This window comes from Pseudomonas sp. B329, from assembly GCF_023127835.1.
In the GTDB taxonomy this organism is placed as follows: Bacteria; Pseudomonadota; Gammaproteobacteria; order Pseudomonadales; family Pseudomonadaceae; genus Aquipseudomonas; species Aquipseudomonas synxantha_A.
On record NZ_SPKP01000030.1, the window covers coordinates 57,672 to 113,017 of the forward strand.

Sequence of the window (55,346 nt, forward strand, 5' to 3'; positions counted from 1 at the left end):
ACCCGGGAGCTACGGCGCCAGGGGTGCAGCATCTGGGTTTACACCTCGTCAGGCCGGGCGCCTTCGTATATCAGGCGTTGGCTGATGCTGTACGGCATACGCGTCGATGGCGTGGTGAACAGCGTCGTGCATAACCAAGCCCTCAACGCGCGCGGGCTGTTGAACACGCCGTCGAAGCTTCCGTCGGCCTTCGATATCGATTTACACGTGGATGATTCCGAGGGCGTGCGCATAGAAGGTCATGAACATGGCTTTCGTGTGGTCGTGGTTGACCCGCAGGATGGGCAGTGGGCGCAGAGAGTACTTGAAGCTGTCGCGGGCGTGCAGGCGCAATTGGCCAGGCAGCAAGTGCCCCGATATCAAAAGCCGGCGCGACAAGGTGCTGAAGTTTTTTCTTCCTGAGGGCGAGTGTTATCTGCATCGCTATTTGATATTGGATCGTTATTGGGTTGAGTAAGTCATCCATAACGCGCGCGGCGGGTTTAATTAGTCCTGACCCATTAGTCACGTAAAAAACAAACGCCCACTTATTGTTTGTTAAATAGCGCTCCCGGCGCTTTTTTTGTATGGGCGCTTAATAACAGCTCCTTACAATCCGATAGTCGGTCGATGTACGGCAATGTTTCTACGCTAATGTTGACAAGCTTCCTTAATGGTCAAAGTCGATATTAAGAAAAGAAGCAGCCTGAACAGAATGCACAACAACAACTTCAATGCATATTGTTTAGCCCGACGTATCAGTTATTACCGTCGACTTCGGTGTTGATCGCTGGGCTCAAGGAGTACTGACATGGCTATATTCGATTACAAGGGTCAAGATGCCCGTGTGCTGATTTCAGATGCCTGGAACCTCGCCACTTACACCAGCGGTGTCGCGACCGTAGGCGCGCTCTACAACCTTCCAGGGGCGGTACTGGGGGAGGGCAACACCTTTGCATTGCCCAAAGGCTGGCGTGAAATCGGCGCCAATGAACTGAGCGTTGATAGCAGTCACACCGATATCACCGGAAGCTTCACCGGCGATGGCGTGTTCGGTTCCCAGGCCAGGGTGTTTGGTCAATACGATGACAGTGGTCAATTGCTGAAAATGGGGTTTTCCATTGCCGGCACCAACTCCCTGACTGATCTGCTGGGCTGGCCGGCCATGATCGATAACTCGTATATCAACGGCTATGAGTACCTGCTCAATTCAATCAAGGATTACGCGATAGGCCACAACCTGAGCGGCAAGGATGTGCTGGTAACCGGCTACAGCCAGGGTGGCTCAGTCACTAACAGTATGTATATCGGCAAAGACACGCTGGCAGACGGTTTCTTCAAGGATTCGGGCTACTTTGGCATGGAGTCACCCAAGTCCAGCAACAGCGACGGAATCTACAACTTCGGTTTTGAAAACGATGTGGTGCACCGCCTCACCGGTCAGGAAACCAACGTGGGAAGCGCCATCATCGACGCTCTTCAGGGGAGTGACGCCAGTTACACCTCGACGACCGACAATATCGTGCTGTTCGATACGATCTACGCCCTGCCAACCTGGCCCAACGGTCCGTTTTCCATCGCCAACTTGTCAGGATGGGCCGCGCACCTCGAAGGTATTTTCATCAACCCCATCCAGCGCATCGCCCAGTCGACGTTCTACGATTACATCGAGCGCGATAGCACCATCGTGATCAGCAACCTCGACGCGATCAGCCGCAGCTTCACCTGGGTCAGCGACAAACAGACCGCCACCTCCAACCATTACGGTACACCGGCCTTCCTGCTGGGCACCGACAGTGCAGACAAGCTGCAGGATGGTCGCAGCGATGACTTCCTCGACGGGTTCAGTGGTAACGACAGTTTCCGGGTCAGTACCGGTACCGATATCGTTGCTGGCGGTGCAGGCGATGACAAAGTCTTTCTCAAAGGTACGGCGTCCGCCTACGAAGCCGTGAAACTGAGCGACGGTACGTTGTTTTTGAACGATAGCAGCGGCCAATACGGCCTTAAAGAACTGCATGGCGTAGAGCATGTCGAGTTCGAAACGGGCCTTGCCAACACGCTCGGTCAACTGCCTGTTATCGGTGGCATCTTCAGCGGTATCGGGCAGACGCTGACGCCGTCTTATACGGTCACCAACGGCAAGCTGGATTTCGATGGCCTGTTCGGCGCCGACAAGGCTTACGCCAGATCCATTGAAGGTAGCCAACTGGCCGACACCCTGAAAGGCACTGCAGCACGCGACCTGATATTCGGCCAGAACGGCAATGATCGGCTCGACGGTGGCGCCGGCAATGACCTGCTGCACGGCGGTGACGGCAACGACACGTTGCTGGGCGGCATGGGTAACGACTCGCTGTATGGCGCCAGCGGTAATGATGTTTTGATCGGCGGGCAGGGCAATGACCAGCTCAGTGGTGGCGTGGGCAGCGACTTGTTTGTGTTCGATCAGCGCGGGTTCGGCCACGACGTGATCAGCGACTTCAACATCCATCAGAACGGGCATGATCTGCTGGTGTTCGCCAAGTCGTTGTTTGCGAGCGCCGATGCTGTAATCGGGTCCACCACCCAGAACGGCAGTGACAGCGTGATTCTGGCGGGGGACAGCAGTGTCACCCTGGTGGGGTTCAATGCGGCACAGCTGAGCGCAGAGATGATCAGCGTGGTTTGATGCGGCATCGGTACAGTTGGCGGTAAAACCTCACAGGATCGCTGATGCTGTGGGGTTTTTTCTTGCTTATCGTTTTATAGCAATCTATATCCCGCAGTATCGCGTTTTCCTCACTTGCCGGTAGCCATCATGTGCTTGCTTCGCATGACTACGGCTCGATCAGGCCTTGATCGCTCAGCGCTGCGCGGGCAATCCAATCCCGGTGCGATGCCAGTACGAAGGCTTTCTTCAAGGGTTTGTTGCAGCATCAACAACTCCTCACGCTGCACTTTTAGTGTGGCTTCGATTTGCTGTATCTCCTCCAGACGTACATTGATCTGTTCCAGAGTGAGCGATTTGGAGCAGCTCCCGTCATGAAGGAAAAGGCCACGAATGGTGTCGAGGGAAAACCCCAGCCTTTGCGCGTGGATCACGACTTCCAGGCGTTTAATGGTGGACTCGCTGTAATAGCGATAGTTGTTCATGTCGCGCGTGGGGGCGTCCAGCAGGCCTTGCTCCTCGTAGTAGCGTATTGCTGAAGCAGCAAGGCCGGTACGTCGCGCAATCTCGCCTATCTTCATTTTTTGCTTGACCTTCAAGTTGACTTTAATCCGCAGTATAAGCCGCAGCGTAATCCGGAAGGTAATCGGATTGGGCTGGATAAACACCGTTGACCTACGTGGAATGTGAAGAATGAGCAAAATAACCGAGTTGCTGAATTGGCGTTATGCGACGAAAAGTTACGATTCGTCCAAGACAATACCTGCTGAAAAGCTGGAGCGAATCCTGGAGGCGGTACGACTGACGGCGACGTCGAGCGGGCTCCAGCCATTTGAATTGCTGGTGGTGACCAATCCGCAAATTCGCGAAAAGATTAAGGCGGTCAGCTGGAATCAGTCTCAGGTGACCGACTGCTCTCATTTACTGGTGTTCGCCGCCTGGGATGACATCACGCCTGAGCGTGTCAACATGATGTTCGACCTGACCAATACGGTACGAGCTACCGTCAACCAGGGTTGGGAAGATTACCGTCAAATGCTCCTCGGTATAGTCGCCGAGCGTGGGCAGGAGGCCAACTATCAAGCGGCTGCGCGCCAAGCCTATATCGGCCTCGGCTCGGCTTTAATCGCCGCGGCATCCGAGCAAGTCGATGCGACGCCCATGGAAGGTTTCGACCCATCGGCTGTCGATGAGATTCTGGGACTGGGAGCCAGGCATCTGCGCAGTGTGGTGCTCCTGCCTTTGGGGTATCGGGCAGCAGAGTCTGACTGGCTGGTAAACCTGAAAAAAGTACGGCGCTCTCGCGAAAATTTCGTAACCGAAATCAACTAGGGAGAAGTGCAGCCGCTCCACATTGCAGCAATAGTGGGGCGCAGCTGCATGGGTAGAATCGAGTATTTGATCGTGAGTTCCTTGCCAATCATTGAGCGCGGCGCGCGAAGCGCCGCGCTTTGTATCACGCCACGATGTCGCTGACGGCTGCCTGGCCGACGGTGGTGACGAGGAAATCCGCCACACCGTGTCCGGAGAAGTCCACAGCCAAGGTGCCCAGGTTGGTACCCGAGGCATAGTTCAGCACAGCATCGCCGGCATGGCCGGTAAATGCATTGACGAAGCTCAAGCCCGCACCTTTGGTAATGCCCGACAGGTCGATCTTGTCGGAGCCCGAGGTGAAGTCAAAGATCTTGTCCGCAGCGCGTGGCGTGGAATCGGAACTGGCACCGTACACGAACGTGTCGTTGCCGGCGCCGCCCCACAATTGGTCTGCGCCGGCACCTCCGTAGATGAGGTCGTTACCGGCCCCGCCTTTGATGAGGTTGGCGACCTGGTTACCAATGATCAGGTCGTTGCCCGAACCGCCGAATGCGTTCTCGATGGTGACGCCCTTGGCGATCGACACGTTGCCCACCAGGCCGCCCACATCAGAAAACGAGGTGGCAGTAAGGTTGATCTTCTGGTTTTGAGTGAAACCGGAGAAGTCCAGAGTGTCTTTGCCGCCGCCGTCCCATACCGAAAACACCAGCTTGTCGGCATCGGATGTGGCAGTGAGGAAATCGCGCCCGGTATTGGAGTTGAACCCGTAGGTCGTGTCACCGGCGCGAGTGCTGTAGTTGGCACCGTAGAGCTTCTGGATCGCGGCGATGTCGTCGATCAGCGGGCCGGCAGCATAGGCTTCGACACCACCTTTACTGAAGTTCTGGTTGGTGTTGCTCTCGCTCCAGTAACTCATCACGGAGTAAGCATGTGTATCTTCGGCATATTTCGCATCCGAATACGACGGTTGACCCACACTGGCGTCGTACGAACCTGGGTGCTGCAGTCCAAGCGTGTGACCAATTTCATGGGTCAAGGTTTGACGACCGTAATTGCCGTTTGCCGGTGTTAAATTTTCTTGATAGTTTTGATTGGTATAAAACAACGCATCGCTATTTCCGCTGTTATTGGGGTAGAAGGCGAAAGCTGATCTGGCACCACCATGCTGCAGGTCATTACTATAATTGCCCAGTGATATATGTGCGTCACCTCCGCTTCTGGATTCGATGAATGAAATGTTGGCGACGTCCGACCAGGATTGGAACGAAAGGGCTGCTTGGGATCTCTGTTGAGCGTTGAATGCGCTGAATCCAGACACGTTCTCGGAGGCGTATGCTTGACTTTCTGAAGTCAGAAAGCTGTAGGTGAAGTTGTATTTCCCATTGTGGTCGTTGTCACCCCAATAGTAACCTCCTCGAGTTATTTCATCCGCGGCCTGCGCAATAGTGTAAGACGGCTTGCCCTGTGAGGAATTAAATCCTCCTCGATCATAGGTGTGTGAAAAATTATAGAGTGCCTGGTAATCGTCACTTGTTCGCAGCTGCGCCGAAGTGGTGAGTGGGCTAACAAGATTTTTCGCCAAGATAGTCATACGAGTACATTCCTTCGTGTCCATTGATTTGAAGTGTTATATGCTTATCACGTTTTCGTTGCCTTCTTGTTGTGGTAGTCATTTATAAAGGACTTATGGGTTTAGTGTTATTTAAAAATTAAATATGTTATATAACTTGTTGATATATTCTTAAAAATTATTAAGGCACCTTGGGTTGGTGAGTCAATTGACTGATTTTATTGCGGGGCGGTAATTCACGGTTCTCAAGGTGCATCCAAGAGGCGGTTAAGTAGTGTGGCGGCCTATTGATGGCTCGCCCTCAATATATTGATCACGGCCAGATCACTTCTCATGCTGACTCGGCCAATTAGCCGGTCAGTATGTAGAGATCGGTCGTGCAGCTGTCTTCTGCCTGGCATTGCTCTCGCTTCGAGATAACAACGAAAGCGAACGATTTGATCTCACTCGCCCGTAGATTGCTCTTGCAAAAAACCTTGGCCTCCACTCTTAAAAACTCCGTAGATTGACATCTACGGAGTTTTTTGCAGATGGGGGAACTATAGAAGCACCAAAATACTGAAGAGGACGTGCCAATACTTACTAATGTGTCGGGTTGGCAACTCCGGCCCGGGCATGAATTTTCTCGGCCGTCTCCTGTTTTGAGTGACCTCTACATGCGTTTACCGACACACATCAGGCATTGACAGACGTTAGTGGACTAATAGATTGGCCGTGATCTTTGACACGGTCATCCTCGATAACGATTTTGCTGCTGGAGGAAATGTAGTACTCGTTTGTCTTTGCTAGACCTTGGACGACCATTAAATAGCCTCTTGAATCGCTGCGCGTCCACGTGTCGCTATTACCTTGCTCTATTGGGTAGTAGTCCTCACTGGGGTTTGTATCAGTATGCCATGCACTTACTGCAATTTTGACAATTCTGCTTGCGCCGTTTGTGATTGTGATAGCCATATTTGCATTCCTTTTGGATTTTAAATTCCATGAGTTGGCTCCCTATTTAAAATAAAGCTGCAGACTTGCCACTGCTACAGAAAAGCCGTAGTTAGGTTAACTCGCTGGCGCCATATTCAATTGATACTGGAGTCCAGCTCGATGCTGGACTCCAAGTAAAATGTAATTTGTTGCATGTATATTGTTCTACCTGCTTCCGCAGTCAAGCCTACAGGCGGGAAAATGCAAGGTGTCATTACCTTGCCAACGCGTCGATTCCGACGAATGGTTAAATAAGATTTTGAAATAGTTGTTATTCACTCGAGTTCTTTCGCATAGGCCCATTGCCTAGTATTCAATCTGGAGTAAATAAGCACTTTAGCCCTCGCTGCTTCCACCCGGCTCGGCAACTCAATGATGGAAGTTTCTAGAGCCAGTTGGTTTTCGTAGAGCTTAGAGAGAATTGCGGAGCAGAAAAGATAAGGGCCTGCTCAGGTTTCCCTGGCAAGCCCTTGATATCTATGGTGCCCGAACCCGGAATCGAACCGGGACGCCCTTACGAGCGGGGGATTTTAAGTCCCATGCGTCTACCAGTTTCGCCATTCGGGCGGTAGCGCGGTGTAGCAGGGTTGGGAATATATAGATCCTGTCGCTTCGGCGCAACCTCGAAGCGCGCTTTCCTGCATAAAGATACCGATGAAAAAGCGTGGCAGATCAGTGATCTACAGGGCCTTGGGGTTAAGTCCTGATGAATGCTTGCGCCGCAGGAACAAGCCTCATAAATGACAGTCATAGCGACATGCCATCCCGGCAAATCGCAAAGGAGTCAGTTGATGCTCAGTGTCCGTAGGCGTTCTTGGATGATGGCTGCAGGCGTGGTGGGGCTGTTGGGTGCGGCGATAGCTGGCCCGGCGCAGGCGGCGAGTGCGGTGCGGTGGGGAGAGTTCAGTGCATCGTCGACAGACAGATTGACGGGCGCCTCGGTAGAGGCGGGCAATACCTATGTGTTGAAGTCGTCGAGTATTTCCGTCGGCGATATCGAGGCGTTGCAAGCGGCGCAAAAGCGTAGCGAAAGCGAGCTGCAAAGCCTGAAAACCAAAATGGATGATCAGGATCGTGCATTTGACGAGTTCAAGCGTAAAGACGGGTCGAGTTCCAGCAGCAGTGATAGCCAGTTGTCGAGTCTCAAGCGCACGGTGGATGAGCAGAAAAATACGATAGATCGGCAGAAAGACGAAATCGCCGGCCTCAAGCGCGGCCTGGATGATTTGAAGCGCAGTGTGGAGACGTTGAGCAGCAAGGTGAAGTAAAGGAGAGGGCTTGCTCGGGAAAGCGGTGCTTCAGTAACTGGCTCAGTGCCTGACGTACCGCATTCGTGAGCAAGATTTGTGTAATGCGCTGTGCCCGCGTTCAGTCAATCAGTGCCAGCAGGTCGGTAGTACCCACGTCCACGCCAGCCTGGGTCAGCAGTGTTGTTACCTGGCCCCGGTGGTGGGTCTGGTGGTTGAAAAAGTGCACCAGCAGGCTGAAGAAGGGCTTCTCGCCTGCCACGCCGCGCATGTTGTGGTAGCGCAGGCGCTGGTCCAGATGAGACTCCTGCAGCGTGTTGGCCCAATCAATGATCAATTGATCCAGCCAGGCGCGATGGGCTGACAGTTCACTCAAGTTGGCAAAGGCCAATTGCTTGAGATCCACCGGTGTAGGGATGTCACTCAACGGTGCCAACGCGCGAAAGCCCGCCGGATGTTCGGCAAAGCGCTTGAGCCAGACTGTGTCGCCCAGCATCAGGTGGTTCAAGGTGCCGAGGATCGAGCCGAAAAACGCCTGGCGATCCACCGTCAACTCCGCGTCGGTCAAGGTGCCGGCGGCGGCGTAGACCTTACGGTTCATCCATTGATTGTAGTGGGCCATCAACCCAATATGCTCGATGCGGTTCACCGCGGTTCTCCCTTGACGGCATGGTGGCGACATCATAAAGCTTGCCCGCCCGGCGGTCATGGTGTTCCATCGCAGGCGAACTATGTTTGATAAACGCCATTATTGCGCCCCGGGAGGGCGACACCATGAATACCAGCGATCTACTGGAACAACTGTGGCGAGCAGGGCAGCAAGGCGGCGGCGCTTCGGGCGGCGGCCTGGGCGGATTGCTTGGAGGTTTGTTGAAAAACGCCGGTACCGGCAATGCATCAGCGGGTGGCGGCTTGGGTGGTTTACTGGGTGGCCTGGGTGGCTTGTTGGGCGGCGCTCCGGCAGGCGGCACGACCCAGACGCGTAGCGGCGGCGGAATGAATTACGCGGCGCTGGCATCTCTCGGCATGGCCGCCTTCCAGGCGTATCAAGCGTGGCAACGTCAGCAGGCGAATGCACCGCAGCAAGCCATCCAGACCGTTGACCAGCTTGAAGGGCCTGAAGCCGAAGCCCATAGCCACGGCGTACTGCGTGCAATGATCGCAGCAGCCAAGGCGGACGGCAGGATCGATGAGCAAGAGAAAAAGATGATCTCTACCGAGATCGGCCGTCATACCGACGATCCACAACTGCAGCAGTGGCTCGACGCCGAAGTCGCCAAGCCACTGGATGCCGCAGATTTCGCTGAATATGCCAAGGACCCAGCAATCGCTTCGGAGATTTACCTGGCCAGCGTCCTGCTGGTCAATGATCAGCAGGACGCCGAGCGCAACTACCTGGACGATCTGGCCGGGCAGCTGCAAATCGACCCGCAGTTGCAGGTCCACCTGGAGCAACAGGCCAAGGCCTAGAACCTGAAAGTAGCCCCAGTGGTCAGCCACTGGGCACGGTCCCCAGTCAAACTGCGCCCGACCACCAGGTCCACGTCGACAAACTTGCCGACGTGGAATCTCGGCCCCGCCTGCCATGCTTGTTCACCGCCTTCCTGGCCATAGCGTTCGCCAATCAACGTCAACACCTGCGCAAGCTGGTATTCGAAACCCATGCCCCAGGTCAGGCGGTGCTGTTGCGCGCCGTCGTTATAGGCATGGTTCCAGCCGGCATTCAGGTTCAGGCGCAATGCATCCATGGCCTGCCACGTTAACGGCAGGTTGAAGTCAGCGCCGTCGAATGCGTGCTGACGATCGAGAGCAATGTGCGCCCCAGCGGCGACTGCCAACTCCAGCCCCAGGTCTTCTCGTGACAACAGCTGCGCCTTCACCTGTGGGCTGACTTGCGTTTCGCCCTTTCCCGCGTCAGTGGCCCGCGATAACGCCGCGCCCCACTGCACCCATGGCATACCACTGAACGTGCAGGCCGGGGACAAGGTTTCGTTGTGCGTACTGCCTGCGTGCCGATTGGCGGTGTGCCAGGCATCGATGTTGCATTCGCCAGGCGCATTGATCGCGCCATCATCCACCACGTAGGCGCCGCCGGCAGCATTCGCCTTGGAAACCAGGGCGAGGATCAACAGCGTGCCCAGCGTCACGCCGATAAAGATCAGGTTGCGCTGCAGGGCGCGGCGCTTGGCCGGTGGCAAGAGCAGCAGGGTGGGACGCGCCCTGCGCAAATGGCGCGCGCGATATTTGGCAAACCCGTCCGGGTGCTTCGGGTTGTGTGGGTTGTGCATGATGCACCTCGCTTGAATTCAGCTTTCTACGGTCAGCACCGAAATGCCGCTGGCTTTGGCCTGGCAGACCAGCTCCGAGGTATCGTCACCGCCGGGCAGGGCGATGATCAGGTCGGGGCGGCTGTCGGCCAGCATGAAGTGGTTGCGCTGGCGTTCCGCCTGCTTGCCGTGGCGCTGCCAATTGGGTGGGTAGCGCACCACGTCTATACCGATTTCCCGCGCCCATTCCTCGATCTCGCTGCCGAGGAACTGGTTGCCGCCGTGGATCAACACCTGCACTGGGTGCAGGCGGTGGTAAGCGTCCAGCACGTGGCGGGACTTTTTGGTGTCGGCGTAATGACGACCTGCACAGATCAAGACGCGCATAGGGAGCATCCTTGTATTGCGCGGTGGCGGCCGGGCGACCACCACCGTTTGAATGGCGGGGGATCAGTACCACTGCTTGAAGCGGCGGATGTAGATCGTTTTCATCAGTTGAGCGACGCAGCAGTAAGCCAGCAGGGTGCCTACCAGCCATGGGAAGTACGCCATCGGCAGCGGTTGCAGACCCACCAGGGTGCCCAGCGGCGAGAACGGCACGTAGATGCCCAAGGCGATCACGATGCAGGTCATCATCAACACCGGCCAGGCGGCCGTGCTCTGGAAGAACGGAATCTTGCGGGTGCGCAGCATATGCACCACCAGGGTTTGCGAAAGCAGCCCTTCGATAAACCAGCCGGACTGGAACAGGGTCTGCATTTCCACACTGTTGGCCGAGAACACGTACCACATCAGGGCAAAGGTGGTGATGTCGAAGATTGATGAGGTCGGCCCGATCCAGATCATGAAGCGGCCGATATTTTTTGCATCCCACTTGCGCGGTTTGGCCAGGTATTCCTTGTCCATCTTGTCCCACGGCAGAGCCAATTGGGAGATGTCGTACATCAGGTTCTGCAGCAGCAGGTGGATCGCCAGCATCGGCATGAACGGAATGAACGCACTGGCTACCAGCACCGAGAACACGTTGCCGAAGTTGGAGCTGGCGGTCATGTTCAGGTACTTCATGATATTGCCGAAGGTTTCGCGGCCCTTGAGCACGCCTTCTTCCAGCACCATCAGGCTCTTTTCCAGCAGGATGATGTCGGCCGACTCCTTGGCGATATCCGTGCCGCTGTCCACCGAAATACCCACGTCGGCATCCCGTAGCGCCGGTGCATCGTTGATGCCGTCGCCGAGAAAGCCCACCGTATGGCCGTTGGCTTGCAGCGCCTTGAGCACACGGGATTTTTGCAGCGGTGTCAGCTTGGCGAACACCGTGCGTTCTTCCACGCGGCGCAGCAGGGTGGCGTCGTCCATGGCTTCGATTTCCACGCCCAGCAGCGGCTCGCCTGGCTCAAGACCGACCTGACGGCAGATCTTGCTGGTGACCACCGCGTTGTCGCCGGTCAACACTTTGACCGCCACGCCAATCTGTTGCAGCGCGGCAATTGCCGGGCCCGCGGTTTCCTTCGGCGGGTCGAGGAAGGTCAGGAAGCCCTGGATCACCAGGTTGCGTTCATCGGCAGTGGTGTATTGCTGACGCGCCAATGCCTTGGGGATATGGCGGGTTGCGACCACCAGTACCCGGAAACCGTCTTCGTTGTAGTCGTTGGCAATCGCCAGCAGTGCCTCGCGACGGCGATCGTCCAGGGGTACGGCGGCGCCGTCTTCCAGGGTGTGGGTTGAAATGCTCAGCATCTCTTCCACGGCCCCTTTGCACACCAGCAACTGGTCACCGGCGGCATCCTTGACCACGATCGACAGGCGACGGCGTACAAAGTCGAAGGGCAATTCATCGACCTTGCTGTAGGCAAATGGCACCTGGAACTTGGGGTTTTGCGCCGAGAACTGCACCACGGCCTGGTCCATCAGGTTCTTCATGCCGCTCTGGTGAAAGCTGTTGAGCCAGGCCAGGGACAGCACCGCGTCGTCGCGCTGGCCGAAGGCGTTGACGTGATGCTCAAGGATGATCTTGTCCTGGGTCAGGGTGCCGGTCTTGTCGGTGCACAGCACATCCATTGAACCGAAGTTCTGGATCGCGTTGAGGCGCTTGACCACCACTTTGCGCTTGGCCATGGCTGTCGCGCCTTTGGCCAGGTTGGCACTGACGATCATCGGCAGCATTTCCGGGGTCAGGCCGACGGCCACCGCCAGGGCAAACAGGAAGGCATCGCCCCAGTCCCCCTTGGAGAAGCCATTGAGGAAGAACACGATCGGCACCATCACCAACATGAAGCGGATCAGCAGCCAACTGACACTGTTCACGCCACGGTCGAAGGCGGTTTGCACCCGCGAGCCGACAATCGCCTTGGCCAGGGAGCCGAAGTAAGTGCGCGGTCCGGTAGCCACCACCACCGCCTTGGCGCGGCCGCTCACCACGTTGGTGCCCATGAAGCAGATGTTCGGCAGGTCCAGCAGATTGCCTTGGTCGGCGGCGAGGTTGGAGGCGGATTTTTGCGTGACATCGCCCAGGGTGTCGTACTTCTCCACCGGCAAGGCTTCACCGGTCAGCACGGCCTGGCTGATAAATAGGTCGCGTGACTCGATCAGGCGGATGTCGGCGGGGATCATGTCGCCGGCCGACAACTGCACGATGTCGCCGGCCACCAGATCGCGCATCGGCACTTCGCGCAAAGTGGGCTGGGCGCCGACCTGTTCGCGACGTAGCACGGTGGCGGTGGTGCGTACCATCGCCTTCAGGGCCTCGGCGGATTTGGCCGAGCGGTGTTCCTGCCAGAAGCGCAGCAGGCTGCTGAGCAACACCATGGTCATGATGATGATGACTTTGGTCAGATCGACTTCTTCACCCGCCTGCAGTGGCAACCAATAGTCGGTGACAAAGCTGATGCCGCCCAGGGTCAACAGCACGTAGATGAACGGGTTGTTCAGTGCCTGCAGGAACTGGACGATGGCGTGTGGCGGCTTGTCATGGGCGACTTCGTTATAGCCTTCCCGTTGCAGACGCGCCGAGGCGTCCAGTTCGGTCAGACCGTCCTGGGTGGCTCGTACATTGGCGAGGGTGGCCGCCAGGCCATTCTGGGCTTCACGGGCGGCGCGCATCGACAGCTTGGTGTCGGCAGCGGTGCCATTTTTCTTGTGCAGAGGCGTGTTTTTTACGGCGCTCATTGTCTGTACTCCTGTCGCCAATTCTCGACAAAACATACCCAGTACTTACCTGCATACAGGCGAGCGAAAGCATGCCGAGCCGCGGACTTCGCGATCGGTTTAAATAAAGTGTTCAGGTAACTTCTACAATGCCCGCTAACAGCGCATTAATTAACTTGCGCGCAGCGGGCTCCTACTGGACTTGTTCATAAAGAACTCCAGGGCATCAATAAGAAAGTTGTTGTTTCCAGCCAGGTCAGGCGGCGCGAGCGCTCACGTAAAGACCGAGCATCAAGCTGGCTTGCGCCAGGCTGGAAACCTTGGGTCTCTGTGGGTCTTGAGGGTCGGCGTGATCCCAGTGCTGCACCAGTTGGCCGCTGTCAGGGCAGATACGCCAGTGCGCCAGCGGCGGTACCGGGCGTACTTGGGAGGAGGGTGCAGCAAAGGCCGGGCGGGTTGGCCTGAAGCCCACGGGCTCGCGGCACAGCTTGGCGCGCAAGGCTGCGGCCAGTGTAGGTACATCGGGTAAAGCAATGAGTTGGAAGGTCATAACACACCTCGGGACCGGACACGCGACCGGTGAGGCAGTTACGGTGGAGCATCGAGCTCTAGCGCAGCTTACCGGACCTGGAAGGCGAGTCCTGTCATATTCTGGGTTTGGCGCCCGATGCCCGCAGAGGCGGTGCTCGGACAGCGACTAGATACTGTGTCCATTGGCTTCTTTTGTGAGGTTTAAAAAAGGCCCCAGTTGCGGGCACGGGCAATCTACTCAGAGCGTTACAGAATGTCAACGCATGATTAACTAAATTAGTCCGCGTTCAGAGTTTGTTCAGACAAGAGGCATGTTCAAGTTACTGGCCAGATAACTTTATATACCTTGCGCGGCGAGTATCGCCAGATAGATCAATACTAAACCGCACGCCGCATAACTCACGCGTTGCCAGGTCGGTGATGCGTTCTTGCGCAGCAGATTCACCAACGCGGCGGTGAGAAAACACGAGAGCACCGACGCCAGCATGAATCCGGCAAAAAACGTCAGGGTCTGCCCTTGGCTGGGGGTTGCGCCGACGATGCCCGACAGGGCGCTGCCCAGGGCGCCCCAGTAGACAATATTCTTCGGGTTGGCCAGGGAGATCGCCGCGCCTACGGCCAACGCATTTTTGCCTGAGCTGGCAGGGACGTTGTCGGTTGCGGGTAACTGCCACGCATCAATCAGGCTGCGGATGCCCAGCCAGGCCAGGTACAGCGCGCAGAAGATCGTCAGTGGCACTCGCACCGCATCATGCTGAATCAGCAGTGCAATACCGGTGAGGCCGATCACTGCCCAGACCGCATCGCCTACGAGGGAACCAAACTGCACCATCAGGGCCGGTGTGAAACCATGCAGCAAGCCGCGACGCAGGGTCTCTGCCAGCACCGCGCCAGGAGACAGGCAAAACACAAAACCGAATACCAGCGCATAGACAAAGATCGACAGCATGCTCGTGTCCTTTCAGGAAAGTGCGAAAGCATACGTCAGCGCAGGGTTAAGAAACCATGCAGATTTGAATGGTCCACGATCCAAATGTGGGAGGGGGCTTGCCCCCGATAGCAGTGTGTCAGTCAGCTCATCTGTAGCTGACCCTCCGCTATCGGGAGCAAGCCCCCTCCCACATTGAGGCTATACGCTCAAGTTCAACCTTCAATTCATCCGCGCCGAGGCTGGCAAATGGCAGCGCAAAAAACGCCTCGCAGCGAGCGGCAATAATGTCGAGGGTGGCCTTGAATGCAGCGTCTACCTGGGCTTCATCACCCTGCACGTGGGAAGGGTCCTGCAACCCCCAATGCGCCTTCACCGCCGCACCGAAATACACAGGGCAAGCTTCCCCGGCCGCGTTGTCGCACACCGTGATGACCACATCCGGCGGGCTGCCTTCAAAGGCGTCATTGCCCTTGCTGTACAAACCTTCGGTGCTGATGCCGGCTGCCTGCAGCGTGCTCAGGCTGCGGGGCAAAACCTGGCCCTTGGGGAAACTGCCGGAGCTGATCGCTTCGAAGCCCTCAGGCGCCATATGATTGAACATGGCTTCGGACAAAATACTGCGACAACTGTTAGCGGTACACATGAAAAGCACTTTCATTGCAGGCTCCTTTAAACGCTCAGGCGCAAGGCGAGGGCAGCGAGGGTGATCAACAGCACCGGCAAAGTCAGCACGATCCCGACCTTGAAGTAGTAACCCCAAGTGATAGTGATGCCTTTGCGTGCCAGGATATGCAGCCACAGCAAGGTGGCCAAACTGCCTATGGGGGTGATTTTAGGGCCCAGGTCGCTGCCGATCACATTGGCGTAGATCATCGCGTCCTTGACCACGCCCACAGCATGGCTGGACTCGATGGAGAGTGCGCCGATCAGCACCGTCGGCAGGTTATTCATCGCCGATGAGAGCAGTGCCGTCAGCACCCCGGTGCCCATAGCCGCGCCCCACACACCATAGGTGGCGAAAGTGTCGAGCCAGGTGGCCAGGTAGTCGGTCAGGCCGGCGTTACGCAGCCCATACACCACCAGGTACATGCCCAGGGAAAAGATCACGATCTGCCAGGGCGCTTCCTTGAGGACTTTACGCGTGGAAATCTTATGGCCCTTGGCGGCAATCACCAGCAGCAGTACGGCGCAGACGGCGGAAATCGCACTGATGGGAATGCCCAGAGGTTCCAGGGCGAAACAGCCGATGAGCAGAATACCCAGTACCCACCAACCGGCGCGGAACGTCGCGGGGTCATGGATGGCACTGGCGGGCTCTTCCAGGTCGGCCGGGTCGTAGGTTTGGGGAATGTCCCGGCGGAAAAACCACAGCAGCACTGCCAGGGTCGCGGCCACGCTGACCAGGTTCACCGGCACCATCACGGCGGCATATTCGTTGAAGCCGATCTTGAAGTAGTCCGCCGAGACGATGTTTACCAGGTTCGACACCACCAATGGCAGGCTCGCCGTATCGGCGATAAACCCCGCGCCCATGACGAATGCCAGGGTCGCTGCCGGTGAAAAACGCAGGGCCAGCAGCATCGACATCACGATGGGCGTGAGAATCAACGCCGCACCGTCATTGGCAAACAGCGCCGACACCAGCGCACCCAGCAGCACCATATAGGCAAACAACCGCCGTCCGCGGCCACGCCCCCAACGCGCCACATGCAGGGCTGTCCAGGCAAAGAAGCCGGCTTCGTCCAGCAACAGGCTGATGATGATCAGTGCGACGAAGGTACCGGTGGCATTCCAGATGATGTGCCACACCACCGGGATGTCCGCCAGGCTGATCACCCCGCAACCCAGGGCCAGGATCGCGCCCAGGCTGGCACTCCAGCCCACGCCAAGGCCCTTGGGCTGCCAGATGACCAGTACGATGGTGACGAGGAAAATCGCAATTGCGACAAGCATGAATAAACGCTCCGATGGCTCAGCAGCAGGTGCTGGCCCGTTGTGGTCTGTCGCCCATTGCATCCAGACGCAGCGCGTCGTTCTGCAACCATGGCTGGTTGGCTTGCAGGGTGGTGTCCAACACCTGTGTGACCCAGGCGGGCAGTGCCGGGTTGATGCGGTAGTAGATCCATTGCCCTTGACGGCGGTCCAGCAGCAGCCCGCAACTGCGCAGTTGCGCCAGATGACGGGAGATCTTCGGCTGGCTATCGTCCAAGGCATGGATCAGTTCGCATACGCAAAGTTCGCCTTCGCGCAGGATCAATAGGGTCATCCGAGCGCGGGTGGCATCAGCCAGGCACTTGAACAGGGTGGGAGGAGAGAGGAGATCCGACATGATCAGGGTATCCATATATGGTTATTCGAATATACGTATTTCCATATGTTTCGGTCAAATCCTGTTTCAGTTGATGTGGATCAAATGCCCGTGAAACAGCCACAACTGTTTGAAATTAAAATGAAACACAAAGGTCCTACAGTGCCTGCTCATTGCTGATGAAGGAAGAACCCGCGTGACCCGTGCCACTCGCAACCTGCGCAAGACCCTGGATTCCGTCGCGGAAAATAACGAAACCGCGGCGTTCGACCTGATGCGCGCCGTGGAAAAACTCGGTGACGAAGTGCTGCGCCAGCGCCTGCTCAATACCATCCACCGGCTCAACCAGGACGCGTACGAACTGCGTGAAGCGCGGGATTCGGTGGAGCAGGTTTCGGTGAGGCTCGCCTGAGCAAGATCGTTCAAGACAAGCCCCTGATTGCACTGGCATGCTTGTCGACTGTCCGTCGATGAGCCGTTTCCATGCCCACTGCATTACCTCATTACGCCTTCACTCGCGGCGCCATCGCCGTTATTCCCTTGTCTCTTGCCTGCGCCCCGTGGGGGTTGCTCGCCGGCTCCATGGCCATCGATGCGCAATTTACCCCGCTGCAAGCCCAAGGCTTGTCTGCCATCGTGTTTGCCGGTGCGGCGCAGTTGGTGGCCATCGGCATGGTCAAGAGCGGTGCCAGCCTGATATCCATCGTACTCACCACTTTGTTACTGACCTCCCAGCATCTGCTCTATGGCATGCACATGCGTCCCACGCTGTCGTCGCTCAATGTCCGGTGGCGCATGAGCCTGGGTTTCCTGCTGACCGATGAATTCTTTGCCCTGGTCAACCACTATGACCGCCAGACCTTCAATCGCTGGTACGCATTGGGCGTCGGCCTGACGTTTTACATCATCTGGAACCTCTTCACCCTGGCCGGCATTGTGTTGGGCAAAAGCATTCCGGGCCTTGATCAGCTGGGGCTGGAGTTTTCCATTGCCGCAACCTTTATCGCCCTGATCACTCCGGTGGTGCGCGATGTGCCGACCGTGGTGTGTGTCGCGATCTCGCTGCTGTGTTCGGTGTGGTTGAGTTATTTGCACTGGGAGTCGGCGGTAGTGGTCTCGGGTGTACTGGGGATGAGCGCAGGTTTTGCCTGCAAGCGATTGGGAGTTGGGCAGCCATGATTTACCTGATGATTGTGGCCATGGGTCTTGTGGTGTTTTTCAACCGCTACCTGTTTATCGAGCCACGTTTGCCGGTGAGGCTTAATCGTGGCGCCCGTGAGTTCCTGGGTTTTGCCGTGCCGGGGATGCTTACGGCGATCTGCGGGCCGATTATTTTCCTGGCCGATCATCGGCTCAACTTGAGCCCGAGCAACCCTTACTTGCTCGCAGGTATCTGCGCCGTGGCCTTGATGTTCTGGACGCGCAGTGTGCTGATCACTGTGCTGTTGAGCATGGCGCTGTTCTATCTGTTTCGCTGGTGGTTCTGACGCCAGGGCAAAAAAAAGCCCGCGGGAGGGCGGGCAGAAGGGAGACTTCCAAAAAATGAGCTTGGCCACTATAGACGGCGGGTTGGCCCGTCACAGTGAAACAAAGTTCATGGGCGCGTCAGTTGGCCGCGGCACAGTGGTAGAGTCACGGTTTTTCCAAGGAAGCACAGGCATGTTCAAGATGGTAATCGGCGCATTGGTACTGGCCGCACTGGCCGGTTGCGCGGGCTCGAAGATGAAAGAGGCGCGTGCAGGCAGCCCCTATAAAATCCTGGCATCGGACAAGGCCACCCTGGTGGTCGCCCAGTGCATTCAGTTCGGCTGGCAGGATGAGCGCGTGTTCGGCGTTGATGCCGGCGGTTTCAAAGAGCCCACCGAGGCAGGTGGCTACACCGTCTACACCACGGCCGGCGACTACTTTGTTGACATACAAAGCACAGGGGCGGGTTCTACCGTCAAATACTATGCCGTGGAGGACAACATGCCAGCCAAACGTCGCCTGGCAGCGCTTGCCACTTGTCTGTAATACCTTGCCTTGACCCGATTCCGAAACGCCTGGCGGGACAGCCGCCGGGCATTGCCTTATGATTCAATCGCTCGCTCGACGTGATGGCTCTTTACCGGTACACGGATGTCGAGGCTTAAACGTCGAGCGAGCACCTCTTTGTTCAGCCTCAACGCGGCATAAAACCCAAGTGCCAGCGCCGCGGAATCATCAATGTCACCAGCCCCAATAACCCCGCCAATGCACCACTGACCCACAGTGCGCGCAGTCCCATTTGCTGCTCCAGCAGTGCGCCGATCACGGCACCGACAAACATTCCGGCCCACGGAATCAATTGCACGCGCCAACCATTGCGACGCTCGCCCATTACCCAGCGCCCCAGCCCGCGACCAAAGCGTGAGAGCGCCCCGGTGACGTAAGTGAGCCCCACGGGTAATCCGTTCACTTCTTCGACCGCCGCGTTGAGCATGCCCATGGCAATAATTGCCGCGAGCAACGCGGGCAAGGTGTCGGTCGCCGGCAACAGCGCCGCGCCGCAGAGCAAGGCGCCGATGCACAGCAACAACGGCAGTGCGTGGCGCTTGCTGAAACGGCTGACCACCACACCCAAGGCATTACCGACCACAAAGGTGGCAACCAGCAACACCAGACGCCCGGTGAGCCCCAGGTCACCCGCGCTGATGGCCACCGCCAGGCGCGTGGTGTTGCCGCTCATGAACGAGACGAAATCGCCGCTGGCCATAAAGCCAATGGCATCGGTCATGCCCGCCAGCACCGACAGGCAGGCCACCAGCATCAAGCCCACGCGGCCACGCCAGCGCTGGCGATGGGCGAGCGTGGCATTGGTATAAGGCTTGCGGGACGAAGGCAGCATGGGGCTGGGTTCCACGATGAGATTATTCGGCCACTACCGTAGGACGCTTTGCGTGTATGCGCAATGACTTCAGGCACGTTCCAGTTGCCAGCCTGTGGGGTGCCAGGTCAGATGATGAGTCGGCGCGATCGCCTGCAAGAATGCAGGGTCGTGTGACACGGCCAGCATCGCGCCGGTAAATCCCTTCAAGGCCTGCTCAAAGGCAAGCACCGACTCCAGGTCCAAGTGGTTGGTGGGTTCATCCAGGAGCAACAATTGCGCTGGTGTATCACGCCACAAGGCAACGGCCATGGCGGCTTTCAAGCGCTCGCCACCGCTGAGTTGCCCGGTCGGCCGCGTGACCCGCGAAGCATCCAGCTGCAGCAGCGCCAGGCGCGTGCGCAGTTCGGCTTCGGCCAACGGCGTGTCGAGCAGGTTGAGCTGCTCGACAACGCTGCACCGGTCATCCAGCAACACCAGCTGCTGATCGATATAAGCGCTGGGCACCGCAACTGTGCACCCGCCACTGATCGCCTGCCACTGGCCTGCGAGTAATTTGAGCAGGGTGGATTTACCGCAACCGTTCGGCCCGCGTACGGCAACGCGTGCGGCCCCCGACAGGCTGATCGTCAGGTAGGTGCCCGACGCCTTGGGGTCGAGCCAGGGCAATTGCGCACGTTCCAGAGTCAGGACCTGCCGGCCGTTGGGTACTGCCGAGCCTGGCAAGGCGAGCAGGGTCGGCGTCTCATCCACTACGCGCGCGTAGGCTTGGCGCACCTGGGCGTCGAGTTGGTGTTTGTGATCGTGGTGGGCACTGCGCACCGTGCTGACGACTTCCTTGGCAGCGCTTTTCCAGCGGGACTTGGTAAAACGGTCGACGTTGGCGGTCTCGGCCTGCTTGCGTGAGCGCGCAGCATGGCGCTGGAGGCTGTCATGGTCTTTTTGCAAGCGCCGACGCTCACGGCTACGTTCCTGGCGCGCATGTTCCCATGCGGCGATAGCGGCGTGCTGTTGGGTATCGCGTTGCTGTCGATAGGCAGCGTAGTTGCCGCCATACACCTGAACGCCAAGGGGCGATAATTCGATGATGCGCGCCATGGTGTCGAGTAATTGGCGGTCATGGCTGACCACCACCAGGCCGCCGCGCCAATCAGCCAGTTCGCGCAACAGCCACTCGCGCCCGGCGCTGTCGAGGTGGTTGCTGGGTTCGTCCAGAATCAACAACTGCGGCGCCGCCAACAGCGCTCCGATCAGCGCGACCCTGGCCAGTTGGCCGCCGCTGAGTCGGTCGGCCTCGGTGTCGGCGGTGAGTGTTGGCAAGCCTGCGGCATCCAATGCCAGGCGCAGACGCTCTGCGAGGTCCCAGCGATCATCGATCAGTTCCAGATCGCCCAGGCGGCCGTCGCCGCGTGCCATACGCTCCAGGGCGGCCAGGGCAGGGGCGGTGCCGGTGATATGGGCGACCGTTTCTCCCGCTTGAATCGACAACGCCTGGGGCACATAGATCAGGCTGAGTGGTCTTTTCAATGTGCCTGAGGACGGTTGCAGGATGCCGGCCATCAACTTCGCCAGGATACTTTTGCCACGGCCATTGCGCCCGACGATGCCGGTGTGGGTGCGATCAATGGACAGGTTCACGTCCTCCAGCAAGGTTTCGCCATTGGCGAACTGGAAAGACACATGTTGCAGGGAAACAAGAACGGGCAGCCGGTTGACGTCAGTCATCAGCACCTCCAAAAAAATGTCGAACAGGCCAACAAGCGCGCCAGGCGGCTCGTTGCGGATACATTTTGGAAGGCTTAGTTATTCACGTCGGCGCTCGTCCCATAAATCAAAAGGGGCGCAAAGGCTAACCCACCTTGGCTTTGTGCGGCAAGTCTTCGGCCAGCTTCTCCAGGAACATCGCCAGGGCGACTTCCTCGGCTTTCAGACCCTTGCGCACTCGTGGTTTGGGCAGTTTCGACAGTTCGCCGAGGCTGAAATGCTCAAGCACCGCGGGGTGGATGTAGCACTTGCGGCACACGGCGGGCGTGTTGCCCAACTGCCTGGCCACGTCCTTGACCATTCCTACCACGTGTCGCTTGGCGTCTGACTCCGGCTGCCACGCCAACTCGCGCAACACCGCCAATGCCATCGCCGTGCCCGCCCAGGTGCGGTAGTCCTTGGCGGTGAAGTCTTCGCCGGTGAGTTCGTGCAGGTAAGCGTTGACGTCATGGGAACTGACGGTGTGGCGTTCACCGTCTTCGTCCAGGTACTGGAACAGGTTCTGCCCGGGCAATTCCATGCAGCGCTTGACCACGCGGGCCAGGCGTCGGTCCTTGACGCTCACTTGGTGCTCGACACCGCTTTTGCCGCGAAACTGAAACTGGATTTCGCTGCCCTTGATGTCCACATGGCGATTGCGCAGGGTGGTCAGGCCGTAGGATTTATTCTCGCGGGCGTATTGGGTATTGCCGACGCGGATCAGCGTGGCGTCCAGCAACGTCACCACCGTGGCCAGCACCTTTTCGCGGGTAAAGCCGGGCTCGGCGATTTGGGCTTCCAGCTGTTTGCGCAATTTTGGCAAGGCGCTGCCGAATGCCTGCAACCGCGAATACTTGTCGCTGTCACGCACTTCGCGCCAGCGTGGGTGGTAACGGTATTGCTTGCGGCCACGGGCGTCGCGGCCGGTGGCTTGCAGATGGCCGCGCGGGTCGGCGCAGATCCACACATCGGTGTAGGCAGGCGGTACCGCCAGCGCGTTCAGACGTTTTATTTCATCAGCATCGGTAATGCGCTGGCCTTTTGCGTCCAGGTATTGAAACTTGCCCCGCAGCTTTTTACGGCGGATTCCAGGCTGGGTGTCATCCACATAATGCAGGTCACGGGGCAGGTCGGCGGGCAACGAAGAGTCGGGCATGGTGCGGGTTCCTTGGCAACAAATCAGGCCGGTATGTCAGATTGACCGCAGCGTTTTGCGGTCGTGCCAATTGCTTAAGCCAGCACCGCCACTGCCTTGATTTGCGCCCATAGCACCTGGCCCGGATGCAGTTGCAGCTGGTCGCGGGAGAAACGCGTGATACGTGCCAGCAAGGGTGTGCCGCCGGCATCCAGGCGTACCAGGACATGGGCGCTGTTATCCGCCCCCATGTCCTGGATGACCGTCACGGGCAAACGATTGAGGATGCTGCTGTGTTCGTCCGCTTGCAGGTTGAGGCTCACATCCCGTGCCTGGATCTTGACCCGCAACGGTTTACCCACCGCCACCGGCGCATGGGCCACGCGAATCTGCAATCGGCAGTCAGGCAGTTGCAGGGTGAGCAACTGATAGTGCGCGTCGTAGGCAATGACGCTGCCGGCGATCACCACGCCGGCATCGTCGCCCAGGGCCAGGGGCAAATCGAGACGCGCCAGGGTTTCGCCGATGGGGCCGCTGGCCAGGGCCTTGCCGTCGCTGAGCAGGACGATATGGTCGGCCAGGCGCGCGACTTCATCCTGGGCATGGCTGACGTAGAGCACCGGGATATCCAGCTCGTCGTGCAGGCGCTCCAGGTACGGCAGGATCTCGTTTTTGCGTTTGCTGTCCAAGGCGGCCAGCGGTTCATCCATCAGTAACAGCCTGGGGCTGGTGAGCAAGGCCCTGGCGATACCGATGCGCTGACGCTCGCCCCCGGACAGGTGTTGTGGGTGACGCTCAAGCAGGTGACCGATGCCCAGCAGCTCGGTGGCCTGGGCCATATCCACACGCCGTTGCGTGCGCGGAATGCGCTTGAGGCCGAACTCCAGATTGGCCCGCACCGACAGGTGAGCAAACAGGCTTGCCTCTTGGAATACATACCCCAAGGCGCGTTTATGCGGTGGTACGAACAGCCCGTTGCGGCTGTCTTGCCAGACCTCATCATTGATCTGTACAAAACCCTCCTCGGCGCGCTCCAAACCGGCGATACAACGCAGGCAGGTGGTCTTGCCGGAGCCGGACTGCCCATATAACGCGGTCACCCCGCGCCCAGGCAATTGCAGGTCCACGTCCAGCGCAAAGGCGGAATATTTCAAGTTCAGGCGTATATCAATCATCGCGATCAGCTCCAGCCCATCCCGGTTTTGCGGCTGGAGTACAACGCCAGCAATACGAGGAACGCGAACACCACCATGGCGCCGGCCAACCAATGGGCCTGGGCATATTCCATGGCTTCGACGTGGTCGTATATTTGCACCGAGACTACTCGGGTCTTGTCCGGGATATTGCCGCCGATCATCAACACCACGCCGAACTCGCCGACGGTATGGGCAAAGCCGAGGATCGACGCGGTGATAAAACCCGGGCGTGCCAGGGGCAGGATCACTGTAAAAAACGTGTCCCACGGATTGGCGCGCAAGGTCGCGGCTACTTCCAATGGGCGTGTGCCGATGGCGGAAAAGGCGTTCTGCAACGGCTGCACCACGAACGGCATGGAATAGATCACCGAGCCGATCACCAGCCCGGCAAAACTGAATGTAAGCGTGCCCAGGCCCAGCCATTGGGTGAACTGGCCGAAGTAACCGTTGGGGCCCATGGTCAACAGCAAGTAGAAACCGATGACCGTTGGCGGCAGCACCAACGGTAATGCGACTACTGCACCGACGGGGCCGCGCCACCATGAGGTGGTGCGCGACAGCCACAGGGCTATCGGAGTGCCGATGATCAACAGGATCACAGTCGTCAGTGACGCCAGTTTGATGGTCAACCAGATCGCGGAAAAGTCAGCACTCGACAGGGGCATTTACAGCTCGTAGCCGTAGGATTTGATGATGGCAGCGGCTTTCGGGCCTTTCAGGTACTCAACCAGCGCCTTGGCAGCGGCGCTGTCCTTGCCTTTGTTGAGGATCACGGCGTCCTGTTTGATCGGGTCATGCATCGATGCCGGAACAATCCACGCCGAACCGCTGGTGACTTTGCCGTCTTTATAGATCTGCGACAAGGCGACAAAGCCCAGCTCGGCATTCCCGGTGGACACGAACTGATAGGCCTGGGTGATGTTCTGGCCTTCGACGAGCTTGTCCTTGACCTGCGCGGTCAAACCTTGCTTGGCCAGTACCTGGGTGGCGGCCAGGCCATAGGGCGCGGCTTTGGGGTTGGCGATGGACAGGTGCTTGAATTGATTGTGCTTGAGCACTTCACCTTTGGCGTCCACGTAGCCTGCTGTTGCCGACCACAGCGCAAGGGTGCCGACGGCGTAGGTAAAGCGCGACCCCTTGACCGTCTGGCCTTCGCTTTCGAGCTTCTGCGGGGTAGTGTCATCGGCGCTGAGGAACACCTCGAACGGCGCGCCGTTCTTGATCTGGGTATAGAACTGCCCGGTAGCACCGTAAGCCGCGACCAGTTTATGACCAGTGCCTTTCTCGAAGTCGACGGCAATTGCCTGGATCGGCGCGGTGAAGTTGGCGGCCACGGCCACCTGCACTTCATCGGCATGGGCCGAACCCAGCACGAACACGGCAAGCAGGGGGGCCAGGCGCGAGATACGGTTCATCGTGAAGCGACTCCTTGGGCTGTACGGGGCGTTCAGGTAGAAGGCTCTACCGCTATGTATGGGAATATATAGCGGTTGGCCATTGCCGGTACAGTGCAAAGTTGCCGCTGATGTCAGTGGCGCGCGAGTCCGGTCAACGCCTGCTCGGACAATTGAAGCGTCAGGTCATAAGTGGACAGGTCTTTGCCAAGCCCCAGTGCCTGGCCCGCCCACAGGTTGCTGAAACCTGCTTCATCCTTGGCCTTGAGCGGCATTAACGCACCTCCGGCTTTGGGGAATGCCGGGGCGCTCGGGTTGATCGGGCCGAGCTCCCGCATCACGCGGTTGACGATGCCCCGCGCCGGGCGGCCGGTGAAGAGGTTGGTCAGTGCCGTCTCACTGGCCTGGGCATGGCGCAGCGCGTGGTGGTGCGAGGCGGTGATGCTGGCTTCGGGCGTGAACAGGTAAGCCGTGCCGATCTGGACTGCCGAGGCGCCCAGGGCAAGGGCCGCGACGATGCCACGCGCATCACCGATGCCGCCTGCGGCAATCACCGGCACGCTGACTGCGTCGACCACTTGCGGCACCAGTGCCATCAACCCGATCTGGCTGTTCAGGTCATCGCTGAGGAATAGGCCACGGTGCCCACCGGCTTCAATGCCCATGGCAATAATTGCGTCGCAGCCGTGTTTTTCCAGCCAGATTGCTTCCTCAACGGTGGTGGCCGATGACAGCACTTTGGCGCCCGTGGCTTTTACCCGATCGAGCAAGGACTTTTCCGGCAGACCAAAATGAAAGCTCACGACTTCCGGGCGCAGTTGTTCCACCAACTGGCACGCCGCGTCGTTGAACGGTGCGCGATTGGACACGGGGGTGGGCGCATCAAAATCGGCACCAAGTTCGTGATAGTAGGGTTGCAGCACATCCTTCCAATGGCGGTCACGCTCTTCATCGGCCACAGGCGGCTGATGGCAGAAGAAGTTCAGATTCAACGGCCGTGTACTGGCCTGGCGGATGACAGTGACCGCTTCACGCAGTTGCTCGATACTCAGCGCTGCGGCAGGCATGGAACCCAGCGCCCCGGCGCGTTGGGCAGCGATGACCATGGCGGTGGTCGTCGCGCCGGCCATTGGCGCCTGGATGATCGGCACGTCGATGCCCAGCAGGTCGAGAATACGGGTGTCTGGCCAGGTGCTCATGGGATGCGTCTCCAGCGTTAGTAGGGCATTTCGCTGTTTTAGCAGGGCCGTTGGCTCCGGGCCACTCTGTTTTATTCACTGGACGAGAATGGCATTTTATGAGGAGGGGGTTTCGCGCTTCAGCAGCTCACGTTTGCGCTCCACCCCCCAGCGGTACCCCGACAGTTCGCCATTGCTGCGTACCACACGATGACAGGGAATCGCCACCGCCAGGTGGTTGGCACCACAGGCCTGGGCCACGGCGCGAAAGGCGGTGGGCGCACCGATGTGCTTGGCTATCTGGGCATAGCTGGCAGTACTTCCTACCGGGATTTCGCGCAATGCCTGCCATACCCGTTCCTGAAAGGCAGTGCCGCGCAGGTCCAGAGGCAGATCCAGGCCCAGGGCAGGGGCTTCGACAAAGCCCACCACCTGGGCGACCAGTTGTTCGAAATCCTGATCCGCGCCAACCAACTCTGCCTTGGGAAACTGATCTTGCAGGTCGCGCACCAGTTTATCCGGATCATCCCCGAGCAAAATTGCACACACGCCACGCTGACTCTGCGCCACCAGAATTGCGCCCAGCGAGCATTGGCCAACGGCAAAGCGAATGGTGTTATTGACGCCGCCGCCTTTGTAGTCCTTGGGTTTCATGCCGAGTAGCTGGTCAGCCGCTTCATAAAAACGGCTGTTGGCGTTAAAGCCTGCGTCATACAGGGCGTCTGTCACCGACTGCTGCCCCTTGAGGCCATCGCGGACCTTACGTGAGCGCAGGGCGCTGGCGTAGCGCTTGGGGGTCAAGCCGGTGCCGGCTTTGAACACACGGTGGAAGTGGAACGGGCTCAACCCGGCCTGGCCAGCCAGTACATCCAGGCTCGGGGGCGTTTCAGCCTGTTCGATCAGCCGGCAGGCGTCGGCGACTAACTGCGCATGGTAAGCCGCCAGTTGAGTCTGATCGCCCGTAGCGCGTTTGCTGGCACGATAACCCGCGGCTTCGGCCTGGGCCGGTGTGTCGAAGAACTCGATATTCTCAGGGCGTGGCAAACGCGAAGCACTGCTGGGGCGGCAATACACGCCCGTGGTTTTCACGCCGTAGACAAACAGGGCATCTGCCTTGGCATCGCGGGCAATGATGGCGGCCCAGCGCGGATCGTGTTCGTTGTTCATGGCCTGCACTCCAGACGGTTCAGGGGCAGATTAAGCGGGTCGCCCACCGGTAAAACTCCGAAGCTTGCGGTCAAATTAGCCGGCGGTGCGAAAGGTCAGGTTGATGCGTTGCGCGCCCATGACCGGATGCTCGCCGGCCTTGATCGGCATCACCCCATGAAAGCGCAGGCGATCAACCCCGCCCCACACCACCACATCGCCATGGAACAGCGAAACTTTTTGCGTTTTGTCACTGCGCTCATGGCCACCGAACAGGAAAATCGCCGGTAGGCCGAGGGACACCGAGACCACCGGCGCGCTGTAGCTGCGCTCGTTCTTGTCCTGGTGCAGAGACATCTTTGCCCCTGGCACGTAACGGTTGATCAGGCAGGCGTCAGGCAGGAAGTCGCGGAAGCCGGCCTCGGTTGCCGCCGCCATGGCCAGTTGGCGCAACGCATCCGGCATGGCGGGCCAGGGTTGCTGGTTGCGCGGGTCCAGTGGGCTGTAGCGATAGCCGCGGGTATCGGTGGTCCAGCCCAGTTCGCCGCAACTGCTCAGCGCTGCCGACATGGTAAAGCCACCGGGCGTGACCATTTGCCGAAAGGGGGACTGGGCCAGCACACGCCGCAACTCAGGTAGCAACCGCTCAATCCAGGGCAGGGCATAGCCCCTTAGAACGTAGGATTCTTCACCGATCTGCTCGCGCCCGGCAGGTTGTTGCAGGGCATCATCGGCGAACAAATCGGCAGTAGGGCCCGGCATGACTTACAGCGCCTTGCTCACGGTGATGTCGGTAATTACGTCGCTGGCATCGTGAATTTTCGCCAGGGCTTGCTTGGCTTCTTCGACGCTGTTGGCGGTCAACTGGGCAAATTCGAAGCGGCGTTCGCCGTTGAGCTTGTACTTGATGACGTATTTGGTCGTATGGGTCACTGCTTTTTTCCTGTCAGTTGCTGGTTCAGCTCAGCTTGGTGCTGGTGCGACGAACGATGCGGATCTTGTGGGACAGCGCTGGCTTGCGGGTCACGCTGATGGCGCGACGAGTGACCACATCAAGGGTGATGTTCCAGAAGCCGGTGCTGGGTGCAGTGATCTTGGCCGGGAATTTATCGAATGCACCGCCGTGGTAGGTATGGCGCCCGCCATTTTTGAAGCTGCGAAAGTTCGCATCGCTCATCAAGCGGATGTTGCAGGTCTGTGAACATTCGATAACGACAATGTCTCCCTCGTTGAGGTGCTCACGCTGGTGAATGAATTTCATGCGGGTGTCTCCAGAAGGGCTTTTTCTGAAAAATCAGAACGATACGTAGGTTAAGATGGAGTTTATCAGCCCCAGCGCGTTTATTATCGGGCCGTCGTCGACGACTTCGACAATTAAAAACAGTTATTTACCGTGTTATCAGAGATAAATCCTACGTTGCTGGGAGAAATTTACCATCCCCGCTGTCGTAGGGTCTTTATCGGAGGTTTTAGTATGAAGTGGAGTGTGTTGGTGCTGGCCTTGGCAATTGCTGGGTGTGCTTCGGTTGCAGATATCAAGCAGACCCCGCCAACGTTGGTGGTCATCTCAGGGAAGAAACCGCAGGAATATGCGGCGTGTGTTGTGCGCAAACTGGAGGCGACCCGTCGGCCGCCACAGATCGAACCCCATAAAGACGGTATCCAGGTCATCGTGCCGCAGAAGTTTTCGGCGGACCCTTCTGCGATCTTCGAAATCGAAGACCGCTCCAGTGGTAGCAGCATCAAGCTCTATGAAAGCATGTCCAACGTGCCGATCCGGCCGGGCGACGTGAAGAAAGCCGGGGAAGAGTGCATTTCCGGCTGAGGCCGAGGCTCATCCTGAGCTACGAACCCGATAAAAAATCCAACACCGCGCAGGCGCGGTATGCATCCAGGGCTGGGCATCCGTTAAACTGCCGGGCATTCACTACAAAGATGCCGCTCAAACCTTGGGATTGAGCGGCATTTGTTCTTTCTGGAAAGCCTGTTATGAAACGAGAAATCGTCAAAGCCCGCCACGCCGAAGGTCAGATTGCAGCGACCCATGTCATCCAGAACCCCGCCGACTTGGGCGAGTGGATCGTGTTCTTCAAAAAAAGCGGCGGTCGCAGCTACTTCCTGGTAGACGATCAGGATGAGGTCGAGTCATTCCCGCGGCTGGATGACCTGATTGAAATATTGCGTGGCCTGGGGATCAAGTTCGCCGAAGTGCATCTATAGCGCAACGGCTTACTTGCACACGACCACCACACTGCGACCTTTAAAGTTGCCCACGTCCTGGCCCAGGGTCTTGTCGCTGTCCTTGAGGGCTGGGGTGCCATTGGTGCCGACGATGCGGTAACCGGTGCCGGCACAGGAGGCATCAGCTTTCTCGTAGCAACTGGCCCATGAGTTGGCCTCGCCCGAGCAGTCGATGGTCAAGCCTTGCTCGCCATTTTTCAGCAGGGTGTCTGAAGTGGTGGTGCAACCGGCCAGTGCCAGTACTGCGGTCAGTGCCAGGATTTTGTTCATAAAGTCATCATCGAGAAGAAGTGGAGGGCGCTGACACTGTCGTGGGGCGTTGGCGCGGATTATAGCGAACTGCCACCTGGTGCGCAGTCCCAGATACAAGATCTTCGACTGCTCACTCCAAAGTGCCTCAGCCTCGCATCTGTGTCATGGCACGCCCATCACGAGCACTCCGCTGCCGCTTGTGGCCCCGGGGGTGGGGAGGGAACCCGCGCGCCGAGCCAGGGAAAACGTCACTTCATCGCCGCCCACGCTGTTGGTAATTTGGGTCCGGAACGAAGCGTTGACCGGCACCGCGGCCCCTGCACGAACAAGTGCAGTTCCCACGTTCGAATTGCTCATCCGTAGCAGGCGGCTGTCAAACGAAGACGGTATGCCTTTGTAGGTAATGGTGATGGGCGTTGTAATCCCGCCATCCGGGCATGAGTAGGTAAGTCTACGGTTGACGCGGATGGGGGTAGTCAGGGGGGCACTGCCCAACGCCCGTTGGTTGACGTCGCCAAAGTTGATCTCGATGGGGTTGTTATTGTTGATCGTGCATGTCGACGGCGAGACGGTGAAGTTGTTGGCGGCGGTATAAGTAACGGTGAGCTGCGGTCGAGTGCCGTCGTAATTGTTCGAACTGGTGAGGCGTAACAGGCCCAGGTTGTCGCCTATCCGAACGTCAAACGGGTTCGACGGGTAATTACGCAGCAGAATATAGGGGGTGACGTTGACAGGGTAAAAGACGCCGTTGTTAGGCACCGTGACTATCCCTATACCCGCCGGAACCGGGGTGTTATAGAACGAGCCATTGATGCGCAAGCCTGTGCGCTCGCCGGAAAACTTCGGGCCAGGCGTCCAAGGCGTACCTGAGGCATTGCCTGATGCCCAGTAGTCTGCATGCCAAGCCGGCCCGCCACTGTAGGTAAATCGACATTCCAGCCTTGCACCTTCCAGCATGAGCCGCGTGCGGTCCGCACTGAGGGTGACCATGACAGGCACTTGCAGGTTGGGGTTGCCGTTCTGCCAGGAACCTCCATTGACCCGGCAATCGACGGCTTGCGCAGTCGTTGCCATGCCACCGAGGGCCAGAAGCACAAGGGCACCATGTAGTCGTTTCATTCTTTTCTCTCGTTGTTCCAGAATCTGCATTTGCGCCTCTTTCACCTTTTTCATGGCACACCCATCACGAGTACGCCGCTCCCGCTGATAGCCCCGGCCGTGGGAAGAGAGCCCGCACGCCGGACCAGGGAAAACGTCACATCATCGCCCCCCACGCTATTGGTAATCCGGGTCAGGAACGAACCGTTGACTGGCACTGCGGCTCCCGCACGCACAAGGGCTGTACCCACATTCGCGTTGGTCATCATCATCAGCCGATTATCGAAAGACGATGGAGCGCCTTTGTAGGTAATGGTGATTGGGGTGGTGATGCCGCCATCCGGGCATGAGTAGGTGAGCCTGCGGTTGGTGCGGATGGAGGTTGTTAAAGGATCAGTGCCTATCGCACGCTGATTGACGTCGCCGAAGTTGATTTCAATGGGATTGTTATTGTTGATGGTGCAGGTTGACGGCGATATGGAGAAGTTGTTGGCGGCAGTGTAGGCGAGGACGAGCGCTGTCCTGCCGGCGTCGTAGTTGTTTGTCTGGTTAAGTCGCAATACACCCAGGGTGTCGCCTATCCGCACGTCAATAGGGTTTGTCGGATTGTTGCGAATCAAAATATAGGGTGTGACTACCAGGGGGTAGCCGATGCCGTTATTAGGAATGGTGAGTATCCGGATACCATCCGGGACAGGCGTATTGAAGAACCCTCCGTTTATCCGTAGACCGGTGCCCTGATTGCTGAATTTCGGGCCAGGCGTCCAGGCAGGACCCGCTTGTGCCGAGGTGGCCCAGTAGTCTTGTAACCACGGGGGGCCACCAAAAGAAGTGAATTTGCACTCTATGTTCGCCCCTTCAAGAAGAATGCGGGTAGGGTCGGCACCCAGCTGGACATACACCGGGATTTGCAGGCTTATCGTCCCACCAGGGTTCACCGTTTGCCACGCTCCACCATTCACACGGCAATCGGCAGCGTTTGCGATTGATGTGACGCCAACCAGGAGAAGAAGCGCCATGGCTCCAGAAAGTGGTCTGATCTGCATTTCTCGGTACTCCTCTAACTGAACGTTGCCCACATGCATCCGGCCTGTGCTGAAGTCGCCCGGAAAAGATTCCTGGTTCGCAGAGACTGTCTTCAATTCGTGAATGATCTATGGATAGTCCAGCGTGAACGTGGACGTCACTGTGTAGGCACCGTGCCCGATGCTCTGGTCCTGGATAGCCCGCGGCTCGCCCTGCACATAGGCCTTGAGCTCGATCACATTATTGCCATCGCTCAACACCTGCCTGTCGCTGACGGTATTGAGTGGCAGGGGATTGTTAGCCGGCGTCTCCAGGCCCACCGCAATGCCGGAGGCGCCGCTGCCGCCATCGAGCGCGAGCAATCCGGGGAGCTCGGGGTTTTCCCTGCCGCCGAACGTGATCGTGACTGTGTTGCCAACCGTGGTGTCGCAGTCCTCCAGGTGCAGCTTGAAAACCTTTCCGAGTGAGCGGGTGTTGAGGTAGAGGTACTTGCTGGTCAGGTCCCAGAGTTCCAGGGTAATGGCTTCGTCGCCGGGACGAATCGTGCAGGCTTCTTCAACCAGGTTGCCTCTGAAACTCAGGTTGTCCGCTGCGTTACCTTCGGCGATCAAGCCCAGGCTCAGTACCAGCGCGGCACAGGGCCACACCGGGTGGATGCGTTTATATCCCATGGACTCAACTCCTACTGGTATTCGGCCAACAACGTGGCCACCGCGGTAAAGCGGGCGGGTGTCAGGGTTGCGCCAGGTTGTTTGACCGGAACCACTTCCAATACCGGTGGCGACGACAGGCTGATTTCCAAGGGGGAATTCAGGACAAATGGCTGGCTGTTCTGGAAAACCCGAATACCCAGTGCTGGTACGCTGGTCTGTACCGCCGAACTGTCAAACGTTGTCGCGGTACCGTTGACGCTCAACTTAAGCTCCCAAGGCAGCGTGTCGGTGCCACAGTTGATGGTGTAGCCGACGCTCTGGCGGTATTTCACCCCATCGACGCGCTTTACGCCGACATCGCCAAAATCCACTTCAATGGTATTGCCGGCATCGATGGTGCAGGGCGGGGGCTCGTTCAGTGTTCCGCTGAAGGTCAGGTTGGCCGACACGCCGCTGCAAAAGCTGATGGCGCACAAGGCGAGCAATGCTTTCTGCGGCCAAAAGGTCATGGATCGTTTCTCTTCATGGGTAATCGACTTCATTGGTAATCCACCACCAGAGTGGCGGTCGCATCGAAGGCCCCGCCTGTCAACTTACTGCCGACGCGCTTGACCGGTACAGCCTGAACCACCGGGAAATTGGGATAGGTAAAGTTCACCGCCGTGTTCAAAGGCCAGTCAGTGCCATTGACGAACAGCTTCACCCCAAGGTCTGGCTTGCGGGTCACGAGCACGCGACTGTCAAACGCAGCCCCGGTGCCCTTGAGTTCCAGTGTCAGCGCGTTGCTGTACGGCGCATCACAGGTAACGGTGTAGGGCACACCACGGCGGTAGTTGATTCCGTCGATCCTTGAGGTCAGCAGGTCATTGCCGAATGGCACATCGAGCGTACTGCCGCTGTTGATGACGCACGGCGGCGGCGCAATGATCACCGCACGGATGGTCAGGCTGGTCTCGGCCTGCGTCGCCTGGCTGACGGCCCACATCAGGCCGCATATAAACACGGCCCACAAGCCGTTTGAGTTCGCCATTTTTCTGCCCTTACTCATAATTGAGCCTGAAGTCCACCACTGCCCGGAATGCCCCGCTGGTCAACGGTGCGGAGGTGCGTGTGGGCCGAACGTTCCAGGTCTGGGTGGCGCCACCCAGGGGCAGGAACAAAGGTTCCCCCCGCTGACCCAGGTTTACATCCCGGCCAAGCACATCAGTTAATTGAAGGCCCATCCCGCTGATGCCTTGCACTTTGACCAGGCGTGAATCATCGGCATCGGCCGGTGCGAGGAACGCTACCGACAGCACCGGTTGAAAGGCACTCCACGTCAGATTGCCTGTGCGTTCACTGCGGATGCTGCCGGCGGTGCGGTGGCAATCGGTGAAGCGCAACTGGAATGCCACTGACCTTGCCTGATCGCCAGGACGACGCAATTGGCTGGTGGAGACATCGCCCAAATCAATGGTTTGATGCACCGACGTCATCTCCAGGTTGCAGGGGGTTTCATGCATTGATCCGGAGATATTCAGTCGTCCGCTCATGCCTTCTATATCGTCTTCATCCTGGGCCTGCGCGCTCCCGACAAGGGCCAGTAGCAGGCCGCCCAAGACCTTCACATAGTGCGATTTCATGGCTGACTCCGGTCGGTATTACGGTGTGAGCGGGGCTGCTTGCAGGTTCACCTTGCAAGTCTCGCCACTGCAGGTGAACGCCAGCAGCGGACGTCCGCCGTAGTCATTCACGTAGGCCAGATAAGGCGAGGTGCCGAGGGCCTTGGCGGTCGGGCCCAGGGTCAGCGAGCCTTTGGGTGGCACCATCAGCGGTTCGAAACCCGGCACGGTCTTGCCATCCTTGGTGCTGCGTGCATCCACCAGGGTCACGAAGTACGGCGTTGGGTTGTTCACCTGGTAATGTTCGCCCTGCCGTGAAAGGGTCAGCTTTTCTTGCCAGGGGTTGGACAGATCTTGCTGGGTCGGTGTGATGGCTTGCGGTCGATAGAACAATTTGATCCGGGTTTGCAGCGCGATTTGCAGCGTGTTGGCCTTGTCGCTGCGCGGCGGAATTTCCCGCAGATTAAAGTAGTAGACCGTCTCCCGATCCTGTGGCAAGGATTTGGCCGCGGGCAGTGCCTGGACCTTTACCTGGCTTTGTTTGCCAGGCTCCACACGCTGCACCGGTGGCAGCACGATCAAGGGTGCGGTGATTTTCTGACCCTGTTCATCCTCAATCCATCCTTGGGCCAGGTACGGCAACTGGGTGTTGTTGTTGGTGATATTCACGCTGGTGGCGTCCTTGCTTCCGTCAAAGATCACGCGTGTACGGTCCAAGGCAATCGCAGCGTGGGCGCTTTGGCTCAGGCTGAAGGCCAGCATTGCGATGGACGAGAGGGTGAGGCGTGTATTGAGCATCATGAGGATGTGTTCTCCGTGGCGGTGTGCTGGCCGGTCAGCTTGGACGGCGCGGGCGAGGTTTGATCAGTGGCTACCATTGGGCAATCCAGTTGCAGGGCATGGGTCAAGCCATCAGCCGGCAAATCCAAAGGCAGCGTAAGAATGCAGCGCGAATTTTCTCCCCAGGTGACGAACATCTGCTCACCTGCCTGGATACCGCTGAGGTACACACTGCCGCCATCATTCACAATGCCGGTGTCCTGTTGCTTAGCGTTCTTAACCATTGCTCCGAAGGGCGGCGTACTGCCATCCGGCAGGCGCAGTACCGCCATGGCTTTCTCACCGGAAATCACCTCCAGGGATCGGTAGCCGATGGCACCTTCGGTGAGGGTCACTTGCGTGACAGATTGCGTGGCTTCGACGTTTTTCGGCAGGCGCTCCAGATCCACGCTGGCCGCCGTACGCTGGTAACTGCTCAAATCGGAAATCACTGCTTTACCAAAGGCGTTGCTGCGCGTCGGCGTGCCGTAACCGCGCACTGGCACATCGGCTACACCGCCGGTATCGACCATCAGACGCGTGCCGCCCATGCTGCTGGTTCGATGCAGTGCTGCGCCGTGGGGCGTGAGGGTGCCGCCACCGCGGGCCGACATGCTCAGGCTGGTGTTGCCCTGTTGACGGCTGGCGGCCAGCGTCAAGTCAGCCTGATCGCCCATGTGGCTCAGGTAACCGCTGGCGGAATTGTCACTTGCACTGAGCTGGTAGCTGTTGCGTTCATCCAGGCGATCGCTGTAGCGCGTTGAAAAGCCGCTCTTGCCTGCTGTTCTGTTCGCGTCCAGCGATAACGTGCCACTGCGTCCCAGCGGCAGGCTGACCGTCAGCGCCATGCCGTTATCCTTATAGCTGTAGTCCTGGGTGCGATAGACATTCAGGGACAGGCTCAGATTCTTGACGGTGCCGACATTGAAGTAGCGAGATACCGACAAGTTCCAACGCTGGCTGGAGGGCCGCGACCAGTAAGTTTGTTTGTTGTAACTGGCGTACACCGTGGCACCCAAGTCGCGAAACTGTTTGTTGATCGTGGCGGTATACAGCGCCTTACTGCCCCCTATAGGTTTGAATTCGCCAGCGTATTGACCGAACTCGTCGTATTTTCCGCGCCCTGCGAGTTCGCCGTTCATTCCATAATGACGAGCATCCAGGTATTCGCTCATGCTTAAGAAGTTCTTATCGGAAAACCGATAACCTGCGAAGGTTACTTGGCTGTCGTATTGTTCGAAGTTCTTGGAGTATTGCAGGCGATAGGATTTGCCCGAGAGGGTCTGATTCCACACGTTCGCATGGGACTGGGTGACATCCAGGGATAATGCTCCTAACACCAGCAAGTCACGACCTGCACCGACAGTGGCCGCATGGTAGTTGTTATCGGTAATGGCGCCGCCGAACAATGACCAGCCGTTGCTGACCCCCCAGGAGAATTCGCCGGTGCCGAAAAAGTTACCGTCAGCCCCGTATTGAAGATCGAAAGGCCGTCCGGTCGCGAGTTTGTAGCGGATTTGCCCGGGGCGCGTCAGGTAAGGAACACCGGCAGTGTTGAGCTTGAAGGTTTGCACCGAGCCGTCCTGCTCTTCCACGCGCACATCCAGCGTACCCGTGACGGCGTCATTGAGGTCCTGAATGCGAAAGGGGCCGGCCGCCACCAGGGCTTCATACAGCACGCGGCCTTGCTGGCTGACGACGACCCTGGCGTTTGTCTTGGCAACCCCGACAACCTCCGGCGCATAGCCGCGCAAGTTCGGTGGCAGTTGGCTTTCGTCCGAATTCAGCGCGGCACCGGTAAAACGGAAGCTGTCGAACAGGTCCGAGTACAGGTAGTTCTCGCCCACCACCAATCGCGCCTTCAGCGAAGGAATGGCGCGGTAAGCGTAGTAGCGGCTCCACTCCAGCTTCTGCTCCCCGGCGGATCGGTCCCTCGCGCTGTCGACGCGTCCCTGCCAATCGGCACGCAGGCGCCAGGCCCCGGCATTGGCCCCCAGGGTTCCATTGCCGCTCAGGTGATTGCGTGTATTTTGGTTTTTCTGGGCGTTGGACTGTGCCGTCAGGTTGTAGTCAACCAGTAATCCCGGCACTCCCTCATCCCAGCGCGCGGGTGGATCCCAGTTGAGGGCGCTGTATTCAAGGTAGGCATGGGGCAGGTTGATGTTCAGCGTGGAGGTGGCCAGGTCAGCGCTCACCTCTGTACCTGGCAGGCCTTGGGTATCCAGGCACTCGCCGTTTTTCCACGCGGTGAGCTTGGTGGCATCCGACGCCTTCAGCCCCAACAGTTCCACCAGGCCAGGGGACAAGCATGCCTGGCTGCCCTTGGGATCATGCTCGGGAGGGTAGAAGGCCACCGCTTGCTCGGAAACAGGCTGGCCATTGATCTGCACAAGCATCGTGTAGGTCCCGGGCAGAATGAAACCGCTACGGGCGAAGCGGGACAAATCAATATTGGTGCGATCATTCAAATCAAGCACGTCGGTATTGAATTCGATATCCCCGGCGCCCAACGCGGTTCCGGCCAGCGACATCAGCCCGCCTACCAGGCTGGGGCGAAGCGTATTTTTGATCTTCGACGCATTCAGCATGAAAGCAACCCATCAATGTTCAAAAGTATTCCAACTTGAACCGCACTGCGACCCGGTGAGCCCCCGGTGCCAGTGGCAGCCCGTTGCCGACCAGTCGAAGCGTGTAGTGCAGTGTCATGTCACCTTCAGCCAGGGGGTGCGGAGCCATCGGCTCGCCCGGCACACTCTCTTGGCCAGCCGAATCCCAGATATGGAAGGCAACCCCCTGTGAGTCTCCAAAGGCGGCAAAGGAGCGGCCGTCCCTGTCGCGAGGCCCGTCGAAGGTCACCCGCAGATGCTCCCAATCAGGCAGCGTGGCCCCAGGCCGCGACGGGTCCGGGCGCGTCAAGGAGCAATTGACCAGGCGTAATTCGAAGGGGTGTGGCTCGCCCAATGCATTGCGCAATAGCCTGCCTATAGGCTCGGGGGTCATCTCGATGGACTGATCGGCACTGATCAGTTCCAGCCCGCATGCGGAGTCGACGATCACGCCACCCAGCGTGACAACGCCTTCGCCCTGGGCAGGTGGCTGGGCGAAACTCCAGGGACTGATGAACATCGTCAACGAGGAGGTGACTGCGAGATTTAAGAATGTTTTCACCGGTATCTCCCACCCGTCCCCCCGCCACCCTCAGGTGGCGGGGGGAACAACTTACTGATAGGCCAAGGTGAAGTTGGTGACGGCGCTGAAATCACCGGGGACGATGTCGCCGGTAGCCGCGCCTTGAACGTAGGCACCGAATTCCAGGGTGTTATCACCCGTGGAAATGGCTTGCGGGGTTGTAGCGACGCCCAGCTCAACGGGTTTGCCGCCGTGGGTCATCATGATGCCAATGCGGCCTGCACCACCGACGGTACCGATTGCACCTGGAACATCGTTTGAGGGGGCGGCGGTGAAGGTAGTGGTTACCGTGTTATCGGTAAGGTCCGTCAGGTCGCAGCCCTCCAGTTCGATTTTCACGCTTCGGGCTTCCGACTTGCCGCCGGCCTGCAATTGATGCTTTGCGATGGCGCCGAGGTTAACGGTCTGGTCGATGGATTCAGGCTTGATGGAGCAGGCACCCGAGTGGACCGATCCGAGGAAGGTGACTGTTCCATCTGCGGCATGAGCTCCTGAGATCGAGCCGGCGAACAGCCCAAGGGTAAACAGCGCAGTTTTAAACTTAGTTTTCATTTGCAGACGCCCACATAAAAATGTCATTGAAAAGTCCCGCCGCTATTGGGTCTGGGACTGACGGTTTCACCGCAAAAGTGGCGCCCGGTAAATCCCGAAGTCGTCAGCCGAGTCGGCTTTCTAATAATCAGGTTTTCCAATTAATTGCATTGCAATCCGGCGGCACGTTTGAGGCGGAAATGATTGTGTGGCTTTGCACTGTGGAAGTAAGTCGGCGCATTCGTTTAGTGGTGTAGCCGTAACGTATAGCGATATATAGGAAGGATATGGCAATTTGCCAAAAATTTTATTTTGACTGTAAGAATTGAACTACATGCAGCTAAATGAGAATGTTTTAGTTAGGGTTTTGGATGTAAGAATGGGATTACGCGAATTGAAAAACAATAGTCGTTTACCAAGCGAAACAACTAAGTGTCGGGGGGCGCAGAGGTCGCAGGGCGCCGACAAATACAGGCGTCCACAAAAAAGCCCCGTCGACCGGGGCTTTTTTGTGGCGGTGTGGCGAGGCTTACTTGTTTTTCGGGCGTTTGCTCGACGCGTGGCCTGCTTCATCCACAAACACTTCAGCTACGGCAATCGCCTGGCTCTCGGTCGCAAATGTTCCGGCAACGCTGTCGCCGTGAAAATTGATCAAGTGCCAGCCGTCTGCACGCTGCGTGATCAGGTAGCCGTTTACACCTTTGGGTTCTGACATCTATTGGCAATCTCGTGGTCTGATTCAAGGCGGCCATGATACCGCCAAACGGCTGAGGGGGGCGCGAGTTGTTGCAGGTCAGTGCCAGGCGGCGAAAAGCGTGCTAAAACCATTGCAGCCCTTTTAAATAAAGGGGGGGGCGGGTGTGTTTCGTCTGATCGTGGGCAACCCCTTTGCAAGATCAGCGGAACTTACGCCGACATTTTTTCTCTATGATGACATCGCAACGCCAGCAGGACCCATTGTAAGGTGACTGCGGCCTGATTAGACTGCGCCGAATTCCGTACGCACAGCCCTTTGTAAGGACTCATATGATCAAGAAATGCTTGTTCCCAGCAGCCGGTTACGGCACTCGCTTCTTGCCAGCGACCAAAGCCATGCCCAAAGAGATGCTGCCGGTGGTGAACAAGCCACTGATTCAGTACGGCGTGGAAGAAGCCCTGGATGCCGGCCTGAACGAGATCTCCATCGTTACCGGCCGCGGCAAACGCGCCCTGGAAGACCACTTCGACATCAGCTATGAGCTGGAAAACCAGATCAAAGGCACCGACAAGGAAAAATACCTGGTCGGTATCCGTAAATTGCTCGACGAGTGCTCGTTCTCCTACACCCGTCAGACTCAAATGAAAGGCCTCGGCCACGCTATCCTTACCGGTCGCCCGCTGATCGGTGACGAACCGTTCGCCGTGGTTCTGGCGGATGACCTGTGTGTGAACCTGGAAGGTGATGGTGTGCTGACCCAGATGGTCAAGCTCTACCAGAAATACCGCTGCACCATCGTTGCGGTGATGGAAGTCAACCCAACCGAAACCAACAAGTACGGTGTTATCGCCGGCGACGATATTGGCGATGGCTTGATCCGCGTGCGTGACATGGTCGAGAAGCCAGCGCCGGAAGATGCTCCGTCGAACCTGGCGATCATCGGTCGTTACATCCTCACCCCGGACATCTTCAAACTGATCGAAGAAACCGAGCCGGGCAAGGGTGGCGAAATCCAGATCACCGATGCGCTGTTGAAGCAAGCCAAAGACGGTTGCGTAATTGCCTACAAGTTCAAAGGGCAGCGTTTTGACTGCGGTGGCGCCGAAGGCTACATCGAAGCAACCAACTTCTGCTACGAGCACTTCTACAAGACTGGCAAGGCGTACTGATTCACGCTTGCCGCACTGTTTCAAGAGAAAGCCACCTTCGGGTGGCTTTTTCGTTTTTCAGCCCCATGTAAGTCGGTATGCTGGTGTCCTGCCGAGGAGAGTGAAATGGCCTACGATTTTGACCTGTATGTAATTGGCGCCGGTTCCGGCGGTGTTCGTGCGGCGCGCTTTGCCGCAGGCTTCGGTGCCAAGGTGGCCGTTGCGGAAAGCCGCTATCTGGGCGGCACCTGTGTGAACGTCGGCTGCGTGCCGAAAAAGCTGTTGGTGTACGGCGCGCATTTTGCCGAAGACTTCGAGCAAGCCAGTGGCTTCGGTTGGTCATTGGGCGAAGCGAACTTTGACTGGGCAACCCTGATTGCCAACAAGGATCGCGAGATCAACCGTCTTAATGGCATCTATCGCAACCTGCTGGTCAACAGCGGGGTGACCCTGCATGAAGGCCATGCGCGTCTGGTAGATGCGCATCAGGTAGAGATCAACGGCGAGCGCTTTACTGCCAGGCACATCCTGATCGCTACCGGCGGCTGGCCGCAGATCCCGGAAATTCCAGGGCGTGAACACGCGATCGGTTCCAATGAGGCGTTCTTTCTTAAAGAGCTACCCAAGCGCGTACTGGTGGTGGGTGGTGGTTACATTGCAGTGGAATTCGCCGGAATTTTCCATGGTTTGGGTGCCAACACCACCTTGCTGTATCGCGGCGACCTGTTCTTGCGCGGTTTCGACGGTTCGGTGCGCACCCACCTAAAGGAAGAACTGACCAAGCGCGGGTTGGACTTGCAGTTCAATGCCGACATCGAGCGCATCGACAAGCAAGCCGACGGTAGCCTCAAGGCCACCTTGAAGGATGGCCGCGTGCTGGAAGCCGACTGTGTGTTCTACGCCACCGGTCGCCGCCCGATGCTCGACAACCTGGGGCTGGAAAATACCGGTGTGAAGTTGGACGAGCGCGGCTTCGTTGAGGTGGACGATCTTTACCAGACCGCCGAACCATCGATCCTGGCCATTGGCGATGTGATTGGTCGGGTGCAACTGACGCCGGTCGCCCTGGCTGAAGGCATGGCCGTGGCGCGGCGCCTGTTCAAGCCTGAGCAGTACCGTGCGGTGGATTACGCCAACATCGCAACGGCGGTGTTCAGCCTGCCGAATATCGGCACCGTTGGGCTGACGGAAGAAGACGCGCGCAAGCAAGGCCACAAGGTGCAGATCTTTGAAAGCCGTTTCCGGCCTATGAAGCTGACCTTGACCGACTGCCAGGAAAAGACCCTGATGAAACTGGTGGTCGATGCCGACACCGACAAGGTCTTGGGCTGCCATATGGTCGGTCCGGATGCAGGCGAAATCGTGCAGGGGCTGGCGATCGCGCTCAAGGCGGGCGCGACCAAACAGCATTTCGACGAGACCATCGGCGTGCACCCGACGGCGGCCGAAGAGTTCGTCACCATGCGCACGCCTGTGGCCGATTGATCAGGATGGTTGTGCTGTCTCTGGCGCCGTTGCAACGGCGGCGGCCAGGCGCAGCGCGTCGATGCTGGCCTGGGCCTTGATCAGGTCCAGTTCCAGTGCCTTGTTGCGCTGCTGATTTTCGAGTAGCGCCTCCTGGCGTGCCTGACTGTCCAGTGCTGCAACCCGCAGGCGCTCCTGAAGCAGGGCGCGCTCGCTGTCGATCTTGCTCAGATGCTCATTGAGCTTGAGTTGTGCGGCCTGATCCTTGCGGGTCTGATCCTGCAATGCGTTCAGTTCCTTGGTGGTCACTCGCTGCTCAATCAGCAGGCGTTCATTATCGCGATGCAGTTGGGTGATTTCATCCTGGCGTACGAGTGCGCTTTGCTGAGCCTGGCGCAATTCGGCTTGAACCTGCTGCAGCTGGCCTTCATGGCGACGCTGCTCTTGCTCGCGCTGTTCCTTTATCGCGTTGCGGTAATGCTCAAGCGCGTCGCGTGCGTGCAGGTGTTTCTCTTCCAGTGAGCGAATCTGTTCGTCCTTGTCGTTGATCCGCAACTCGTAATCACTGCACGCCTGGCTCAACCCGGCGTTACGGGTTTGCTCGGTTTGCAGGCTGGTGCTGACGGTTTGCAGCGCAGCGCTTTCTTCCGCCAGGGCTGCGGCCTGGATATCAAATTGCTGCTTGAGCTGAGTGTGTGCCTCTTCAAGCGCCTCAACCTGGGCGAGCAGGGCGGTTTTCTGCTGTTCGAATTGCGCCAGCGCCAAGTCAATCGGCTCCTGAGCCTTCTCTTTCAGGCGCTGGGCCAGACGTGCAACCAGCTCGCCTAGCTCGTCGTCAATCGGCGCCTCGGTAATGGTCAGCCGGGTTTCACTTTCGTCCAGCTCCTTCAAATAGCGATGAATAGTGGTTTTGGAACCGGTATTACCCATCTCGATCCGTACTGCGTCGATGCTGGGGTTTTCGCCGCGGGCAAGGATTGCCAAGCGTGCCGTTTGAACTACTGCTTTGTTTATGCCGCCGCGAGCCATGGAGTCTCCGTCGATTTAGTACTGTGGTACATGGTATGTATATACATACTTTAACACGTATAAAAAATCGTTGAAATTCATGATTTAACAGATGGGATATTGGCGTATTATCCCGTGTCATAACGGTTTTAACCGCCACTTCCCCTGACGGCAGTACGAAACGACACCCATGAGCGAGCTGGATCGATATCTCAACGCTGCGACCCGCGACAACACGCGCCGCAGCTACCGTGCGGCGATCGAGCACTTCGAAGTGAGTTGGGGAGGGTTTCTGCCGGCCACCAGCGACAGCGTGGCGCGTTATCTGGTGGCGCACGCCGGAGTGTTGGCGGTGAACACCTTGAAACTGCGGCTTTCGGCACTGGCGCAGTGGCATACCAGCCAGGGCTTTGCCGATCCGACGAAAGCGCCCGTGGTGCGCAAGGTGCTCAAGGGGATTCGTGCCGTGCATCCAGCGCGCGAGCGGCAGGCAGAGCCTTTGCAGCTACAGCATCTTGAGCAGGTCGTCACTTCACTGGCGCTTGAAGCAAGCCAGGCCAGCGAAAACCAGGACCAGCCCCGCTTGCTGCGCGCCAAGCGTGACACTGCGCTGGTCCTGCTGGGCTTTTGGCGGGGGTTTCGCAGTGATGAGCTGGTCCGATTAAGCATTGAGCACGTCCAGGCTGTGCCCGGCGCCGGGATCAGCCTGTACCTACCGCGTAGCAAAGGCGATCGGGAAAACCTGGGCAAGACATACCAGACGCCAGCGCTGCTGCGCCTGTGCCCGGTGCAAGCTTACAGCGACTGGCTCAGCGCCTCGGCGCTGGTTCGCGGCCCGGTCTTTCGCGGCATCGACCGTTGGGGCAACCTGGGCGAGGAGGGGCTGCATCCCAATAGTGTCATCCCATTATTGCGCCAGGCCCTGGAACGTGCAGGCATCCCCGCCGAGCAATACACCAGCCACTCCCTGCGGCGCGGCTTTGCCACCTGGGCCCATCGCAGTGGCTGGGACTTGAAGTCGCTGATGAGTTACGTCGGGTGGAACGACATGAAATCCGCCATGCGCTATGTTGAAGCGACGCCGTTTCTCGGCATGACCCTGGCCACCCAGCCGCTGATTTGAAATTTCTTCTATTAATACCGCCACTTGATAGAGAAAGCCAATCATCAGCATCAGGTTTGCCAATGGGCCATCGACCGAAAGAGTCGGTAGGATTCATCTCATCAACTTCTTAACCCCTGACGGAGAGTCAACGATGCCTATCATCAACAGCCAAGTAAAACCGTTTAAAGCCACCGCTTTCAAAAACGGCAGCTTCCTGGATGTGACCGACGCTGACCTGAAAGGCAAGTGGTCGGTAGTGTTCTTCTACCCAGCCGACTTTACCTTCGTTTGCCCAACCGAACTGGAAGACCTGGCTGACAACTACGCCGAATTCCAGAAACTGGGCGTCGAAATCTACAGCGTGTCCACCGACACCCATTTTGCCCACGCTGCCTGGCACAACACTTCGCCAGCCATCGGCAAAATCCAGTACACCATGATCGGTGACCCAACTCTGACCATCTCCCGCAACTTTGACGTGCTGATCGAAGAAGCTGGCTTGGCTGACCGCGGTACTTTCGTGATCAACCCGGAAGGTCAGATCAAGATCGTCGAACTGAACGACGGTGGTGTTGGCCGTGATGCTTCCGAGCTGCTGCGCAAGATCAAGGCTGCTCAATACGTCGCTGCCCACCCAGGCGAAGTGTGCCCAGCCAAGTGGAAAGAAGGCGAGGCCACTCTGGCTCCGTCCCTGGACCTGGTCGGCAAGATCTAAGTCTGTGAAGACGTATCAAGGGCGGGAATCCGCACTTAAGTAAGCTGCATCCGCCCTCAAAACGCCCGGGCGAGATTCGCTCGGGCGTTTTTTTGTCTGCAATAAACCGAATGAACAGGAAATCGCCCGTATGTTGGACGCCAATCTTAAAGCTCAGTTGAAGTCATACCTGGAACGGGTCACCCAGCCGATCGAGATCGTCGCCTCCCTCGACGACGGCGCGAAATCCCAGGAAATGCTTGCTCTTTTACAGGACGTCATCAGCCTCACCACGCTGATTACCCTGAAAACCGATGGCGATGATGCGCGCCGGCCATCGTTCTCCATCAACCGCCCGGGTGCCGATATCAGCCTGCGCTTCGCCGGCATCCCCATGGGTCATGAATTCACTTCGCTGGTGCTGGCTCTGTTGCAAGTCGGTGGCCACCCGTCGAAGGCCAGTGTCGAAGTGATTGAACAGATCCGCGCCCTTAAAGGTGAGTTCAGCTTCGAGACATACTTTTCGCTGTCGTGCCAGAACTGCCCGGACGTGGTCCAGGCCCTGAACCTGATGGCTGTGTTGAACCCCAATATCCGTCACGTGGCCATCGACGGCGCGCTGTTCCAGGCCGAAGTCGACGAGCGCCAGGTCATGGCGGTGCCCAGTGTCTACTTGAATGGGGTGAACTTCGGCCAGGGCCGCATGGGCCTGGAAGAAATTCTCGCCAAACTCGACACTAGCGGCCTCGAAAAAGCCGCCGAGAAAATCAGTGCCAAAGAGGCGTTCGATGTATTGGTTGTCGGCGGCGGCCCAGCCGGTTCCTCGGCGGCCATCTACGCAGCCCGTAAAGGTATCCGCACCGGTGTGGCGGCTGAACGTTTTGGTGGCCAGGTGCTGGACACCATGTCCATCGAGAACTTTATCTCGGTACAGGAAACCGAAGGGCCGAAACTGGCCAGTGCGTTGGAAGCGCATGTGCGTCAGTACGACGTGGACATCATGAACCTGCAGCGCGCCAGCAGCCTGGTGCCGGCGAAAAATGCCGGTGAGTTGCATGAGATTCGCTTCGAAAGCGGTGCGACCCTCAAGTCCAAGACCGTTATCCTGGCCACTGGCGCCCGCTGGAGAGAGATGGGTGTGCCGGGCGAGCAGGAATACAAGGCCAAGGGCGTGTGCTTCTGCCCGCACTGCGATGGGCCGCTGTTCAAGGGCAAGCGCGTTGCGGTGATCGGCGGCGGTAACTCCGGTGTGGAAGCGGCTATTGATCTGGCCGGGATCGTCAACCATGTCACGTTGCTTGAGTTTGACAGCAAGTTGCGCGCCGATGCGGTGCTGCAACGCAAGCTTTACAGCTTGCCGAACGTGGATGTGATTACCAGCGCGCTGACCAGCGAAGTCAAAGGCGATGGTCAGAAAGTCACCGGCCTTGCCTACAAGGATCGCGACAGTGGTGAGTTCAAGACTATCGACCTGGAAGGTATCTTCGTGCAGATCGGTTTGTTGCCCAACACCGACTGGCTCAAAGGCACGGTGGAGCTGACGCCTCGCGGCGAGATCATCGTGGATGCTCGTGGCGAGACTTCACTGCCGGGTGTATTTGCGGCCGGTGACGTCACTACCGTGCCCTACAAGCAGATCGTCATTGCGGTGGGCGAGGGTGCCAAGGCCTCCCTGAGTGCATTCGATCACTTGATTCGCACATCAGCCCCGGCATAAGTGACACGCGAAAAACCAAAAAAGCCCCATGAGCAATCATGGGGCTTTTTTATTCCTGCGTACTGCGCGAGACGCGCCGCGTGTTACATCGGCGCCGGCTGGATGATCTCGACCCAGTAACCATCCGGGTCCTTGATGAAGGCCAGGCTCTTCATGCGGCCATCCGTCAGGCGCTTCTGGAAATCGCAGCCCAGCGCTTCGAAACGCTCGCACGCAGCGACGATATCCGGTACCGAAATACAGATATGGCCAAAGCCACGCGGGTCGGTATTGCCGTTGTGATAGGCAAAGTCGGCGTCGTTTTCGGTGCCGTGGTTATGGGTCAGCTCAAGGATGCCCGGAATCGATTTCATCCACTGGGTGCGCTCGGCGGCGTCGGCCGGGATTTGGGCCTTGTCCACCAGGGCGAGGAAATACAGGCTGAATTCGGCTTCCGGGAAGTCGCGTTTTTCAACCAGGGAGAAACCCAGCACGCGGGTGTAGAAGTCCAGCGATTTGGTGATGTCCTTGACCCGCAACATGGTGTGGTTAAACACAAAATTTGCAGTGGCGGTGTCAGGTTGGGCAGTGACGCCCGGGAAGGTGTTCAGTTCGTGCAGGCTCATGGGCCCTCCAGAAAAAATGGGGCAAAGCGGTCCCTTGGCGTGCGGCAAGCATCCGTGCTGCCGGCTCATGATACGCAAGGGCTACCTGCCGCGCCAAATGAAAAAACGCACGCGGCCCTTGCGAGCGGCGGGTCCGGGGCCGCAAACTTTGCGGCTTGAACCCTGGGCGTTTTTCATAATGATCGAGTTTCGTAAATCGCTGTTGAGTACGTTGTGCCTGATGCTGGGGAGCCCGTTCGTATTGGCGGCCGACCCGGAGATTCATTGGCCCAGCGGCTGGCAGGTCGAAGAAGTCATACCTGACGACGAAGTCCCCGCGAAGGCTCAAACAGTGTCTCGCCAGCGCGCGATCAAAAATGATGAAAACGGCGCAACCCTGATGGTCATGGAGTTGACCGGCACGCCAATTGAAACCGGACATAAAGTTAATCTTCCAGGCGTGTTACTGGAAATGCGCAAATCGATTCAGAAAGATTTCGCCCAGGGCGGTTATCAAAGCGTGTGCAGCAAGATGCATCCTACGACACTGAGTCGCCTTGAAGCGTTGGAGACTACTTGCGTGATAACCGAAAATGGACGGCACGTGTTGTCACAAACATTAGTCGGCGCAGTGGATACAGATAAGGCCTATGTATTTTCTTACGCGGGCCAGGCGCAAGCCTACGAGGCGAGCAAAGACGAAGTCAGTTCGGTGCGCAACAGCCTGAAACTTTGAATCGACCCTTTTTAGTGGTTTTGAACAAAATGAACGGCTGGTTAAGTTCGCTTTCGAACCGTCAACTGCAAAAAAGCCCCGCATGTGCGGGGCTTTTTTTAGTGCGGGATGATTAACCGCGCAGCCAGGAATCTACCGTGGCAGCGCCGTACTCTTCTTTCCACGCTTTCAGGCCGCGGTGGTTGCCGCCTTTGGTCTCGATCAGCTCACCGGTATGCGGGTTGTGGTAAACCTTGACGACCCGTGCACGGCGCTGCTTTGGCGCTGCGGCGATGGTTGCACCCGCCTTGCGCGGGGCTGGATCAAGAATGGCGATGACATCGCGCAGACTTTTGCCGTAGCTGTCCATCAGCTTTTTGAGCTTTTCTTCGAATTCGATTTCTTTCTTCAAGCCTGCGTCATTCTTCAAGGATTCCAGCTGGGCCAGCTGCTCTTGAAGGGCTTTTTCTGCTGCGCGAAATTCGGCGAGTCTGGACAAAATCTGTACTCCAATAGTGTAGTGGCTGATATCAACTGCAGACAAAGCTATAAGCCAGAAACGTTAACACGACGTCAACGAAGAAGACCCTTCTGCGAGTTCTGCACAGGCAGAAAAATTGTAGTAGTTAATCCCTCTGGAGTAAATCATGTCTTCTGTCCAAATAACAATCTTTCATCGGTTGCCTAACGATTTAATGAACTCATCGCAGGGTAGCGGCTTGCCGAACAGGTAACCTTGTAAGAAATCCACACCTTGGGCGACGAGGTATTCACACTGTTCTGCTGTTTCCACGCCTTCGGCAACAATGCCAAGGTCAAGCTTGGCTGACAGTTCTATGATGCTGTCCAGAATATGCCGTGACAGTGCATCCACACCGATCATGGCGACAAAGCTCTGATCAATCTTCAAGTAGTCGACATTGAAGTTGCGCAAGTAACCGAGGCTGGAATGGCCGGTGCCGAAGTCATCGATCGCGATCATCACCCCCAACTGATGCAGGGCGTCAAACAGGCTGCGGGTGGTTTCGGTGGGCTCGATCAGTTCGCGTTCGGTCAGCTCCAGTACCAAGGTGACCTGGCCGGGCGGGAAGGCTGCGAGAAACTCCTGGCAATCGTTCACCAGTTCGAGGTCCTGGCAATGCCGCGCGGTAATGTTCACGCCAATATGAAAACCGGGGTTGAAGCGTTCGGCATGGGGCGCCAGTTGCGCGGCGGTCTGGCGCAGCAGGGCGCGGGTCATCGGCACGATGAGGCCGGAGTCTTCGGCCAGGGGAATAAACAAATCTGGCCGCACCAGGCCCTCTTTAGGATGTTTCCAGCGCATCAGCACTTCGCAACCGGCCCACTGACGCGTATCACCGCGCACCACGGGTTGGAAGTACGGGATAAATTCGTTGGCGCTTAATGCACGTTGCAGTTCGTGGGTGGGTGCCGACGAGCGTTTTTGCAGCCAATGGGCGAGGATGCCAGCCAGCAAACCAAAGAACGCCACCAGGCTGAACACCGCCGGATAGCGGGCCTGCATATAACGCCAGGTTTCCCCGGCAGGCATCCCGGCCTCGACGCTGTAGTGATAGCGCGCCGACGCCAGGTGATGATGCGCCACGACGAACACGGGCACTGCGTCGTTATGCACTTTGCCGTCGGCATCCAGCCAATTGGGCCCGACTTGCAGCACCAAATAGGCGTAACGACTGATCAGGCGCAAGGCATTGGTGAGGTGGTAGCTGTCGATCGAGGCAAACGCGCCTTGCTCACCCTCCACCAGGCGGTAAACCAGTAACGCAGTATCTGGCGTGACAGGGTTGCCATTCATCAACCACAACCGGCCATCCACATAGTCGTCCGGGTTGACCGGCGATTGGTAGTCGCCGCCAAACAGTGAGCTGCAATAAATGTTTTTCTGCCAGGACAACGTGGTGGCGCGTACGAACGGCCGGCGCGTGACCTGTTCGCGCAGCGCCAGTTTCGCCGCGTTATCGCACGGCTTGCCTGCCAATGGCAGCAAATCCCGGGCGGCGAGGGCGGTATTGTCGAGCATCAAATCGAACTGGCGCACTGCTTCCTGAGCCGTTTGTGTGGTGCTTTGTTCAAGTGTGCGTTCAGCTTGCCAGTAAAGAATCGCGACCCCCAGCAGAATCGGGAGCAGTCCACAGGTTGCGCTGATGACGTAACGTGTGGCTCGGCCTCGTGGGCCTTTGGAGGTCAGGGGCATAGGGACAGTCAGTCGCTGAAAAAAGAAGGGTATGTGCCGATGATAGATGGCATTGCCCAAGTACGCTCGCTACCTATTGTTGATTCTGGGCTGTGGGCCCATTCACGCGTGTCCCGGGTGCTCAACCAGCCGGCGCGCTTGCTACAAACCTCTTGCACGAAGCAGGGCAATGGGGATTTGATAAGAGTACGGACAAATCTGTTTACGCTGTGTAGAATCGGTTTACGCATACAAGAATATGGACTTGCGCTCACGCAAGCCTCGGCCGTCAGAGACTGATGACACCATGAAGCTACTCGGCTCCCCCCTCATCTTTGGTGACTTCCTCGCCCGCAGCGTGCGGGGTCTTTCCTGTGCGCCACCCTCGAACCTCATCCTTGCTCGCAACTGATCAATTGCTACCTACAAGAATGATGAGGCATCGAAATGACCGACCAATATGAAAACCCGATGGGCCTGATGGGCTTTGAATTTATCGAATTCGCATCGCCGACGCCTGGCACGCTGGAGCCGATCTTCGAGATCATGGGCTTCACCAAGGTGGCGACCCACCGTTCCAAGGACGTGCACCTGTATCGCCAGGGCGAGATCAACCTGATCCTCAACAACGAACCCGGCAGTCTCGCCGCCTACTTCGCGGCCGAACATGGGCCGTCGGTGTGCGGCATGGCATTCCGCGTCAAGGACTCGCAAAAAGCCTACAACCGGGCCCTGGAACTGGGCGCCCAGCCGATTCATATTGAAACCGGGCCGATGGAACTGAACCTGCCGGCGATCAAGGGTATCGGCGGTTCGCCGCTGTACCTGATCGACCGCTTCGGCGAAGGTAACTCGATCTATGACATCGATTTCGTCTATCTCGAAGGCGTTGACCGCAATCCGGTAGGCGCCGGCCTCAAGGTCATCGACCACCTGACCCATAACGTCTATCGCGGACGCATGATCTACTGGGCCAACTTCTACGAAAAACTGTTCAACTTCCGCGAAGCGCGCTATTTCGACATCAAGGGCGAATACACTGGCCTGACCTCCAAAGCCATGAGCGCACCGGATGGCAAGATCCGCATCCCGTTGAACGAAGAATCATCCAAGGGCGCCGGGCAGATCGAAGAGTTCCTGATGCAGTTCAACGGCGAGGGCATCCAGCACGTGGCGTTCCTCACCGACGACCTGGTCAAAACCTGGGACGCGTTGAAGAAGATCGGCATGCGTTTTATGACCGCACCGCCAGACACTTACTACGAAATGCTGGAAGGCCGCCTGCCGAACCACGGCGAGCCGGTAGACCAGTTGCAATCGCGTGGCATCCTGCTGGATGGTTCCTCGATTGCAGGCGATAAGCGCCTGCTTTTGCAGATCTTCTCGGAAACCCTGATGGGGCCGGTGTTCTTCGAGTTCATTCAGCGCAAGGGCGACGATGGATTTGGCGAAGGCAATTTCAAGGCACTGTTCGAGTCGATTGAGCGCGACCAGGTGCGTCGTGGCGTACTGACTGCCGAGTAATTCAATGGATAACGAAAAAACCCGGTTTTTACCGGGTTTTTTTGTGTCGGTTATATCGGGTTGTAATTGCCGGGCGGTGAAATAGGAACAAATGGTTTTTCAAATATCACACAGAGGCGAGGAGCGCAGAAAAACCTGCGCTTCCATTCCGAAGAGGTCCGCTTATGAATGTGAATTGTCCTACCCCTCAACGCCCGATCGAGCCCAGCCTACCAGCGGAACAGACCGAGCCAGTTCGCTATGTGCGTTCATCCGATGATGCAGACCTGGTCAATCAGGCGCGTAAGAAGTTTCTGGATGATGGCGAAACCGAGTTCCTGGGCGACACCCTCAGTGCCGAGGGTTATCAGTTGGTGAAGGCTGTGGTCTCACCCAACAAACCGGGTGCGCCCGGAGTGCAGGTCTCGACATTCGCGGTTGATGGCGCCCAGTCCAATGACATGATGGTGATCAAGCGGGTGCCGCCTACCGAAGATGGGCCTAATCTCGTCCTGTATATGCCGGAAGATGACGTGACCTCGTTTCATGAGTTCAAGGATGCAGAGGAAATGACGGCCTGGCTCAAGGACGTAGCCAATGACCCGACTGAGCGAAAGCGATTTACCCAGCATTTTTCCAATCCTGAAGCACCCAAACAGCAGGAACGGGTCAACAAGCAGTTCGGCGAGTTCGCGGCTGGCGATATTAATGCGGTCGTGGGTAGTTTCGGCCATGAGCGGGGGGATATTTTCGAGCGGTTGAACAAAGACGCCTCGGTCCCACCCGCTCAGGTCGACGGGCTGGTGCGAACGCAGCTCTATAAACTGGAACCAGATGGAAAGGCGTTTTATGTCGGGTATCGGCCAGATGGAGAAGCCATCGTCTATAGCTACGACGCTTATGGAAACTTGCAAGGCGGCGGCCAAAAAAAGGACGCCAAGGCGAGGAGATTTTATTTCGTCCAAAACGGGTTGAACCAAAACAAACCGCTTGAACCCATGACCTTCAACGAGTTCCGCAAGAAAATAACCAGTGTCTCCCTGGACAACGTGCGCGCTAATGACCTAATGGGTCTTTACGACGAGTTCCTGAAGCAACTCAGAAGTCCTGGGCATGGCCTCGCCACCGCGTTGAAAGCGCTGGGTCTTTCTGACAACGTGGCGAATTCCATCGAAACCATCCTGAAAGACCCCATCAAAGGAACGCTGCTTGAATTGAATCACGACAATCGTGTCGGCAAGGTGTTTGGTGTTGATAAGGCAGAGATGGATGCCAACTTGGAAAGGGTGGGCAGTCAAATCCAGAGCAACATCCCCCATTACGGTAAGTGGAGGAAAAGGTTGGAGAACACAGCCGACGTCATTGAACAAAGCGTAGGTACGCCTGAATTACCGACGACCGAAGTCAGGACCTGACTCGACAGAGGGGAATGGATACCCCACGCCATTGCGCCACTTCCATCCAGCCACTCAAGCTCGGTGTTGACGCACTAGATGTTTGAACCCTTCATACACCAGGACCATCACCGCCAGCCAGATCGGGATATAGGTCAGCCATTGCCCGCCTTGGATGCCTTCGCCCAACAGCAGTGCCACCGCCAGCAGCAGCACCGGTTCTACGTAGCTCAGCAGCCCGAACAGGCTGAAGGCCAGCAAGCGACTGGCAATGATGTAGCTCACCAGCGCCGAAGCGCTGATCAAGCCCAGCATCGGAATCAACCCGTATAGCTTGGGATGCACATCGAGCACCGCAAAACCCTGTTCGCCGCTCTGCACAAACCACCAGGCCACCGGCAGCATCAGCGCCATATCCAGCCACAGCCCGCCCAAATGATCGGTGGTCAGGTATTTGCGCACCACGAAATACACCGGGTAGCCTATGATCACCACCAGCGTTGCCCAGGAAAAACCACCAGCCTGATACAACTCGTTCAGTACGCCCAGCGCGGCAAACACCACGGCGATCTGTTGCAACCGTGACAACCGCTCGCCATAGACCAGGCGCCCGGTGAGCACCATGGTCAGCGGCAGCAGGAAGTACCCCACGGACACGTCCAGGCTGCGCCCATTCAGCGGCGCCCACATAAACAGCCACAACTGCACGCCGAGCAAGGCAGAAGACACCAGCACCCCGGCGATCAGGCGCGGCTTGGCCGCCAACATCCGCAACAGTTCCCACACCCGCCGCCACTCGCCGCTGACGATCATGAACACCGTCATGCACGGTACTGTAAGCAACATGCGCCAGCCGAAAATCTCCAGACCACTCAACGGTGTGAGCAGTGACGTGAAGTAATACATCACGGCAAACAACACCGAGGCCAAGACCGATAACACCACACCTTTAGACACACTGTCCTCGCGAAAGCCGATTCATATCCAGTTCCAGGAGGGGAGTATGGCGTTTTTTGCGAGAAATAGAATGCGGGCGGGAGTTTGCTTCCACCCACATTTCAATCTCCATGCTATCAGGCAGATTTCAGTCCGCTCGCAACGCCACGCGGCCGGAAACAAAATGGCCCAGGTCGTTGAACCCCGGAGTGGACGAGTGCCCGGGCGTGACCAGCGAATCAATGAAGGCCTCATCCTCAGGCGTGATGTTTACGTTCAGCGCGTGAGTGTAGGCATCCCACTGCGCCTCGGTACGCGGCCCCACAATCGCCGAACTCACTGCCGCGTTGTTCAGCACCCAGGCAATTGCGAACTCTACAATCCCCACGCCACGTCCCTGGGTGTATTGCTGGATCAACTGGGCGATGCGTAGCGACTCCACCCGCCATTCGGTTTCCAGGATGCGCTTGTCCTGGCGCGCGGCACGGCTGCCTGGCTCGGGTGTAACGTCAGGTGCGTACTTGCCACTGAGCACCCCACGTGCCAGCGGGCTGTAAGGCACTACACCCAAACCATAGGCTGCCGCCGCTGTGATTTGCTCGACCTCGGCCTGGCGGTTGACGATGTTATACAGCGGCTGGCTGATAATGGGTTTATCTACCCCCAGGCGCTCGGCCACGCGAATCACTTCAGCGATGCGCCAACCGCGATAATTGGACAGGCCCCAGTAGCGGATCTTGCCTTGGCGGATCAGGTCGCCAATGGCCGACACGGTTACCTCCAAAGGCGTGTCGTGATCTTCACGGTGCAGATAGTAGATGTCCAGGTAATCGGTATCCAGGCGCGCAAGGCTGGCTTCCAACGCATTGAAGATGCGCTTGCGGTTCAGCCCGCTGCGGTTGGGCAAACCATCGGCGGGGCCGAAGCCGACCTTGGTGGCCAGCACCCAATCCTGGCGATTGCGCGCAATGGCTTCGCCAACGATCTCTTCGGAGCGCCCGCCGGTGTAGACGTCGGCGGTGTCGATAAAATTGATACCCTGGTCCCAGGCCTTGTCGATGATACGCAGCGAGTCTTCGGTGCTGGTTTGTTCGCCAAACATCATGGTGCCGAGCGTCAGTGCGCTGACTTTCAACCCGGACTGGCCCAATGTGCGGTAAATCATGCAAAGCTCCTCATTGCAGGCAAATGTGAGTCATGCAATACCAGACCCGACGGCTCTGG

60 protein-coding genes and 1 tRNA gene (1 of these 61 only partly in view) are annotated in these 55,346 nt (G+C 57.9%); 19 read left to right on the forward strand and 42 right to left on the reverse strand.

Features of this window, described 5'->3' with window-relative positions; translation table 11 throughout:
- Window positions 1–402 carry the 3' portion of a hypothetical protein gene (locus tag E4P00_RS17005; RefSeq protein WP_032875543.1) on the forward strand. Its footprint begins 225 nt before the window's first position, so only the last 402 of its 627 coding nucleotides appear in the window; the start codon falls outside the window, past its left edge; its stop codon occupies window positions 400–402.
- Between the two features lie 388 nt (window positions 403–790).
- Window positions 791–2,650, forward strand: a complete 1,860-nt coding sequence (locus E4P00_RS17010) for a calcium-binding protein (protein WP_078821308.1) — start codon at window positions 791–793, stop codon at window positions 2,648–2,650.
- 110 nt (window positions 2,651–2,760) lie between these two features.
- Here the strand turns inward: E4P00_RS17010 and E4P00_RS17015 are convergent, their stop codons facing one another.
- Window positions 2,761–3,297 carry a MerR family transcriptional regulator gene (locus E4P00_RS17015; protein ID WP_236648006.1) on the reverse strand — a complete coding sequence of 179 codons (537 nt, stop codon included), beginning with the start codon at window positions 3,295–3,297 and terminating at the stop codon, window positions 2,761–2,763.
- A 25-nt stretch (window positions 3,298–3,322) separates the two neighbouring features.
- On the opposite strand from E4P00_RS17015, the gene E4P00_RS17020 reads away from it, so the two are divergent.
- On the forward strand, window positions 3,323–3,961 hold the full coding sequence (locus E4P00_RS17020) for an NAD(P)H-dependent oxidoreductase (protein ID WP_078821309.1): 639 nt from the start codon (window positions 3,323–3,325) through the stop codon (window positions 3,959–3,961).
- Between the two features lie 124 nt (window positions 3,962–4,085).
- Here the strand turns inward: E4P00_RS17020 and E4P00_RS17025 are convergent, their stop codons facing one another.
- The 3 genes from E4P00_RS17025 to E4P00_RS17035 form a co-directional block, all read right to left on the reverse strand.
- A complete protein-coding gene (locus tag E4P00_RS17025; RefSeq protein WP_248132209.1) occupies window positions 4,086–5,534 on the reverse strand; it encodes a serralysin family metalloprotease in 1,449 nt (482 codons plus the stop codon).
- A 654-nt stretch (window positions 5,535–6,188) separates the two neighbouring features.
- Window positions 6,189–6,467, reverse strand: coding sequence for a hypothetical protein (locus E4P00_RS17030; RefSeq protein ID WP_032875536.1), 279 nt, complete (start codon window positions 6,465–6,467; stop codon window positions 6,189–6,191).
- A gap of 501 nt (window positions 6,468–6,968) precedes the next feature.
- Window positions 6,969–7,055, reverse strand: a tRNA-Leu gene (locus tag E4P00_RS17035).
- A 224-nt stretch (window positions 7,056–7,279) separates the two neighbouring features.
- Between E4P00_RS17035 and E4P00_RS17040 the strand changes: the two genes are divergently transcribed.
- Entirely contained in the window at window positions 7,280–7,756 is a 477-nt protein-coding gene (locus E4P00_RS17040; RefSeq protein ID WP_228308390.1) for a hypothetical protein, read from the forward strand.
- Window positions 7,757–7,856: 100 nt separating this feature from the next.
- On the opposite strand, the gene E4P00_RS17045 is transcribed toward E4P00_RS17040, so the two are convergent.
- A complete protein-coding gene (locus E4P00_RS17045) occupies window positions 7,857–8,384 on the reverse strand; it encodes a DinB family protein (protein ID WP_223018347.1) in 528 nt (175 codons plus the stop codon).
- Between the two features lie 125 nt (window positions 8,385–8,509).
- Here E4P00_RS17045 and E4P00_RS17050 point away from each other — a divergent pair, with 125 nt between their 5' ends.
- Window positions 8,510–9,205 carry a tellurite resistance TerB family protein gene (locus tag E4P00_RS17050; protein WP_248132210.1) on the forward strand — a complete coding sequence of 232 codons (696 nt, stop codon included), beginning with the start codon at window positions 8,510–8,512 and terminating at the stop codon, window positions 9,203–9,205.
- Here the strand turns inward: E4P00_RS17050 and E4P00_RS17055 are convergent.
- The 8 genes from E4P00_RS17055 to E4P00_RS17090 all read right to left on the reverse strand — a co-directional run bounded on the left by E4P00_RS17055 (window position 9,202) and on the right by E4P00_RS17090 (window position 16,937).
- Window positions 9,202–10,023 carry a hypothetical protein gene (locus E4P00_RS17055; RefSeq protein ID WP_103735129.1) on the reverse strand — a complete coding sequence of 274 codons (822 nt, stop codon included), beginning with the start codon at window positions 10,021–10,023 and terminating at the stop codon, window positions 9,202–9,204. The genes E4P00_RS17050 and E4P00_RS17055 overlap by 4 nt on opposite strands.
- 18 nt (window positions 10,024–10,041) lie before the next feature.
- The gene (locus E4P00_RS17060) at window positions 10,042–10,389 is read right to left on the reverse strand and encodes a DUF2493 domain-containing protein (RefSeq protein ID WP_005788155.1); all 348 of its coding nucleotides are present in this window, start codon (window positions 10,387–10,389) and stop codon (window positions 10,042–10,044) included.
- A 63-nt stretch (window positions 10,390–10,452) separates the two neighbouring features.
- Window positions 10,453–13,167 carry a magnesium-translocating P-type ATPase gene (gene mgtA, locus E4P00_RS17065; protein ID WP_248132211.1) on the reverse strand — a complete coding sequence of 905 codons (2,715 nt, stop codon included), beginning with the start codon at window positions 13,165–13,167 and terminating at the stop codon, window positions 10,453–10,455.
- Window positions 13,168–13,402: 235 nt separating this feature from the next.
- Window positions 13,403–13,696 (reverse strand): hypothetical protein, encoded by a 294-nt coding sequence (locus tag E4P00_RS17070; RefSeq protein ID WP_078821317.1) that lies wholly within the window; start codon window positions 13,694–13,696, stop codon window positions 13,403–13,405.
- A gap of 318 nt (window positions 13,697–14,014) precedes the next feature.
- Window positions 14,015–14,626 (reverse strand): LysE family transporter, encoded by a 612-nt coding sequence (locus E4P00_RS17075; protein ID WP_032875515.1) that lies wholly within the window; start codon window positions 14,624–14,626, stop codon window positions 14,015–14,017.
- A 148-nt stretch (window positions 14,627–14,774) separates the two neighbouring features.
- Complete coding sequence (locus E4P00_RS17080) at window positions 14,775–15,266, reverse strand: arsenate reductase ArsC (protein ID WP_032875512.1); 492 nt, start codon at window positions 15,264–15,266, stop codon at window positions 14,775–14,777.
- Between the two features lie 11 nt (window positions 15,267–15,277).
- Window positions 15,278–16,561: an arsenic transporter gene (locus E4P00_RS17085; protein WP_248132213.1), complete on the reverse strand. Its 1,284-nt coding sequence runs from the start codon at window positions 16,559–16,561 to the stop codon at window positions 15,278–15,280.
- Between the two features lie 19 nt (window positions 16,562–16,580).
- A complete protein-coding gene (locus tag E4P00_RS17090) occupies window positions 16,581–16,937 on the reverse strand; it encodes a metalloregulator ArsR/SmtB family transcription factor (protein WP_078821421.1) in 357 nt (118 codons plus the stop codon).
- A gap of 175 nt (window positions 16,938–17,112) precedes the next feature.
- On the opposite strand from E4P00_RS17090, the gene E4P00_RS17095 reads away from it, so the two are divergent.
- From E4P00_RS17095 to E4P00_RS17110, 4 genes are all read left to right on the forward strand, one after another.
- Window positions 17,113–17,328, forward strand: coding sequence for a hypothetical protein (locus E4P00_RS17095; RefSeq protein ID WP_005788169.1), 216 nt, complete (start codon window positions 17,113–17,115; stop codon window positions 17,326–17,328).
- 71 nt (window positions 17,329–17,399) lie between these two features.
- Entirely contained in the window at window positions 17,400–18,095 is a 696-nt protein-coding gene (locus E4P00_RS17100) for an AzlC family ABC transporter permease (RefSeq protein ID WP_248132215.1), read from the forward strand.
- Window positions 18,092–18,403 (forward strand): AzlD domain-containing protein, encoded by a 312-nt coding sequence (locus tag E4P00_RS17105; protein WP_005788173.1) that lies wholly within the window; start codon window positions 18,092–18,094, stop codon window positions 18,401–18,403. Before E4P00_RS17100 ends, E4P00_RS17105 begins: the two co-directional genes overlap by 4 nt.
- 172 nt (window positions 18,404–18,575) lie before the next feature.
- A complete protein-coding gene (locus E4P00_RS17110) occupies window positions 18,576–18,929 on the forward strand; it encodes a hypothetical protein (RefSeq protein WP_248132217.1) in 354 nt (117 codons plus the stop codon).
- Between the two features lie 148 nt (window positions 18,930–19,077).
- Here the strand turns inward: E4P00_RS17110 and E4P00_RS17115 are convergent, their stop codons facing one another.
- The 11 genes from E4P00_RS17115 to E4P00_RS17165 form a co-directional block, all read right to left on the reverse strand.
- A complete protein-coding gene (locus E4P00_RS17115; protein ID WP_032875504.1) occupies window positions 19,078–19,782 on the reverse strand; it encodes a YoaK family protein in 705 nt (234 codons plus the stop codon).
- Between the two features lie 69 nt (window positions 19,783–19,851).
- Window positions 19,852–21,486, reverse strand: a complete 1,635-nt coding sequence (locus E4P00_RS17120) for an ABC-F family ATP-binding cassette domain-containing protein (protein WP_248132219.1) — start codon at window positions 21,484–21,486, stop codon at window positions 19,852–19,854.
- A gap of 124 nt (window positions 21,487–21,610) precedes the next feature.
- The gene (locus tag E4P00_RS17125; protein WP_005788182.1) at window positions 21,611–22,660 is read right to left on the reverse strand and encodes a DNA topoisomerase IB; all 1,050 of its coding nucleotides are present in this window, start codon (window positions 22,658–22,660) and stop codon (window positions 21,611–21,613) included.
- A gap of 74 nt (window positions 22,661–22,734) precedes the next feature.
- Window positions 22,735–23,814, reverse strand: coding sequence for a molybdenum ABC transporter ATP-binding protein (modC, locus tag E4P00_RS17130; protein ID WP_248132221.1), 1,080 nt, complete (start codon window positions 23,812–23,814; stop codon window positions 22,735–22,737).
- Between the two features lie 5 nt (window positions 23,815–23,819).
- Window positions 23,820–24,500, reverse strand: coding sequence for a molybdate ABC transporter permease subunit (gene modB, locus E4P00_RS17135; protein ID WP_078821322.1), 681 nt, complete (start codon window positions 24,498–24,500; stop codon window positions 23,820–23,822).
- Window positions 24,501–25,250: a molybdate ABC transporter substrate-binding protein gene (modA, locus tag E4P00_RS17140; protein ID WP_078821323.1), complete on the reverse strand. Its 750-nt coding sequence runs from the start codon at window positions 25,248–25,250 to the stop codon at window positions 24,501–24,503.
- A gap of 113 nt (window positions 25,251–25,363) precedes the next feature.
- Window positions 25,364–26,428 (reverse strand): nitronate monooxygenase, encoded by a 1,065-nt coding sequence (locus tag E4P00_RS17145; RefSeq protein WP_228308383.1) that lies wholly within the window; start codon window positions 26,426–26,428, stop codon window positions 25,364–25,366.
- A gap of 96 nt (window positions 26,429–26,524) precedes the next feature.
- Window positions 26,525–27,574: a bifunctional DNA-binding transcriptional regulator/O6-methylguanine-DNA methyltransferase Ada gene (gene ada, locus E4P00_RS17150; protein ID WP_248128684.1), complete on the reverse strand. Its 1,050-nt coding sequence runs from the start codon at window positions 27,572–27,574 to the stop codon at window positions 26,525–26,527.
- A 75-nt stretch (window positions 27,575–27,649) separates the two neighbouring features.
- Complete coding sequence (gene alkB, locus E4P00_RS17155) at window positions 27,650–28,315, reverse strand: DNA oxidative demethylase AlkB (protein WP_032875491.1); 666 nt, start codon at window positions 28,313–28,315, stop codon at window positions 27,650–27,652.
- A 3-nt stretch (window positions 28,316–28,318) separates the two neighbouring features.
- A complete protein-coding gene (locus E4P00_RS17160; protein WP_177464515.1) occupies window positions 28,319–28,486 on the reverse strand; it encodes a hypothetical protein in 168 nt (55 codons plus the stop codon).
- Between the two features lie 25 nt (window positions 28,487–28,511).
- A complete protein-coding gene (locus E4P00_RS17165) occupies window positions 28,512–28,814 on the reverse strand; it encodes a DUF1883 domain-containing protein (RefSeq protein WP_003173824.1) in 303 nt (100 codons plus the stop codon).
- Window positions 28,815–29,027: 213 nt separating this feature from the next.
- On the opposite strand from E4P00_RS17165, the gene E4P00_RS17170 reads away from it, so the two are divergent.
- Together E4P00_RS17170 and E4P00_RS17175 are read left to right on the forward strand one after the other, a co-directional pair.
- Window positions 29,028–29,378, forward strand: coding sequence for a hypothetical protein (locus E4P00_RS17170; RefSeq protein ID WP_005788197.1), 351 nt, complete (start codon window positions 29,028–29,030; stop codon window positions 29,376–29,378).
- 164 nt (window positions 29,379–29,542) lie between these two features.
- A complete protein-coding gene (locus E4P00_RS17175) occupies window positions 29,543–29,773 on the forward strand; it encodes a hypothetical protein (protein WP_005788199.1) in 231 nt (76 codons plus the stop codon).
- A 9-nt stretch (window positions 29,774–29,782) separates the two neighbouring features.
- On the opposite strand, the gene E4P00_RS17180 is transcribed toward E4P00_RS17175, so the two are convergent.
- From E4P00_RS17180 to E4P00_RS17235, 12 genes are all read right to left on the reverse strand, one after another.
- Entirely contained in the window at window positions 29,783–30,064 is a 282-nt protein-coding gene (locus E4P00_RS17180) for a hypothetical protein (protein ID WP_078821328.1), read from the reverse strand.
- A gap of 144 nt (window positions 30,065–30,208) precedes the next feature.
- Window positions 30,209–31,165 carry a fimbrial protein gene (locus tag E4P00_RS17185; RefSeq protein WP_248132276.1) on the reverse strand — a complete coding sequence of 319 codons (957 nt, stop codon included), beginning with the start codon at window positions 31,163–31,165 and terminating at the stop codon, window positions 30,209–30,211.
- Between the two features lie 50 nt (window positions 31,166–31,215).
- Window positions 31,216–32,190: a fimbrial protein gene (locus E4P00_RS17190; protein ID WP_248132223.1), complete on the reverse strand. Its 975-nt coding sequence runs from the start codon at window positions 32,188–32,190 to the stop codon at window positions 31,216–31,218.
- A 108-nt stretch (window positions 32,191–32,298) separates the two neighbouring features.
- Window positions 32,299–32,841, reverse strand: coding sequence for a fimbrial protein (locus E4P00_RS17195; protein WP_248132226.1), 543 nt, complete (start codon window positions 32,839–32,841; stop codon window positions 32,299–32,301).
- Window positions 32,842–32,852: 11 nt separating this feature from the next.
- Window positions 32,853–33,332, reverse strand: a complete 480-nt coding sequence (locus E4P00_RS17200) for a fimbrial protein (protein WP_078821424.1) — start codon at window positions 33,330–33,332, stop codon at window positions 32,853–32,855.
- Window positions 33,333–33,361: 29 nt separating this feature from the next.
- Window positions 33,362–33,853 carry a fimbrial protein gene (locus E4P00_RS17205; RefSeq protein ID WP_248132228.1) on the reverse strand — a complete coding sequence of 164 codons (492 nt, stop codon included), beginning with the start codon at window positions 33,851–33,853 and terminating at the stop codon, window positions 33,362–33,364.
- Between the two features lie 10 nt (window positions 33,854–33,863).
- A complete protein-coding gene (locus E4P00_RS17210) occupies window positions 33,864–34,445 on the reverse strand; it encodes a fimbrial protein (RefSeq protein WP_078821331.1) in 582 nt (193 codons plus the stop codon).
- An 18-nt stretch (window positions 34,446–34,463) separates the two neighbouring features.
- On the reverse strand, window positions 34,464–35,225 hold the full coding sequence (locus tag E4P00_RS17215) for a fimbria/pilus periplasmic chaperone (protein WP_248132230.1): 762 nt from the start codon (window positions 35,223–35,225) through the stop codon (window positions 34,464–34,466).
- Window positions 35,222–37,831: an outer membrane usher protein gene (locus E4P00_RS17220; RefSeq protein ID WP_248132231.1), complete on the reverse strand. Its 2,610-nt coding sequence runs from the start codon at window positions 37,829–37,831 to the stop codon at window positions 35,222–35,224. The genes E4P00_RS17215 and E4P00_RS17220 overlap by 4 nt, the downstream gene beginning before the upstream one ends.
- A gap of 19 nt (window positions 37,832–37,850) precedes the next feature.
- Window positions 37,851–38,411, reverse strand: a complete 561-nt coding sequence (locus E4P00_RS17225) for a fimbrial protein (RefSeq protein WP_078821333.1) — start codon at window positions 38,409–38,411, stop codon at window positions 37,851–37,853.
- Between the two features lie 51 nt (window positions 38,412–38,462).
- On the reverse strand, window positions 38,463–38,984 hold the full coding sequence (locus E4P00_RS17230) for a fimbrial protein (RefSeq protein WP_078821334.1): 522 nt from the start codon (window positions 38,982–38,984) through the stop codon (window positions 38,463–38,465).
- 508 nt (window positions 38,985–39,492) lie between these two features.
- Complete coding sequence (locus E4P00_RS17235; RefSeq protein WP_032875460.1) at window positions 39,493–39,678, reverse strand: hypothetical protein; 186 nt, start codon at window positions 39,676–39,678, stop codon at window positions 39,493–39,495.
- A 311-nt stretch (window positions 39,679–39,989) separates the two neighbouring features.
- Between E4P00_RS17235 and galU the strand changes: the two genes are divergently transcribed.
- Window positions 39,990–40,829, forward strand: coding sequence for a UTP--glucose-1-phosphate uridylyltransferase GalU (gene galU, locus E4P00_RS17240; RefSeq protein WP_003173830.1), 840 nt, complete (start codon window positions 39,990–39,992; stop codon window positions 40,827–40,829).
- A 105-nt stretch (window positions 40,830–40,934) separates the two neighbouring features.
- Window positions 40,935–42,293 (forward strand): glutathione-disulfide reductase, encoded by a 1,359-nt coding sequence (gene gorA, locus E4P00_RS17245; RefSeq protein WP_078821335.1) that lies wholly within the window; start codon window positions 40,935–40,937, stop codon window positions 42,291–42,293.
- Here gorA and E4P00_RS17250 read toward each other — a convergent pair whose 3' ends face one another.
- On the reverse strand, window positions 42,294–43,301 hold the full coding sequence (locus tag E4P00_RS17250) for a DNA-binding protein (protein ID WP_032875454.1): 1,008 nt from the start codon (window positions 43,299–43,301) through the stop codon (window positions 42,294–42,296).
- Between the two features lie 169 nt (window positions 43,302–43,470).
- On the opposite strand from E4P00_RS17250, the gene E4P00_RS17255 reads away from it, so the two are divergent.
- The 3 genes from E4P00_RS17255 (at window position 43,471) to ahpF (ending at window position 46,796) form a co-directional block, all read left to right on the forward strand.
- A complete protein-coding gene (locus E4P00_RS17255) occupies window positions 43,471–44,403 on the forward strand; it encodes a site-specific integrase (RefSeq protein ID WP_228308378.1) in 933 nt (310 codons plus the stop codon).
- 133 nt (window positions 44,404–44,536) lie between these two features.
- On the forward strand, window positions 44,537–45,100 hold the full coding sequence (gene ahpC / locus E4P00_RS17260) for an alkyl hydroperoxide reductase subunit C (protein ID WP_005788226.1): 564 nt from the start codon (window positions 44,537–44,539) through the stop codon (window positions 45,098–45,100).
- 130 nt (window positions 45,101–45,230) lie between these two features.
- Complete coding sequence (ahpF, locus tag E4P00_RS17265) at window positions 45,231–46,796, forward strand: alkyl hydroperoxide reductase subunit F (protein WP_216091409.1); 1,566 nt, start codon at window positions 45,231–45,233, stop codon at window positions 46,794–46,796.
- 83 nt (window positions 46,797–46,879) lie between these two features.
- Here the strand turns inward: ahpF and gloA are convergent, their stop codons facing one another.
- Complete coding sequence (gene gloA / locus E4P00_RS17270) at window positions 46,880–47,401, reverse strand: lactoylglutathione lyase (RefSeq protein WP_005788230.1); 522 nt, start codon at window positions 47,399–47,401, stop codon at window positions 46,880–46,882.
- Window positions 47,402–47,579: 178 nt separating this feature from the next.
- Between gloA and E4P00_RS17275 the strand changes: the two genes are divergently transcribed.
- Window positions 47,580–48,116, forward strand: a complete 537-nt coding sequence (locus E4P00_RS17275; RefSeq protein WP_078821338.1) for a DUF4946 domain-containing protein — start codon at window positions 47,580–47,582, stop codon at window positions 48,114–48,116.
- Between the two features lie 112 nt (window positions 48,117–48,228).
- On the opposite strand, the gene E4P00_RS17280 is transcribed toward E4P00_RS17275, so the two are convergent.
- Together E4P00_RS17280 and E4P00_RS17285 are read right to left on the reverse strand one after the other, a co-directional pair.
- Window positions 48,229–48,594 (reverse strand): histone-like nucleoid-structuring protein, MvaT/MvaU family, encoded by a 366-nt coding sequence (locus tag E4P00_RS17280; RefSeq protein ID WP_032875443.1) that lies wholly within the window; start codon window positions 48,592–48,594, stop codon window positions 48,229–48,231.
- A 174-nt stretch (window positions 48,595–48,768) separates the two neighbouring features.
- Window positions 48,769–50,310, reverse strand: coding sequence for an EAL domain-containing protein (locus tag E4P00_RS17285; protein ID WP_216091408.1), 1,542 nt, complete (start codon window positions 50,308–50,310; stop codon window positions 48,769–48,771).
- A 426-nt stretch (window positions 50,311–50,736) separates the two neighbouring features.
- Between E4P00_RS17285 and hppD the strand changes: the two genes are divergently transcribed.
- Both hppD and E4P00_RS17295 read left to right on the forward strand, forming a co-directional pair.
- Window positions 50,737–51,813, forward strand: a complete 1,077-nt coding sequence (gene hppD, locus E4P00_RS17290) for a 4-hydroxyphenylpyruvate dioxygenase (protein WP_032875438.1) — start codon at window positions 50,737–50,739, stop codon at window positions 51,811–51,813.
- A 164-nt stretch (window positions 51,814–51,977) separates the two neighbouring features.
- Entirely contained in the window at window positions 51,978–53,207 is a 1,230-nt protein-coding gene (locus E4P00_RS17295; protein ID WP_223018335.1) for a DUF6543 domain-containing protein, read from the forward strand.
- Window positions 53,208–53,261: 54 nt separating this feature from the next.
- Here E4P00_RS17295 and rarD read toward each other — a convergent pair whose 3' ends face one another.
- Both rarD and E4P00_RS17305 read right to left on the reverse strand, forming a co-directional pair.
- On the reverse strand, window positions 53,262–54,143 hold the full coding sequence (gene rarD / locus E4P00_RS17300) for an EamA family transporter RarD (protein WP_032875435.1): 882 nt from the start codon (window positions 54,141–54,143) through the stop codon (window positions 53,262–53,264).
- Window positions 54,144–54,270: 127 nt separating this feature from the next.
- Window positions 54,271–55,287, reverse strand: coding sequence for an aldo/keto reductase (locus E4P00_RS17305; protein WP_032875432.1), 1,017 nt, complete (start codon window positions 55,285–55,287; stop codon window positions 54,271–54,273).
- Between the last annotated feature and the right edge of the window lie 59 nt (window positions 55,288–55,346).

Excerpts from the sequence above, each read along its gene's own strand:
- hppD (WP_032875438.1), top strand. The coding sequence starts at position 50,737 with ATGACCGACCAATATGAAAACCCGATGGGCCTGATGGGCTTTGAATTT.
- E4P00_RS17250 (WP_032875454.1), bottom strand. The coding sequence starts at position 43,301 with ATGGCTCGCGGCGGCATAAACAAAGCAGTAGTTCAAACGGCACGCTTG.
- ahpF (WP_216091409.1), top strand. The coding sequence starts at position 45,231 with ATGTTGGACGCCAATCTTAAAGCTCAGTTGAAGTCATACCTGGAACGG.
- E4P00_RS17060 (WP_005788155.1), bottom strand. The coding sequence starts at position 10,389 with ATGCGCGTCTTGATCTGTGCAGGTCGTCATTACGCCGACACCAAAAAG.
- E4P00_RS17055 (WP_103735129.1), bottom strand. The coding sequence starts at position 10,023 with ATGCACAACCCACACAACCCGAAGCACCCGGACGGGTTTGCCAAATAT.
- E4P00_RS17195 (WP_248132226.1), bottom strand. The coding sequence starts at position 32,841 with ATGGGATATAAACGCATCCACCCGGTGTGGCCCTGTGCCGCGCTGGTA.
- gloA (WP_005788230.1), bottom strand. The coding sequence starts at position 47,401 with ATGAGCCTGCACGAACTGAACACCTTCCCGGGCGTCACTGCCCAACCT.
- E4P00_RS17190 (WP_248132223.1), bottom strand. The coding sequence starts at position 32,190 with ATGCAGATCAGACCACTTTCTGGAGCCATGGCGCTTCTTCTCCTGGTT.
- mgtA (WP_248132211.1), bottom strand. The coding sequence starts at position 13,167 with ATGAGCGCCGTAAAAAACACGCCTCTGCACAAGAAAAATGGCACCGCT.
- E4P00_RS17295 (WP_223018335.1), top strand. The coding sequence starts at position 51,978 with ATGAATGTGAATTGTCCTACCCCTCAACGCCCGATCGAGCCCAGCCTA.
- gorA (WP_078821335.1), top strand. The coding sequence starts at position 40,935 with ATGGCCTACGATTTTGACCTGTATGTAATTGGCGCCGGTTCCGGCGGT.
- modC (WP_248132221.1), bottom strand. The coding sequence starts at position 23,814 with ATGATTGATATACGCCTGAACTTGAAATATTCCGCCTTTGCGCTGGAC.
- E4P00_RS17020 (WP_078821309.1), top strand. The coding sequence starts at position 3,323 with ATGAGCAAAATAACCGAGTTGCTGAATTGGCGTTATGCGACGAAAAGT.
- E4P00_RS17235 (WP_032875460.1), bottom strand. The coding sequence starts at position 39,678 with ATGTCAGAACCCAAAGGTGTAAACGGCTACCTGATCACGCAGCGTGCA.
- alkB (WP_032875491.1), bottom strand. The coding sequence starts at position 28,315 with ATGCCGGGCCCTACTGCCGATTTGTTCGCCGATGATGCCCTGCAACAA.
- E4P00_RS17145 (WP_228308383.1), bottom strand. The coding sequence starts at position 26,428 with ATGAGCACCTGGCCAGACACCCGTATTCTCGACCTGCTGGGCATCGAC.
- E4P00_RS17305 (WP_032875432.1), bottom strand. The coding sequence starts at position 55,287 with ATGATTTACCGCACATTGGGCCAGTCCGGGTTGAAAGTCAGCGCACTG.
- E4P00_RS17030 (WP_032875536.1), bottom strand. The coding sequence starts at position 6,467 with ATGGCTATCACAATCACAAACGGCGCAAGCAGAATTGTCAAAATTGCA.
- E4P00_RS17120 (WP_248132219.1), bottom strand. The coding sequence starts at position 21,486 with ATGACTGACGTCAACCGGCTGCCCGTTCTTGTTTCCCTGCAACATGTG.
- E4P00_RS17220 (WP_248132231.1), bottom strand. The coding sequence starts at position 37,831 with ATGCTGAATGCGTCGAAGATCAAAAATACGCTTCGCCCCAGCCTGGTA.
- E4P00_RS17210 (WP_078821331.1), bottom strand. The coding sequence starts at position 34,445 with ATGAAATCGCACTATGTGAAGGTCTTGGGCGGCCTGCTACTGGCCCTT.
- E4P00_RS17090 (WP_078821421.1), bottom strand. The coding sequence starts at position 16,937 with ATGTCGGATCTCCTCTCTCCTCCCACCCTGTTCAAGTGCCTGGCTGAT.
- E4P00_RS17170 (WP_005788197.1), top strand. The coding sequence starts at position 29,028 with ATGAAGTGGAGTGTGTTGGTGCTGGCCTTGGCAATTGCTGGGTGTGCT.
- E4P00_RS17085 (WP_248132213.1), bottom strand. The coding sequence starts at position 16,561 with ATGCTTGTCGCAATTGCGATTTTCCTCGTCACCATCGTACTGGTCATC.
- E4P00_RS17010 (WP_078821308.1), top strand. The coding sequence starts at position 791 with ATGGCTATATTCGATTACAAGGGTCAAGATGCCCGTGTGCTGATTTCA.
- galU (WP_003173830.1), top strand. The coding sequence starts at position 39,990 with ATGATCAAGAAATGCTTGTTCCCAGCAGCCGGTTACGGCACTCGCTTC.
- E4P00_RS17025 (WP_248132209.1), bottom strand. The coding sequence starts at position 5,534 with ATGACTATCTTGGCGAAAAATCTTGTTAGCCCACTCACCACTTCGGCG.
- E4P00_RS17115 (WP_032875504.1), bottom strand. The coding sequence starts at position 19,782 with ATGCTGCCTTCGTCCCGCAAGCCTTATACCAATGCCACGCTCGCCCAT.
- E4P00_RS17125 (WP_005788182.1), bottom strand. The coding sequence starts at position 22,660 with ATGCCCGACTCTTCGTTGCCCGCCGACCTGCCCCGTGACCTGCATTAT.
- E4P00_RS17105 (WP_005788173.1), top strand. The coding sequence starts at position 18,092 with ATGATTTACCTGATGATTGTGGCCATGGGTCTTGTGGTGTTTTTCAAC.
- E4P00_RS17285 (WP_216091408.1), bottom strand. The coding sequence starts at position 50,310 with ATGCCCCTGACCTCCAAAGGCCCACGAGGCCGAGCCACACGTTACGTC.
- ahpC (WP_005788226.1), top strand. The coding sequence starts at position 44,537 with ATGCCTATCATCAACAGCCAAGTAAAACCGTTTAAAGCCACCGCTTTC.
- E4P00_RS17075 (WP_032875515.1), bottom strand. The coding sequence starts at position 14,626 with ATGCTGTCGATCTTTGTCTATGCGCTGGTATTCGGTTTTGTGTTTTGC.
- E4P00_RS17110 (WP_248132217.1), top strand. The coding sequence starts at position 18,576 with ATGTTCAAGATGGTAATCGGCGCATTGGTACTGGCCGCACTGGCCGGT.
- E4P00_RS17080 (WP_032875512.1), bottom strand. The coding sequence starts at position 15,266 with ATGAAAGTGCTTTTCATGTGTACCGCTAACAGTTGTCGCAGTATTTTG.
- E4P00_RS17255 (WP_228308378.1), top strand. The coding sequence starts at position 43,471 with ATGAGCGAGCTGGATCGATATCTCAACGCTGCGACCCGCGACAACACG.
- E4P00_RS17050 (WP_248132210.1), top strand. The coding sequence starts at position 8,510 with ATGAATACCAGCGATCTACTGGAACAACTGTGGCGAGCAGGGCAGCAA.
- E4P00_RS17165 (WP_003173824.1), bottom strand. The coding sequence starts at position 28,814 with ATGAAATTCATTCACCAGCGTGAGCACCTCAACGAGGGAGACATTGTC.
- E4P00_RS17070 (WP_078821317.1), bottom strand. The coding sequence starts at position 13,696 with ATGACCTTCCAACTCATTGCTTTACCCGATGTACCTACACTGGCCGCA.
- E4P00_RS17205 (WP_248132228.1), bottom strand. The coding sequence starts at position 33,853 with ATGGCGAACTCAAACGGCTTGTGGGCCGTGTTTATATGCGGCCTGATG.
- E4P00_RS17180 (WP_078821328.1), bottom strand. The coding sequence starts at position 30,064 with ATGAACAAAATCCTGGCACTGACCGCAGTACTGGCACTGGCCGGTTGC.
- E4P00_RS17175 (WP_005788199.1), top strand. The coding sequence starts at position 29,543 with ATGAAACGAGAAATCGTCAAAGCCCGCCACGCCGAAGGTCAGATTGCA.
- E4P00_RS17185 (WP_248132276.1), bottom strand. The coding sequence starts at position 31,165 with ATGAAACGACTACATGGTGCCCTTGTGCTTCTGGCCCTCGGTGGCATG.
- E4P00_RS17215 (WP_248132230.1), bottom strand. The coding sequence starts at position 35,225 with ATGATGCTCAATACACGCCTCACCCTCTCGTCCATCGCAATGCTGGCC.
- E4P00_RS17200 (WP_078821424.1), bottom strand. The coding sequence starts at position 33,332 with ATGACCTTTTGGCCGCAGAAAGCATTGCTCGCCTTGTGCGCCATCAGC.
- E4P00_RS17100 (WP_248132215.1), top strand. The coding sequence starts at position 17,400 with ATGCCCACTGCATTACCTCATTACGCCTTCACTCGCGGCGCCATCGCC.
- modA (WP_078821323.1), bottom strand. The coding sequence starts at position 25,250 with ATGAACCGTATCTCGCGCCTGGCCCCCCTGCTTGCCGTGTTCGTGCTG.
- E4P00_RS17230 (WP_078821334.1), bottom strand. The coding sequence starts at position 38,984 with ATGAAAACTAAGTTTAAAACTGCGCTGTTTACCCTTGGGCTGTTCGCC.
- E4P00_RS17275 (WP_078821338.1), top strand. The coding sequence starts at position 47,580 with ATGATCGAGTTTCGTAAATCGCTGTTGAGTACGTTGTGCCTGATGCTG.
- modB (WP_078821322.1), bottom strand. The coding sequence starts at position 24,500 with ATGCCCCTGTCGAGTGCTGACTTTTCCGCGATCTGGTTGACCATCAAA.
- E4P00_RS17040 (WP_228308390.1), top strand. The coding sequence starts at position 7,280 with ATGCTCAGTGTCCGTAGGCGTTCTTGGATGATGGCTGCAGGCGTGGTG.
- ada (WP_248128684.1), bottom strand. The coding sequence starts at position 27,574 with ATGAACAACGAACACGATCCGCGCTGGGCCGCCATCATTGCCCGCGAT.